59 protein-coding genes and 1 tRNA gene (2 of these 60 running past the window's edge) are annotated in these 54,685 nt (G+C 56.9%); 35 read left to right on the forward strand and 25 right to left on the reverse strand.

Going from position 1 to position 54,685, the window contains the following annotated elements:
* Together ACFIO0_RS08370 and ACFIO0_RS08375 are read left to right on the forward strand one after the other, a co-directional pair.
* Positions 1–814, forward strand: the 3' portion of a protein-coding gene (locus tag ACFIO0_RS08370; protein ID WP_390914890.1) for an aldose epimerase family protein. 134 nt of this gene lie to the left of the window's left edge; the window shows 814 of its 948 coding nt (coding positions 135–948); its start codon lies beyond the left edge, outside the window; its stop codon occupies positions 812–814.
* Positions 815–1,073: 259 nt separating this feature from the next.
* Positions 1,074–1,400, forward strand: a complete 327-nt coding sequence (locus ACFIO0_RS08375; protein WP_390914891.1) for a TfoX/Sxy family DNA transformation protein — start codon at positions 1,074–1,076, stop codon at positions 1,398–1,400.
* 67 nt (positions 1,401–1,467) lie between these two features.
* Here the strand turns inward: ACFIO0_RS08375 and ndk are convergent, their stop codons facing one another.
* Positions 1,468–1,890, reverse strand: a complete 423-nt coding sequence (gene ndk / locus ACFIO0_RS08380) for a nucleoside-diphosphate kinase (RefSeq protein ID WP_390914892.1) — start codon at positions 1,888–1,890, stop codon at positions 1,468–1,470.
* 143 nt (positions 1,891–2,033) lie between these two features.
* Here ndk and ACFIO0_RS08385 point away from each other — a divergent pair, with 143 nt between their 5' ends.
* The 3 genes from ACFIO0_RS08385 to ACFIO0_RS08395 are packed head-to-tail and all read left to right on the forward strand — an operon-like array spanning position 2,034 to position 5,211.
* Positions 2,034–3,878 (forward strand): ATP-binding cassette domain-containing protein, encoded by a 1,845-nt coding sequence (locus tag ACFIO0_RS08385; protein ID WP_390914893.1) that lies wholly within the window; start codon positions 2,034–2,036, stop codon positions 3,876–3,878.
* 58 nt (positions 3,879–3,936) lie between these two features.
* Complete coding sequence (locus ACFIO0_RS08390) at positions 3,937–4,575, forward strand: MarC family protein (protein ID WP_390914894.1); 639 nt, start codon at positions 3,937–3,939, stop codon at positions 4,573–4,575.
* A 54-nt stretch (positions 4,576–4,629) separates the two neighbouring features.
* The gene (locus ACFIO0_RS08395) at positions 4,630–5,211 is read left to right on the forward strand and encodes a TIGR02281 family clan AA aspartic protease (protein WP_390914895.1); all 582 of its coding nucleotides are present in this window, start codon (positions 4,630–4,632) and stop codon (positions 5,209–5,211) included.
* Here ACFIO0_RS08395 and ACFIO0_RS08400 read toward each other — a convergent pair.
* On the reverse strand, positions 5,208–5,675 hold the full coding sequence (locus ACFIO0_RS08400) for a DNA polymerase III subunit chi (RefSeq protein WP_390914896.1): 468 nt from the start codon (positions 5,673–5,675) through the stop codon (positions 5,208–5,210). The genes ACFIO0_RS08395 and ACFIO0_RS08400 overlap by 4 nt on opposite strands.
* 2 nt (positions 5,676–5,677) lie before the next feature.
* Positions 5,678–7,147, reverse strand: coding sequence for a leucyl aminopeptidase (locus ACFIO0_RS08405; RefSeq protein WP_390914897.1), 1,470 nt, complete (start codon positions 7,145–7,147; stop codon positions 5,678–5,680).
* Positions 7,148–7,304: 157 nt separating this feature from the next.
* On the opposite strand from ACFIO0_RS08405, the gene lptF reads away from it, so the two are divergent.
* The 6 genes from lptF to rsmA are packed head-to-tail and all read left to right on the forward strand — an operon-like array spanning position 7,305 to position 14,758.
* The gene (gene lptF, locus ACFIO0_RS08410) at positions 7,305–8,435 is read left to right on the forward strand and encodes an LPS export ABC transporter permease LptF (protein WP_390914898.1); all 1,131 of its coding nucleotides are present in this window, start codon (positions 7,305–7,307) and stop codon (positions 8,433–8,435) included.
* On the forward strand, positions 8,432–9,529 hold the full coding sequence (gene lptG / locus ACFIO0_RS08415) for an LPS export ABC transporter permease LptG (RefSeq protein ID WP_390914899.1): 1,098 nt from the start codon (positions 8,432–8,434) through the stop codon (positions 9,527–9,529). The genes lptF and lptG overlap by 4 nt, the downstream gene beginning before the upstream one ends.
* On the forward strand, positions 9,522–11,687 hold the full coding sequence (locus tag ACFIO0_RS08420) for an LPS assembly protein LptD (protein ID WP_390914900.1): 2,166 nt from the start codon (positions 9,522–9,524) through the stop codon (positions 11,685–11,687). Before lptG ends, ACFIO0_RS08420 begins: the two co-directional genes overlap by 8 nt.
* A 46-nt stretch (positions 11,688–11,733) precedes the next feature.
* Complete coding sequence (locus ACFIO0_RS08425) at positions 11,734–12,942, forward strand: peptidylprolyl isomerase (protein WP_390914901.1); 1,209 nt, start codon at positions 11,734–11,736, stop codon at positions 12,940–12,942.
* Positions 12,939–13,919 (forward strand): 4-hydroxythreonine-4-phosphate dehydrogenase PdxA, encoded by a 981-nt coding sequence (gene pdxA / locus ACFIO0_RS08430; protein WP_390914902.1) that lies wholly within the window; start codon positions 12,939–12,941, stop codon positions 13,917–13,919. The genes ACFIO0_RS08425 and pdxA overlap by 4 nt, the downstream gene beginning before the upstream one ends.
* Entirely contained in the window at positions 13,916–14,758 is an 843-nt protein-coding gene (rsmA, locus tag ACFIO0_RS08435) for a 16S rRNA (adenine(1518)-N(6)/adenine(1519)-N(6))-dimethyltransferase RsmA (protein ID WP_390914903.1), read from the forward strand. Before pdxA ends, rsmA begins: the two co-directional genes overlap by 4 nt.
* 118 nt (positions 14,759–14,876) lie before the next feature.
* Here rsmA and ACFIO0_RS08440 read toward each other — a convergent pair whose 3' ends face one another.
* The 3 genes from ACFIO0_RS08440 to prfA all read right to left on the reverse strand — a co-directional run bounded on the left by ACFIO0_RS08440 (position 14,877) and on the right by prfA (position 17,593).
* Complete coding sequence (locus ACFIO0_RS08440; RefSeq protein WP_390914904.1) at positions 14,877–15,449, reverse strand: DUF4167 domain-containing protein; 573 nt, start codon at positions 15,447–15,449, stop codon at positions 14,877–14,879.
* A 240-nt stretch (positions 15,450–15,689) separates the two neighbouring features.
* Entirely contained in the window at positions 15,690–16,541 is an 852-nt protein-coding gene (gene prmC, locus ACFIO0_RS08445) for a peptide chain release factor N(5)-glutamine methyltransferase (RefSeq protein ID WP_390914905.1), read from the reverse strand.
* The gene (prfA, locus tag ACFIO0_RS08450; protein ID WP_390914906.1) at positions 16,538–17,593 is read right to left on the reverse strand and encodes a peptide chain release factor 1; all 1,056 of its coding nucleotides are present in this window, start codon (positions 17,591–17,593) and stop codon (positions 16,538–16,540) included. The genes prmC and prfA overlap by 4 nt, the downstream gene beginning before the upstream one ends.
* 63 nt (positions 17,594–17,656) lie before the next feature.
* Here prfA and ACFIO0_RS08455 point away from each other — a divergent pair, with 63 nt between their 5' ends.
* The gene (locus ACFIO0_RS08455; protein ID WP_390914907.1) at positions 17,657–17,959 is read left to right on the forward strand and encodes a hypothetical protein; all 303 of its coding nucleotides are present in this window, start codon (positions 17,657–17,659) and stop codon (positions 17,957–17,959) included.
* On the opposite strand, the gene ACFIO0_RS08460 is transcribed toward ACFIO0_RS08455, so the two are convergent.
* Genes ACFIO0_RS08460 through ACFIO0_RS08475 form a run of 4 tightly spaced genes read right to left on the reverse strand, consistent with a single transcriptional unit; the run spans position 17,888 to position 21,408 of the window.
* Positions 17,888–18,283 (reverse strand): DUF1499 domain-containing protein, encoded by a 396-nt coding sequence (locus ACFIO0_RS08460; protein ID WP_390914908.1) that lies wholly within the window; start codon positions 18,281–18,283, stop codon positions 17,888–17,890. The genes ACFIO0_RS08455 and ACFIO0_RS08460 overlap by 72 nt on opposite strands.
* A 40-nt stretch (positions 18,284–18,323) precedes the next feature.
* The gene (gene speB / locus ACFIO0_RS08465; RefSeq protein ID WP_390914909.1) at positions 18,324–19,271 is read right to left on the reverse strand and encodes an agmatinase; all 948 of its coding nucleotides are present in this window, start codon (positions 19,269–19,271) and stop codon (positions 18,324–18,326) included.
* Complete coding sequence (gene speB, locus ACFIO0_RS08470) at positions 19,261–20,229, reverse strand: agmatinase (protein ID WP_390914910.1); 969 nt, start codon at positions 20,227–20,229, stop codon at positions 19,261–19,263. The genes speB (ACFIO0_RS08465) and speB (ACFIO0_RS08470) overlap by 11 nt, the downstream gene beginning before the upstream one ends.
* A gap of 12 nt (positions 20,230–20,241) precedes the next feature.
* Positions 20,242–21,408: an amidohydrolase gene (locus ACFIO0_RS08475; RefSeq protein ID WP_390914911.1), complete on the reverse strand. Its 1,167-nt coding sequence runs from the start codon at positions 21,406–21,408 to the stop codon at positions 20,242–20,244.
* A gap of 65 nt (positions 21,409–21,473) precedes the next feature.
* Here ACFIO0_RS08475 and mazG point away from each other — a divergent pair, with 65 nt between their 5' ends.
* Complete coding sequence (gene mazG / locus ACFIO0_RS08480) at positions 21,474–22,307, forward strand: nucleoside triphosphate pyrophosphohydrolase (protein WP_390914912.1); 834 nt, start codon at positions 21,474–21,476, stop codon at positions 22,305–22,307.
* On the opposite strand, the gene ACFIO0_RS08485 is transcribed toward mazG, so the two are convergent.
* Positions 22,291–23,178 (reverse strand): hypothetical protein, encoded by an 888-nt coding sequence (locus ACFIO0_RS08485; protein WP_390914913.1) that lies wholly within the window; start codon positions 23,176–23,178, stop codon positions 22,291–22,293. The genes mazG and ACFIO0_RS08485 overlap by 17 nt on opposite strands.
* 188 nt (positions 23,179–23,366) lie before the next feature.
* Here ACFIO0_RS08485 and ACFIO0_RS08490 point away from each other — a divergent pair, with 188 nt between their 5' ends.
* From ACFIO0_RS08490 to ACFIO0_RS08500, 3 genes are all read left to right on the forward strand, one after another.
* Positions 23,367–24,314, forward strand: a complete 948-nt coding sequence (locus ACFIO0_RS08490; protein WP_390914914.1) for a nucleoside hydrolase — start codon at positions 23,367–23,369, stop codon at positions 24,312–24,314.
* A gap of 102 nt (positions 24,315–24,416) precedes the next feature.
* Positions 24,417–24,866, forward strand: a complete 450-nt coding sequence (locus ACFIO0_RS08495) for a GNAT family N-acetyltransferase (protein ID WP_390914915.1) — start codon at positions 24,417–24,419, stop codon at positions 24,864–24,866.
* A 12-nt stretch (positions 24,867–24,878) separates the two neighbouring features.
* The gene (locus ACFIO0_RS08500) at positions 24,879–26,291 is read left to right on the forward strand and encodes a protein adenylyltransferase SelO family protein (protein WP_390914916.1); all 1,413 of its coding nucleotides are present in this window, start codon (positions 24,879–24,881) and stop codon (positions 26,289–26,291) included.
* Positions 26,292–26,297: 6 nt separating this feature from the next.
* Here ACFIO0_RS08500 and ACFIO0_RS08505 read toward each other — a convergent pair whose 3' ends face one another.
* Entirely contained in the window at positions 26,298–27,173 is an 876-nt protein-coding gene (locus tag ACFIO0_RS08505; RefSeq protein ID WP_390914917.1) for an EamA family transporter, read from the reverse strand.
* Between the two features lie 153 nt (positions 27,174–27,326).
* Here ACFIO0_RS08505 and ACFIO0_RS08510 point away from each other — a divergent pair, with 153 nt between their 5' ends.
* Positions 27,327–28,208 (forward strand): DUF533 domain-containing protein, encoded by an 882-nt coding sequence (locus tag ACFIO0_RS08510; protein ID WP_390914918.1) that lies wholly within the window; start codon positions 27,327–27,329, stop codon positions 28,206–28,208.
* A gap of 55 nt (positions 28,209–28,263) precedes the next feature.
* Here the strand turns inward: ACFIO0_RS08510 and ACFIO0_RS08515 are convergent, their stop codons facing one another.
* Complete coding sequence (locus ACFIO0_RS08515) at positions 28,264–29,571, reverse strand: DEAD/DEAH box helicase (RefSeq protein WP_390914919.1); 1,308 nt, start codon at positions 29,569–29,571, stop codon at positions 28,264–28,266.
* A 345-nt stretch (positions 29,572–29,916) separates the two neighbouring features.
* Here ACFIO0_RS08515 and ACFIO0_RS08520 point away from each other — a divergent pair, with 345 nt between their 5' ends.
* The 5 genes from ACFIO0_RS08520 (at position 29,917) to ACFIO0_RS08540 (ending at position 34,121) form a co-directional block, all read left to right on the forward strand.
* A complete protein-coding gene (locus ACFIO0_RS08520) occupies positions 29,917–30,327 on the forward strand; it encodes a transcriptional repressor (protein ID WP_390915305.1) in 411 nt (136 codons plus the stop codon).
* Between the two features lie 189 nt (positions 30,328–30,516).
* A complete protein-coding gene (locus ACFIO0_RS08525; RefSeq protein ID WP_390914920.1) occupies positions 30,517–31,326 on the forward strand; it encodes a hypothetical protein in 810 nt (269 codons plus the stop codon).
* Between the two features lie 70 nt (positions 31,327–31,396).
* Entirely contained in the window at positions 31,397–32,266 is an 870-nt protein-coding gene (locus tag ACFIO0_RS08530; protein WP_390914921.1) for an EamA family transporter, read from the forward strand.
* A 72-nt stretch (positions 32,267–32,338) separates the two neighbouring features.
* Positions 32,339–33,613, forward strand: a complete 1,275-nt coding sequence (gene eno, locus ACFIO0_RS08535; protein WP_390914922.1) for a phosphopyruvate hydratase — start codon at positions 32,339–32,341, stop codon at positions 33,611–33,613.
* Between the two features lies 1 nt (position 33,614).
* Positions 33,615–34,121, forward strand: a complete 507-nt coding sequence (locus tag ACFIO0_RS08540; RefSeq protein WP_390914923.1) for a GNAT family N-acetyltransferase — start codon at positions 33,615–33,617, stop codon at positions 34,119–34,121.
* On the opposite strand, the gene ACFIO0_RS08545 is transcribed toward ACFIO0_RS08540, so the two are convergent.
* On the reverse strand, positions 34,112–35,185 hold the full coding sequence (locus ACFIO0_RS08545) for an FAD-dependent oxidoreductase (RefSeq protein ID WP_390914924.1): 1,074 nt from the start codon (positions 35,183–35,185) through the stop codon (positions 34,112–34,114). The two genes, ACFIO0_RS08540 and ACFIO0_RS08545, sit on opposite strands and share 10 nt — an antisense overlap.
* Before the next feature lie 45 nt (positions 35,186–35,230).
* Between ACFIO0_RS08545 and ACFIO0_RS08550 the strand changes: the two genes are divergently transcribed.
* Complete coding sequence (locus ACFIO0_RS08550) at positions 35,231–35,647, forward strand: cupin domain-containing protein (RefSeq protein ID WP_390914925.1); 417 nt, start codon at positions 35,231–35,233, stop codon at positions 35,645–35,647.
* Here the strand turns inward: ACFIO0_RS08550 and ACFIO0_RS08555 are convergent.
* Positions 35,644–36,753 (reverse strand): anhydro-N-acetylmuramic acid kinase, encoded by a 1,110-nt coding sequence (locus ACFIO0_RS08555; RefSeq protein ID WP_390914926.1) that lies wholly within the window; start codon positions 36,751–36,753, stop codon positions 35,644–35,646. The genes ACFIO0_RS08550 and ACFIO0_RS08555 overlap by 4 nt on opposite strands.
* Before the next feature lie 91 nt (positions 36,754–36,844).
* Between ACFIO0_RS08555 and tyrS the strand changes: the two genes are divergently transcribed.
* Positions 36,845–38,095, forward strand: coding sequence for a tyrosine--tRNA ligase (tyrS, locus tag ACFIO0_RS08560; protein ID WP_390914927.1), 1,251 nt, complete (start codon positions 36,845–36,847; stop codon positions 38,093–38,095).
* Here tyrS and ACFIO0_RS08565 read toward each other — a convergent pair.
* Positions 38,092–38,223 carry a hypothetical protein gene (locus ACFIO0_RS08565; protein WP_390914928.1) on the reverse strand — a complete coding sequence of 44 codons (132 nt, stop codon included), beginning with the start codon at positions 38,221–38,223 and terminating at the stop codon, positions 38,092–38,094. The genes tyrS and ACFIO0_RS08565 overlap by 4 nt on opposite strands.
* A gap of 29 nt (positions 38,224–38,252) precedes the next feature.
* Between ACFIO0_RS08565 and ACFIO0_RS08570 the strand changes: the two genes are divergently transcribed.
* From ACFIO0_RS08570 to ACFIO0_RS08580, 3 genes are read left to right on the forward strand one after another with little or no spacing between them, the layout of a single operon-like run.
* A complete protein-coding gene (locus tag ACFIO0_RS08570; protein WP_390914929.1) occupies positions 38,253–39,116 on the forward strand; it encodes a GNAT family N-acetyltransferase in 864 nt (287 codons plus the stop codon).
* 54 nt (positions 39,117–39,170) lie between these two features.
* Positions 39,171–39,926 carry an SDR family NAD(P)-dependent oxidoreductase gene (locus tag ACFIO0_RS08575; RefSeq protein ID WP_390914930.1) on the forward strand — a complete coding sequence of 252 codons (756 nt, stop codon included), beginning with the start codon at positions 39,171–39,173 and terminating at the stop codon, positions 39,924–39,926.
* Positions 39,923–40,480 (forward strand): maltose acetyltransferase domain-containing protein, encoded by a 558-nt coding sequence (locus ACFIO0_RS08580; RefSeq protein WP_390914931.1) that lies wholly within the window; start codon positions 39,923–39,925, stop codon positions 40,478–40,480. Before ACFIO0_RS08575 ends, ACFIO0_RS08580 begins: the two co-directional genes overlap by 4 nt.
* A 5-nt stretch (positions 40,481–40,485) precedes the next feature.
* On the opposite strand, the gene ACFIO0_RS08585 is transcribed toward ACFIO0_RS08580, so the two are convergent.
* From ACFIO0_RS08585 to ACFIO0_RS08595, 3 genes are all read right to left on the reverse strand, one after another.
* Complete coding sequence (locus ACFIO0_RS08585; protein WP_390914932.1) at positions 40,486–42,294, reverse strand: ATP-binding cassette domain-containing protein; 1,809 nt, start codon at positions 42,292–42,294, stop codon at positions 40,486–40,488.
* A 62-nt stretch (positions 42,295–42,356) separates the two neighbouring features.
* Positions 42,357–43,025, reverse strand: coding sequence for a GNAT family N-acyltransferase (locus tag ACFIO0_RS08590; RefSeq protein ID WP_390914933.1), 669 nt, complete (start codon positions 43,023–43,025; stop codon positions 42,357–42,359).
* Positions 43,026–43,129: 104 nt separating this feature from the next.
* Positions 43,130–43,570: an outer membrane protein assembly factor BamE gene (locus ACFIO0_RS08595; protein ID WP_390914934.1), complete on the reverse strand. Its 441-nt coding sequence runs from the start codon at positions 43,568–43,570 to the stop codon at positions 43,130–43,132.
* Positions 43,571–43,659: 89 nt separating this feature from the next.
* Between ACFIO0_RS08595 and ACFIO0_RS08600 the strand changes: the two genes are divergently transcribed.
* From ACFIO0_RS08600 to ACFIO0_RS08635, 8 genes are all read left to right on the forward strand, one after another.
* Complete coding sequence (locus ACFIO0_RS08600) at positions 43,660–44,211, forward strand: YceD family protein (RefSeq protein ID WP_390914935.1); 552 nt, start codon at positions 43,660–43,662, stop codon at positions 44,209–44,211.
* Positions 44,212–44,398: 187 nt separating this feature from the next.
* On the forward strand, positions 44,399–44,605 hold the full coding sequence (gene rpmF, locus ACFIO0_RS08605) for a 50S ribosomal protein L32 (protein ID WP_390914936.1): 207 nt from the start codon (positions 44,399–44,401) through the stop codon (positions 44,603–44,605).
* Between the two features lie 114 nt (positions 44,606–44,719).
* Positions 44,720–45,799: a phosphate acyltransferase PlsX gene (gene plsX / locus ACFIO0_RS08610; protein ID WP_390914937.1), complete on the forward strand. Its 1,080-nt coding sequence runs from the start codon at positions 44,720–44,722 to the stop codon at positions 45,797–45,799.
* Positions 45,796–46,767 carry a beta-ketoacyl-ACP synthase 3 gene (locus ACFIO0_RS08615; RefSeq protein ID WP_390914938.1) on the forward strand — a complete coding sequence of 324 codons (972 nt, stop codon included), beginning with the start codon at positions 45,796–45,798 and terminating at the stop codon, positions 46,765–46,767. Before plsX ends, ACFIO0_RS08615 begins: the two co-directional genes overlap by 4 nt.
* Before the next feature lie 107 nt (positions 46,768–46,874).
* Positions 46,875–47,177 carry an integration host factor subunit alpha gene (gene ihfA / locus ACFIO0_RS08620; RefSeq protein WP_390914939.1) on the forward strand — a complete coding sequence of 101 codons (303 nt, stop codon included), beginning with the start codon at positions 46,875–46,877 and terminating at the stop codon, positions 47,175–47,177.
* A gap of 4 nt (positions 47,178–47,181) precedes the next feature.
* A complete protein-coding gene (locus ACFIO0_RS08625; protein ID WP_390914940.1) occupies positions 47,182–48,504 on the forward strand; it encodes a MerR family transcriptional regulator in 1,323 nt (440 codons plus the stop codon).
* 59 nt (positions 48,505–48,563) lie between these two features.
* Positions 48,564–48,640, forward strand: a tRNA-Pro gene (locus ACFIO0_RS08630).
* Between the two features lie 70 nt (positions 48,641–48,710).
* Entirely contained in the window at positions 48,711–49,787 is a 1,077-nt protein-coding gene (locus ACFIO0_RS08635; protein WP_390914941.1) for a 2'-deoxycytidine 5'-triphosphate deaminase, read from the forward strand.
* Here the strand turns inward: ACFIO0_RS08635 and ACFIO0_RS08640 are convergent.
* From ACFIO0_RS08640 to argS, 6 genes are all read right to left on the reverse strand, one after another.
* On the reverse strand, positions 49,784–50,023 hold the full coding sequence (locus ACFIO0_RS08640) for a hypothetical protein (protein WP_390914942.1): 240 nt from the start codon (positions 50,021–50,023) through the stop codon (positions 49,784–49,786). The genes ACFIO0_RS08635 and ACFIO0_RS08640 overlap by 4 nt on opposite strands.
* 63 nt (positions 50,024–50,086) lie before the next feature.
* Positions 50,087–50,743, reverse strand: coding sequence for an SMC-Scp complex subunit ScpB (gene scpB / locus ACFIO0_RS08645; RefSeq protein ID WP_390914943.1), 657 nt, complete (start codon positions 50,741–50,743; stop codon positions 50,087–50,089).
* A gap of 1 nt (position 50,744) precedes the next feature.
* On the reverse strand, positions 50,745–51,530 hold the full coding sequence (locus ACFIO0_RS08650; RefSeq protein ID WP_390914944.1) for a segregation/condensation protein A: 786 nt from the start codon (positions 51,528–51,530) through the stop codon (positions 50,745–50,747).
* Positions 51,520–52,530, reverse strand: coding sequence for a beta-N-acetylhexosaminidase (nagZ, locus tag ACFIO0_RS08655; RefSeq protein ID WP_390914945.1), 1,011 nt, complete (start codon positions 52,528–52,530; stop codon positions 51,520–51,522). Before nagZ ends, ACFIO0_RS08650 begins: the two co-directional genes overlap by 11 nt.
* Entirely contained in the window at positions 52,527–53,531 is a 1,005-nt protein-coding gene (locus tag ACFIO0_RS08660; protein WP_390914946.1) for an SPOR domain-containing protein, read from the reverse strand. Before ACFIO0_RS08660 ends, nagZ begins: the two co-directional genes overlap by 4 nt.
* A 76-nt stretch (positions 53,532–53,607) precedes the next feature.
* Positions 53,608–54,685, reverse strand: the 3' portion of a protein-coding gene (gene argS, locus ACFIO0_RS08665) for an arginine--tRNA ligase (RefSeq protein ID WP_390914947.1). Its footprint extends 665 nt past the window's final position; 1,078 of the gene's 1,743 nt are visible here — the last part of the coding sequence; its start codon lies off the right edge, out of view — the gene reads right to left on this strand; it ends in the stop codon at positions 53,608–53,610.

Below are 54,685 nucleotides of genomic sequence, written 5' to 3' on the forward strand. Positions count from 1 at the left end.
GATTCCAATTTACGCAGGCGCAATGGTTGGTCCTGTGGCCAATCGTATTACCAATGGATGCGTTCAAATTTCGTCCCAGACCCATCAAATGCCGCGCAATGAAAATGGCGAAACAACGCTGCATTCGGGCGATGATGGCCTGCATGCGCACCGATGGAGTGTCGTTTACCAACAATCAAATCAAGTTTTATTCGAATGCATGCTCGCAGACCAAGCCTGCGGCCTACCTGGAAATCGCACTATTACAGTCGAATATCTGCTAGATCGTAGCGGGTTGCAGGTCAATATTTCAGCCAGCAGCGACGCCAAGACCCCGATGAACATCGCGCACCACCCCTATTGGACGTTGGAAACGGATCTGGCGCGGGCAAAACTTACATTAGCAGCGCAACATTTCTTGCCAGTTGATGCTCTTGGACTGCCTACGGGGGCGATAGAAACCGTCGCGGACACGCCGTTTGATTTTCGGAATGCAGAGCCAATCGGCGCAGCATCCCAGCTTGATCACAACTATTGTTTGGCCAATGGCCGCCGCAGCATCCCACATCTTGCCGCAAGCCTAACCGCCGTCGACGGATTAACGTTAGACATCACAACAACAGAACCCGGTCTACAGGTTTATGCCGGATCTGGCCTGCCTGATTTGGCAAAAAACCGCACATTTGGCAGTAAATCTCAAGCCAACGCAGCGATAGCGCTGGAACCACAAGGTTGGCCTGACGCCCCAAATAACGACAATTTTCCTAGTATTTTCATAGATGTAGGGGATGTCTACCGGCAAGAAACCCGGTATAATATTAGGTATGCTGACTGATGCCTCAAATTTGCCACAATTGCGGCATGATCTCGGCATTCTTGTGTGTCTATCTGCACGTACATCTTTTGAAATCCTTTGGAAAAGAGGCACAAAATGGTACGAGCACAAACTCCGACACAGGCCCCCAGTGCAGCAGCACGCACTCCGGTGTCAGCACAAACACCAAGCAAACCGACACCAATCATCACGGATTACGCCAGCTTGTAATTCGCCACATCGACATGACAGGCCTGTTCAGCTCGGCTAAACGTGCCCGATGACGGCTCCTGTTTCTTCCATTCGTAATCTTGGCCCCGCCTACGAGGCCAGTTGCGCAGAAATCGGCATCCATTCTGCCGAAGCACTGATCGATTTAGGCGCGGACGAAGCCTATCGTCGCCTGCTACAGGCTGGCACCAAACCGCACTTTATCGGATACTATGTGCTGGTCATGGCGCTGCAAGGTCGCCCATGGAATGACTGCAAAGGTGACGAGAAAAAGCAGCTGCGCGTTCGGTTCGACGCCATCAAGGCCGACGCGTTTGACCAGGATCGGTCTGCGTTCGAGGAAATGATGAACCAGATTGGCATTCTGGTCAAATAACCTCGACGCAAAGAAAAAGGGCCAGCGCAACACGCCAGCCCCCGATCAAATCTTTGGAAAATGTGGCTTAGCCAACCAATTCAAGACCAGAGAAGAAATACGCGATTTCGACTGCGGCTGTTTCTGGTGCGTCCGATCCGTGGACCGAATTTTCGCCAACGCTTTGTGCAAATTCAGCGCGGATTGTGCCCGGTGCTGCGTCTGCAGGGTTGGTTGCGCCCATAACTTCGCGATTTTTCGCGATTGCGCCTTCGCCTTCAAGAACCTGAACAACAACTGGCTCAGAAATCATGAAGTCGCACAATTCGCCAAAAAACGGGCGCTCAGAGTGGACGCCGTAAAATTCTTGGGCTTGTGCCAAAGTCATTTGGATACGCTTGGATGCAACAACGCGCAGGCCTGCGTCTTCGAACTTGGCAATGATTTTGCCTGTCAGGTTACGCTTGGTTGCATCTGGTTTGATGATCGAAAAAGTACGCTCTAGCGCCATGGGTTTGCTCCTAATGTTGGTGGGCCCTGCTGGATTGCACAGCCCAACCGTAAATCTTGGGCGCGGGTAACATGGCGGGCTGACTTTGAAAAGAACATTTAGCCCCAATTGACAGTGCCGCGCGCCTGCGCCACACCGCGCCCATGTTACGCATCACTGATATCAGCTATTCCGTCTCTGGCCGCCCTTTGTTGGCCGGCGCAACCGCAGTCATTCCCGATGGGCACAAAGTTGGTCTAATCGGCGCGAATGGGGCTGGCAAAACCACCCTGTTCAAGCTGATCCGCGGCGAATTGGTGCTGGACGCAGGCGAAATCACCCTGCCCTCCAAGGCAAAAATCGGTGGCGTCGCCCAAGAAGTGCCCGCCTCTGCGACCTCGCTTTTGGAAACGGTTCTGGCCGCTGACACCGAACGCGCCGAGTTGCTGGCCGACACCACCCAAGACCCAACGCGCATCGCTGAAATCCAAACCCGCCTAACCGACATCGACGCTTGGTCCGCCGAGGCCCGTGCCTCAGCGATCCTTAAGGGGCTAGGTTTTGACAACGCAGAACAGCACATGCCGTGTTCCGATTTTTCGGGTGGTTGGCGCATGCGCGTGGCCTTGGCCGCCGTTTTGTTTGCGCAACCCGACCTGTTGCTGCTCGATGAACCGACCAACTATCTTGACCTTGAAGGCTCGATTTGGCTCGAGGCGTACCTCGCCAAATACCCGCACACCGTCATCATCATCAGCCACGACCGTGGCCTGCTGAACCGCGCGGTCGAAGGGATTTTGCATCTCGAAGAAAAGAACCTGACATTCTATTCCGGTCCCTACGACCAATTCGCGCGCCAACGTGCCGAACGCCGCGCCGTGCAGGCCGCGATGGCCAAAAAACAACAGGCCCGCAAAGACCACATGCAGTCGTTTGTGGATCGTTTTAAGGCGAAGGCTTCAAAAGCCAAACAAGCGCAATCGCGCCTGAAGATGATCGAAAAGATGGACATGATCGCCGCCCCCGAAGAGGCTGCAAAGCGCGTGTTCACCTTTCCCGAACCCGAAGAATTATCACCACCGATCATCAATATCGAAGGTGGATCAACAGGTTACGGCGAAACAACAGTGCTGTCAAAACTGGACCTGCGCATTGATCAGGACGACCGCATCGCGCTGCTGGGCAAAAACGGACAGGGCAAATCGACCTTGTCCAAACTGCTGTCAGACCGCCTGCCTTTGATGACCGGCAGAATGGGGCGGTCGACCAAGCTGCGGATCGGTTATTTTGCCCAGCACCAAGTCGATGAATTGATCGTCAACGAGACACCGTTGCAGCATTTGCAAACCATGCGCCCCGGCGTTTTGGGCTCCAAACTGCGGGCGAAACTGGCAGGCTTTGGCCTCGGCCCTGATCAAGCAGAAACCGAAGTCGGTCGCCTGTCCGGTGGGCAAAAAGCACGTCTTTCGCTGCTGCTGGCCACGCTTGATGCGCCGCACATGCTGATCTTGGACGAACCGACCAACCACCTCGACATCGAAAGCCGCGAGGCGCTCGTCGAAGCGTTGACCAACTATACCGGTGCCGTCATTCTGGTCAGCCACGACATGCATCTTTTGTCGCTGGTCGCAGATCGCCTCTGGCTCGTGTCTGATGGCACTGTCAAACCCTACGACGACGATCTGGAAACCTACCGCAAGATGTTGCTGAACCCGGAACGACCGGCCAAAGTCAAACCCGTCGCCCCCAAAGTCATAAAGCCGAGCCGCGATGCGATTCTTGCCATGCGCTCCGAGGCCCGCAAAGCGGAAGCACGCGTGACCAAACTGAACGAAATGCGCGACAAGCTGGCCAAGAAACTTGCGGATCCGGCGCTCTACGAAGACAGCAAGATCGGCGAAATGGCCGTTTGGCAAAAGAAATACGCCGAAGTCATGGACGCACTCGATCGCGCAGAAGCCCTTTGGATGCAAGCACTCGAAAAACTTGAAAAAGCCGAAGCCGCGTAGATTGTTTTGATCTCAAATACTCTGGGGGTCCGGGGGCAAGCCCTCGGTGACACGTAAAATGCTCGACACCACTTTTTTGATCACGGCCTTCGTCACCATGTTCGTGGTCATTGACCCTATCGGACTGGCTCCGTTGTTTGTGGCGATGACCCAAGGCCGCTCACCCAGTTCACGTCAAAGGATCGCTCTGCGCGCCTGCGGGTTGGGTATGATCCTGTTGGTTTTGTTCGCAATATTGGGTGAAGCCGTTCTTGGATTTATCGGCATTTCGATGCCTGCCTTCCGGGTCGCCGGCGGCATTTTACTGTTTATCACAGCGCTTGATATGCTGTTTGAACGTCGCACAAAACGCCGCGAAGATCAGGCCGAAGGATCCGATGAGGACGACAGCGATGATCCATCGGTGTTCCCATTGGCGATTCCGTTGATCGCGGGCCCCGGTGCCATTGCATCCATCATTCTGCTGACCGGCCAACGTCCGGGTGCCGAAGGATTGGTTATGGTTTTGGGCGTCACAGCCATCGTGCTTTTGCTCTGCCTCGCGATGTTTCTTGCCAGCTCGCTTTTGGAACGTGCTTTGGGCAAAACCGGCATTACCGTTGTGACACGTCTGTTGGGCATGTTGCTCGCAGCACTTTCCGTCCAATTTGTGCTCGACGGCCTGTCCGCTTTCGGGTTTGGCCCCGGGGCGGGATGACATCGCCAAAAACGCGCCTATATTGGACCAAGCAACGACACAGGCGGCGCGTTTATGAACGGCGATATGATTGCAACGATGGGTTATCTCATCCTGTTGGGCCTGCTTTTGGCGGCCGGGCTCTGGACCCAAGCCCGCAATAACATCAGTCGCACGCTACAGCATATCGCAATCTGGTTTTTGATCTTTGTCGCAGCCATCGCATCCGTAGGCTTGTGGCAAGACATGCAACGCAATCTCGGGTTTCAATCCACAAGCACAGATGGATCGGTGCAAATCACCGTGCCACGCAGCCGTGATGGGCACTATTATCTGACGCTGATCATCAACGGCGCGCCGATGGAATTTGTTGTCGATACCGGTGCGACCGACATCGTTTTGAACCGCGCTGCGGCTCAACGCGCAGGCCTTGATCCTGATCAATTGGCCTATGTCGGGCGCGCATCCACGGCCAACGGCGTTGTGGAAACCGCCTATGTTCGGCTGGACACGATCACCCTTGGCGAAGTGACGGACACGAATGTTGCTGCGGTTGTGACCGCTGGCGAAATGCGCGAACCGCTTTTGGGCATGGGCTATTTGCAACGCTGGGGACGGATCGAAATTTCTGGTGACGAGCTGACGTTGACGCGCTAAGCGCTTCCGGTTTCAGCCTTTTTTTCCCAACGTCCGCTTTCTTCGGACCAGTATTGCGCGGCGGCACCTGCATCTTTTAGCGCCTTCCATTGGCCCCGCGCCACGTTCAACGCCTCGTCGTCGTTTCCGTCAAACAAAACACAAACGCGGTCCAGTTTTGCAATTTCCTCGGCGCTGACGGTGGCACCATCGATGCTCATGACGCACTGCGCGCCGTTGGGATCATCACCAGAGGTCGTCAACAAAATCGGTTGATCTGCATCCTGCGGCCCGCCCGCTAATCCATGCGGTAAAAACGCGTCGTCGGCCCCCATCCACAGCTTTTCATCGAGCCACGCCATGCGCCCGTGATCGGTGCCGCGCACGGCCACACGCCAGCCTGCCCCGCGCGCTTTGCCCAGCAACATCGCCAAGGTCACGTCGACAGGGTTTCTGGTCAGATGGTAAAAATACGCAGCGCCCATGATCAGCTTTCAAAGTTGTCTTGGATCAGGCGGTTCAACGCCATTACGCCCCAGCCTGTTGCCCCCGTTGGCGCCAATGCTGTTTCTGATTTTACCGATGCGACGCCTGCGATATCCAAGTGGATCCACGGCATGCCGTCTTTTACGAACCGCTGCAAGAATTGCGCCGCAGTGACCGATCCAGCGGGGCGGCCACCGATGTTTTTCATGTCCGCAATGCGTGATTTTAACAGGTCGTCATAGGCTTGACCCAAAGGCATGCGCCAAGCCCCTTCGCCTTCGTCTGCCGCTGCCTTGAGAAATGCGTTGCACAGCGTGTCGTCATTCGAAAACACGCCTGCGTTTTCATGACCCAAGCCGATGATGATCGCGCCTGTCAACGTTGCCAAATCGATCATGCCCGACGGTTTGAACCGCTCTTGCGCGTACCACATCACATCGCACAGCACCAAACGGCCTTCGGCGTCGGTGTTGATGATTTCGACCGTGTCGCCCTTCATGGATGTGACCACGTCACCGGGGCGCGTTGCATTGCCAGACGGCATGTTTTCGACCAAGCCAACCAAGCCTACGACATTTGCTTTTGCTTTCCGCAGCGCCAAGGACCGCATGACGCCCGCCACAACACCAGCGCCGCCCATGTCCATGGTCATGTCTTCCATGCCAGCGGCAGGTTTGATGCTGATGCCGCCGGTGTCGAACACAACGCCTTTGCCAATCAGTGCCAGTGGTGCATCGCCTTTGGTGCCGCCATCCCAGCGCATCACCACCACTTTCGATGGGCTGTCAGAGCCTTGCCCGACCGACAAAAGCGTTCGCATTCCGAGATCTGCAAGCTCTTCTTCATCCAGAACTTCAACATCAAGCCCCAGCGCGTTCATCTCTGCCAGGCGGTCGGCAAATTCGGTTGTCGTCAACACGTTGGCAGGTTCGTTGATCAGATCCCGCGTCATAAACGCGCCCTCGGCAATCGCCAGTTTCGGGGCGGCAGCCTTGGATACCGCATCCGCATCGCCGCACATCATCGTGACATCGCCGCTCAGCGCGTCAGCTTTGGTTTTGTGATCCACGAACGTGTAATCGCGCATGGCCAAACCAAAAGCGATGTCGGACGCATGCGTCGGATCGCCCGTTACAATCAGCATATTGGCGTCGCTACGGACTTTGGCCAAGCTGGCACCTGCGGCGCGCGCTTGTGCAATGCTCGCCCCCGCTGGCAAGCAGACGATGTCCAACGCTTCGGCCGCCATGCCCACCGGCATATTCACCACTGTCGCCTTGCCCGCAGGTAGCTTTGCAAATTGCGCACTGCCGGCAACACGCGCAACAGCGCCTTGCGTCAACGTGTTGGCCTGATCGGCAGCCGCACTAAGCGCTGCCTCCGCATCAACAAAAATCGCCACACGCCCAGTATGAGCCGCCATTTGGTCCAGATTAACGGCCTCAAAGGTGATTTTTGTAGGTGTGCGCATGGATTTTCCTTAATGATTCAGTGGTTTTTGCGCCGTGGCGCACCTGTGATCTCAGAGGTAGCGCGCTCTTGCCGAAAAAACCAGATAACAGTTTTAGACAGGCGGTTCTTCGTTTACTATACTGCCAATAAGAAACGACAGAGCTTGGGGGAGTGCAGTGGCGAAATTCGACAGATATATGCTGTCGCAACTTCTGGTGCTCTTTGGGTTCTTTGCCCTGGTGCTGGTCGCTGTCTTTTGGATCAACCGCGCTGTTGTGCTGTTTGACCGTCTGATCGGCGACGGGCAATCGGCCATGGTGTTTCTGGAATTCACCGCGTTAAGCCTGCCAAAATTGATCACAACGGTGCTGCCTTTGGCGGCATTTGCCGCGTCTGTTTATGTGACCAACCGGTTGAATAACGAATCTGAATTGACGGTCATGTCGGCCACAGGATCTGGCCCGTGGCGTTTGGCGCGCCCTGTTTTGTTGTACGGTGTGATTACTGCGCTGATGATGTCGATCCTGAGCCATGTTTTGCTCCCCACAGCCCAAGCGCAACTGAACGAGCGCGAAGCTGACATTTCTCGTAACATCACGTCCCGATTGCTGAAAGAAGGCACGTTTTTGCACCCGACCAACGGGGTTACGTTTTACACGCGTACGATCGGTGATGACGGCGTTTTGCGGGATGTGTTCCTGTCTGATCGCCGTGATCCGCTCGAGGAAATCACCTACACCGCCTCTGAGGCGTATCTTGTGCGCAATGACACAGGTGGGCAAACCGGTACGACCTTGATCATGGTTGATGGATTGGCACAGCGCCTTGATACCGAAAACAAGCAGCTGTCCACCGCGAAATTTCAGGATTTTTCCTTTAATATCACGTCGCTGGTCAAGTCGGACGTCACCAAACCGACGTCTATCCTGCACATGAAGTCGCATGAATTCTTTGCCGATTGGGATCTGATCAGCGAAGACACCGGTGCCACCAAAGGTCAAATCGCCGAAGAATTGCATGTGCGTTTTGCCCAAGCGTTGTTTTGCGTTATCGCTGCGATGATCGGCTTTTCGACCCTGTTGCTTGGCGGCTTTTCACGTTTGGGTGTGTGGCGCGAAATCATAGTGGCGTTTGTGCTGCTGATCTTTATTGACGGCCTCAGAAATACAGTTGCCGCACCGGTGTTGCAGGATGCAGATATGTGGCCGATGATCTATCTTCCGTCAGCTCTGGGGGCTTGCATTGTGGTGGGTATGCTAACACATGCCTCGGCCCCACGCTGGTGGCGACGAAGGGTAAGCGTATGATCCTGCACATCTATTTCGCGCGCAGGTTTGCGATGGCGTTTCTATATCTGACCGGTATTTTCTACGCGATTATCATGCTGTTCGATCTGCTGGATCAAACGCGCAAGTTTTCAGCTTTTGGTGTGACCCTGCGCCAGCGGATAGAATTGACGTTTTTGAACGTGCCTGAGGCGATCAACCTGATCCTGCCATTGATCATTTTCTTTGCAACCATCGTGCTGTTTTTAGGGCTCGCACGGTCGTCAGAATTGGTTGTCACACGCGCTGCCGGTCGCTCCGCCATTCGTGCGTTGATGGCCCCATTGGTTGTGGCGTTAATCGTTGGCGTCTTGGCGGTCAGCATGTTGAACCCGATTGTTGCGGCGACTTCGAAACGCTACGCAAGCCTTGCGGAAACCTATCGCTCTGGTGGTGCATCCGCCCTGTCGATCAGTTTCGAAGGGCTGTGGCTGCGGCAAGGCAATCTGGATGGGCAAACGGTGATCCGGGCGGCCCGCTCCAATGCCGACGCCTCGGTGCTGTATGATGTGACGTTCATCGATTTTGCGGGGGAAAGCGGGCCAATCCGGCGGACAGAAGCGGCCAGTGCGGCCCTTGGCGACGGGGAATGGTCCTTGCGGCAAGCCAAAGTGTGGCCGCTGGTTTCGGGTCTAAACCCCGAGGGAAATGCCGCAACCCACGAAATTCTAAAGGTGCCCTCGACACTTACGCTGGATAGCATCCGCGAAAGCCTTGGGACCCCGTCCAGCATTTCGATCTGGGATATGCAGTATTTTATCAACCAGCTTGAGCAATCGGGCTTCAGCGCGCGCCGCCATAAAGTCTGGTTTCAAACCGAATTGGCGCGGCCATTGTTCTTGATGGCGATGGTTCTGGTTGCGAGCGCCTTCACCATGCACCATACCAGATTTGGGGGAACGGGCACGGCTGTGTTGTCCGCGATTTTGATGGGGTTTGGTGTGTATTTCATCCGTAGTTTTGCGCAAATCCTTGGCGAAAACGGGCAAATCCCGATTGCTCTGGCCGCATGGGCCCCGCCGATTGCAGCGATCTGTTTGGCCCTTGGCCCGCTTTTACACTCCGAGGATGGTTAACGTGGTGCGCAATTTAATCCTGTCAGCAGTGTATTTGGCCATGACAAATGTGGCGGCGTTCGCGCAGGAAACAACGCCTGTTCCCGCCGTGCTTGTCGCTGATGATGTCAGTCTTAGCTCTCAGCGGGTGTTAACAGCGACGGGCAACGTCGAGGCGTTTCAAGGCACAACCCGTCTTACCGCCCGCCAGATTATCTTTGATCAAAGCTCTGGTCAGTTGACCGTTGTTGGCCCGATCACCATTCAAGACGGCGCAGATGTGGTCATACTTGCGGATCAAGCTGAACTCAGCCGCGATTTGCAGAATGGTCTGCTGACCGGCGCGCGCATGGTCTTAAACCAGCAATTGCAGCTGGCATCGGTCGAAATGAACCGCGTGAACGGGCGCTTCACGCAGCTCTATAAAACCGCCGTAACGTCGTGTGACGTGTGCGATGATGGCCGCCCGCCGCTCTGGCAAATACGGGCAAAACAGGTGGTCCACGATCAAGCCGAACAGCAGTTGTATTTTGATAAAGCGCAATTGCGCATTCGCAACACGCCGGTGTTTTACTTTCCAAGATTGCGGCTGCCTGACCCGACCCTAAAACGGGCGACAGGCTTTTTGATCCCGTCGCTGGCCACAACGTCGCAACTGGCGACCGGGCTGAAAATACCCTATTTTATCAAAATTGGCGATCACCGTGATCTGACGTTGACCCCCTATTTGTCGTCTCGCACCACGACGATGGAATTTCGCTATCGTCAGGCATTCAGCAAGGGAAATATCAGTTTTGAAGGGGCAATTACACGCGACGAACTACGAGAAGGCGAAACGCGCGGGTATCTTTTTGGCACCGGTTCGTTTGATCTAAACCGCGGATATGTGCTGGATTTCGACATCGAGGCGACCTCTGATGACGCCTACCTAAGCGAATATGGCTATTCGGACAAAGATCGGCTCGACAGTCAAATCGCCATTTCCCGCACCCGTCGCGACAAATATGTGCAGCTGTCTTACGTGAACTATAAAACCTTGCGCGACGGCGAAGACAACGAAACCCTGCCGACAAACGTGTTTGATGCCACCTACGAGCGGCGCCTTTTCCCGGTTGCCATTGGCGGTGAATTCCGTCTTTCGGGCTATGCCCATTCACACTTTCGCGATTCAAATGAACCCACGGACGCCAACGGGGACGGCATTGTCGATGGGCGCGATGTGTTGCGTCTGAACATCGAAGCCGACTGGATCAAGCAGTGGACGTTTAGCAGCGGTTTGTTGCTCGAGACACAAATCGGGTTTGCGGCCGATGCATTCCAGATCAACGAAGATGACACGTACCCGGACACCGACTCAGCGTTTTCTCCGCGTACGGCCATCACGCTGCGCTATCCGATGGTGCGGCAAACAGCGCGGTCACGCCAAGTTTTGGAGCCGGTTTTGCAAGTGGCCTATGTCGGCGGCAACGATCTGGACATCCCCATCGAGGAAAACACGCTGGTTGAATTTGACGAGGGCAATTTACTAAGCCTGTCGCATTTTTCCAGCCCTGACCGGCGCGATCGCGGCAGATCAGTCGCCGTGGGGGGACAATGGACCCGCTTTGGCAACAATGGCTGGGACACCAAGCTGAGCTTTGGGCAAATTTTCCGCAATGACAGCGATGATGATTTCACCGACACGTCCGGATTGTCTGGCACCGCGTCGGATTTCTTGCTGGCCGGTCAGATCCGTTCTGACAATGGGCTTTCGATCATCGGGCGCACGCTGTTTGACGAAAACCTTATCATCGCCAAAGCAGAAGTACGCGGCGACTGGATCGGCAAAAAAGCGCAAATCGGCACCAGCTACATCTGGCTAACTGCTGACGCGGATGAAGATCGCGCAACACCCGTGTCAGAAGTGACATTTGACGGATCATACGCCATCAATAGCAATTGGACGGCCAATGCCGATTGGCGCTATGATATCGAAGACAGCCGTGCCGTCAGCGCAGGCGTCGGTTTTGAATACAACAATGAATGTGTTTCGGTCGACCTGACCATTGACCGCAGCTATACATCGTCAACAAGTATTGAGCCTTCGACCAGTTTGGGCTTTACAGTGTCCTTGCGTGGCTTTTCAGCCAACAACGGATCCACCAACTACGAACGATCATGCAAGAACCGTACAAACTGATGCATGAGCAGGATAGCAAATGAGACGTGAATTGAGCAGGACCGGAATGATAAAACGAATTGCACTCGCCGCCGTCACCGTAACCGCCTTGGGGTTGCCTGTCGCTGCACAAAACATGTTTGCGCCAGTTGCAAAGGTGAACGACTCTGTCATCACCGAATTTGAAGTGGGCCAACGAACCCGTTTCATGCAAATCCTCAATGCGCCGGGGGCCACCCGCAACGCGTCAATCGACGCACTAATCGATGATCGTTTGCGTCAGCAAGCCGCCAGAAACGCGGGTCTGGAACTGACCGCCGAAGGGATCGATGCCGAACTCACTGAATTCGCAGGGCGCGCAAATCTAAGCCAGGAACAATTTATCACCGCATTGGGTCAAGCCGGTGTATCGTTTGAAACCTTCCGTGATTTTGTTGGCATCAACACCTTGTGGCGTGACTTGATCCGTGCCCGCTACGGTTCACGGGTGCAAATCTCCGAAGCGGAAATTGATCGCGCGCAGGCCGCCTCTGGCAGTTCCAGCAGCATTCGCGTTCTGCTGTCAGAAATCATCATCCCTGCCCCGCCGCCACAGCTGGCCAGTGCACAGGCCAAAGCGGAACAAGCCGCACAAGCGAACTCTGTCGCCGAATTTGCCGACTTTGCGCGCCGTTTCTCAGCGACGGCAACCCGTTCGCGGGGCGGTCGATTGGACTGGGTTCCATTGAACAACCTGCCACCGCAGCTGCGCGGCATCATTCTTGGGCTTGGCGCTGGTGAAGTGTCCGAACCCCTGCCGATTCCCGGCGCAATCGCCCTGTTCCAACTGCGCGACATTCAGGAAACCGACGCCCCCACACAAGAATTTTCGGCCATCGAATACGCCGCCTACTACATGGCGGGCGGGCGCAGTCCCGAAACGCTTGTGGCTGCAGAACGCCTGAAAAACAACATCGACGTTTGTGACGATCTGTATGGGGTCGCCAATGGCCAGCCCAAAGAAGCGCTTGATCGCGGCGCGCTGCCACCAGCCGAAATTCCACAGGATATTGCGATTGAGTTGGCCAAATTGGACGAAGGCGAAGTGTCGACAAACCTGACCCGCAACAACGGTCAAAGCCTCGTGTTTCTGATGCTATGCGGACGCACCGCAACCCTGAACGAAGATGTCGGTCGCGATGCTATTTCGTCTCAGTTGCGCCAACAGCGTCTGTCTGGTTTTGCCGACAGCCTGCTGGAACAATTGCGCGCGGATTCCCGTATTTCACGCCAATGAAATCACCGTCGCACGCGCCTGTCGTCATCAGCTGCGGCGAACCAGCCGGCGTCGGGCCAGAAGTCGCTGCAAAAGCGTTTGATGCATTGAAAAACGACGTGGCAATGGCCTATCTGGGCGATCCACGACATTTGCCTGCGGGCACGCCGGTGTCGTTGATCAATGACCTAAGCGAGGCGAACAAGGCCGCGCGTCATGGCTTGCCCGTTTTGGTGCATGCTTTTGACGGCGACGCCATTGCTGGCCGGCCCGACCCTGCAAACGCGCAAGGCGTTATTGATGTGATCGCGGCCTGCGTCGACTTGGTGCAAAGCGGTGCCGCCTCGGCGATGTGTACCGCCCCGATCCACAAAAAGGCGCTGAAGGACGGTGCAAATTTCGCCCACCCCGGCCACACCGAATACCTTGAGGCGTTGGCGGGCAGCGGACAGGCGGTCATGATGCTGGCCAGCGACGCATTGCGCGTGGTCCCGACGACGATCCACATCGCGTTGGACCAAGTGGCACAGGCGCTGACCCCCGACCTTTTGCGTCGCACAATCGAAATTACAAACGCCGATCTGATCGCGCGGTTCCACATTCCCGAACCGCGCATTGCCATAGCTGGCTTGAACCCGCACGCTGGTGAAGGCGGCGCGATGGGTCAACAAGAACTCAATTGGATCAATGATTTGATAGTCAAAATGCGCGGCGAAGGTTTTGATCTGACGGGCCCCTTGCCAGCCGACACGATGTTTCATGCCCGCGCGCGTGCAAGCTATGACGTCGCTGTTTGCATGTACCACGACCAAGCGCTGATCCCGATCAAGACCCTTGATTTTGACCGCGGTGTGAACGTGACGCTGGGCTTGCCGTTCATTCGAACCTCGCCCGATCACGGCACTGCATTTGACATCGCGGGACAGGGCATTGCCAACCCGACCAGCATGATCGAAGCGTTGAAATTGGCGCATAAAATGGCGGGAACCTCCTCATGAGCGGCATCGATAATCTGCCGTCGCTGGCCAGTGTGATTGCAACCCACGGGCTAAGCGCACGCAAATCTTTGGGGCAAAATTTCTTGCTGGATTTAAACTTGACGGCAAAAATCGCGCGTCAGGCAGGTGATCTGACGGGCTGTGATGTGCTTGAAATCGGGCCCGGTCCGGGTGGTCTGACGCGCGGTTTGCTGGCGTCAGGCGCGCGCCGTGTGTTGGCCATCGAAAAGGACGCGCGCTGCTTGCCGGCGCTTGCGGAAATCGCTGATGCCTACCCCGGCCAATTGCAGGTGATCGAAGGCGACGCGCTGGCGATTGACCCGTTGGCGCATCTGACACCGCCGATCCGTGTCGCCGCCAATCTGCCCTACAACGTCGGCACCGAACTGCTTGTGCGCTGGCTGACGCCCAAAGAATGGCCGCCGTTCTGGCAAAGCCTGACGTTGATGTTTCAGCGTGAAGTGGCGCAGCGGATCGTCGCGGAACCCGGGTCAAAGGCCTACGGGCGATTGGCCTTGTTGGCGCAGTGGCGGGCCGATGCGCGCATTGTGATCAACCTGCCCCCCGAAGCGTTCACGCCGCCCCCAAAAGTGTCGAGCGCCGTGGTGCATCTGACCGCCCTGCCCGAGCCACGGTTTCCCGCAGACGCCGCAACACTTTCGCGCATTGTCGCGGCTGGATTCAACCAGCGGCGCAAAATGCTGCGCTCGTCGTTAAAGGGTATTGCCCCTGATATCGAAGATCGCCTGATCGCCTCAGGCATCAAACCAACCGAGCGTGCAGAGCAAGTCAGTCTTGAGCAATTTTGCGCATTGGCTCGCGCAGTGCTGCAGCCCTAAAGTTTGGTTGGTGACGGTTTCGAGGAATGGCGCGCAGTCACCAAAGACGTGCGGCCCCTTTGAATTCAAAGGGCCGGCACAGCAAATTCTCGTATTTTAGGGATAGCGAAGGCGCAGATTATTCTGCGGCTTCTGGAGCCTCTGGCGCGTCACCGGCATCTGCCGCAGGCTGTTGTGGCTTTGGGGCCCGTGGCTTGCGTGTGCGTGGTTTCGGTTTCGGCTTGGGTTGGCTTTCTGGTGTTTCAACCAGTCCGGTGTCTTGCGCTGCGGGTGTTTCGACCACATCTGGCTGCGGCGCATCTGCTGGATCAGATGCTGGGGCCGCTGCGGCATGGCGTTCTTGGCGCTCGACACGGTCGCGCTGATCGCGATCCCGCTCTTGTTGACGTTCGCGGTTTTGGCGTTCTTGTTCTTCGCGGCGCTGGTCCATTTCGCGCTGCGCCTCGGACAACATCCGCAAATAGTGTTCCGCGTGTTGTTGAAAGTTCTCGACTGCGACGCGGTCATTGGACAGATGCGCATCACGCGCAAGCTGGTTGTATTTGTCGATAATTTGCTGCGGCGTGCCGCGCACTTTGCCTTCTGGGCCAGAACTATCGAACACGCGATTGACGACGTTGCCGCCGCTGTTGTTATTGTTACTGCGGTTGCGACTGTTCTTAGAGCGCGAGCGTGATCTAGACGATTTCATAAATACAATTCAGCCTTCGTGCCATCCATGGTGAATACGTTTCGCGATGTCCGAACGCGCCCTTTGCGACAATAAATCGGATCTGCGAATGTTGGGCTTAGAGCCGCGCGGGACCGATCAAACGATCATCCACCGCTGCAACACGATTGAATAAACACGCCAGTCGCAGTTGGGCAAGTGTAAATACCGAACAATCCGCATTTAATCGCTTCAATAGGTGCATATTTGCTTAATCAAAGCCTAGCGCACGGGTTTTTCCGCACAAACCACCCGGTCACGACCATCCAAATCCTGAAGCAGTCGCGTGTTTTGCCAGGCTGCCGCTTGGAACAAAGCCACAACAGCGGCCCCTTGGGTCGACCCGATTTCAGCCAGCAAACGCCCCTCGGGTTCCAGATACGCCTGAGCGTGATCCGCCAGAATGCGGTAGCCTGTTAGTCCGTCGGCCTCGTCTGTCAGCGCCATGCGTGGCTCGTGATCGCGCAATTCCGGGGCGACGTCGTCCATTTCCTCACGCGCCAGATACGGCGGGTTGCTGACAATCAAATCGTAACGCCCCTGCACAGATCCGAACCAGTCGGATTGATGAATGTCAGCGCGCGCTTGAACCTTGGACAAAACCGCATTGGCAGAGGCTTGCAGGCACGCCGCCTCGCTTAGATCGGTGCCCGTGCCAACCGCGTTTTCACGTTCCGCCAACAGCGTCACTAGAATGCAACCCGATCCGGTGCCGATGTCCAATACCGATCCAAAGGGTTCCGCCAAGGCCGCCTCGATCAGAGTTTCGGTTTCGGGGCGCGGGTCTAGAACATCACGGCTAACTTTGAAACGGCGGCCATAAAATTCACGTTCGCCAATCAGATGCGACACCGGCACGCGTACGACACGCAGGGCGATCAACTGCTCGAAACGCTCGGCAATGTCGGGCGCGATGTCTTCGGGGGCGATCAAGGTGACGCGGGCGGCGTCGACCTTTGCGGCGTGGGCCAATAGAACGCGGGCGTCGCGTGCAGGGTTCGGAACGCCGGCTGCGCGCAGGCGTGCGGTTGCAGCCACCATCGCCTGGGCCGCGGTCTGCGGGTGCGGGCTCATGTCCCCATTTCAGCCATCAAGCGCGCCTGGCCATCCGCCGTCAGCGCATCGACGATTTCATCCAGATCACCGCCCATGACCGCGTCCAGCTTGTACAGCGTCAGGTTTATGCGGTGGTCCGTCATGCGACCCTGCGGGAAATTATAGGTGCGAATGCGTTCGGAGCGATCCCCCGACCCCACCTGCGACGCGCGATCAGCGCTGCGTTCATTATCAATGCGCGAGCGTTCCATGTCGTACAGACGCGCGCGCAACACTTGCATCGCGATTTCGCGGTTGCGGTGCTGGGATTTCTCGGAGCTGGTGACCATCGTCCCCGTGGGCAAATGCGTGATGCGCACAGCCGAATCCGTGGTGTTGACGTGCTGACCACCCGACCCTGACGCGCGCATCGTATCAATGCGCAGATCGCCGGGATCGATTTTGATGTCGACGTCTTCGGCCTCTGGCAGCACTGCGACTGTCGCGGCAGAGGTGTGAATCCGCCCCTGACTTTCGGTACTTGGCACGCGCTGCACACGGTGCACGCCGCTTTCATATTTCAGGCGGGCAAAGACGTTCACGCCTTTGATGTGCGCGACGATTTCTTTCAGCCCACCCAGCTCGGTGATCTGTTCCTCGATGATGTCGACCTTCCAGCCCCGCGCCTCGGCGTAGCGCTGGTACATGCGGAACAAATCGGCGGCAAACAACGCGGCCTCGTCCCCACCCGTTCCGGGGCGAATTTCCAGCATCGCGGGCTTCGCATCGGCGGCATCCTTGGGCAACAATGCCAATTGCAACGCATCCTCGGCCTCTGGCAACATCGCTTTAAGACGCGGCAATTCCTCGCGCGCAAGTTCCTCCATGTCGGGATCAGCGAGCATGTCTTCGGCCTCGGTCATGTCGGACAAAATCTGGCGATACGCGTTAATCTGATCGACGACCGGTTTCAGGTCGGAATATTCCTTGGCTAAGGTCGCAATATCAGCACCGGCAGCCCCATCCGCCATAGAGGCCTCAAGAAACTGAAAGCGTTGGGTTATCTGTTCTAAACGATGGCTTGGGATCATGGGGTTTGGTGTGCGGTATTGAAGAGGTTTGGTCAAGTGCGGCGGCTGTGCTAGATTGTCGGAATGAAACGATTTATTTTAACGCTTAGCCTTGTTGCGACCCCCGCCTTCGCAGACGTCACAAGCCCCAGTGGCAAAACGATTGACTGCTATTGCACCGACCGCTCTGGCAGCCGGATCGAGCTGGGTGAAACCATTTGTTTACAAGTGGATGGACGCATGTTCATGGCGCAATGCCAGATGTCCCTAAACGTCCCGATGTGGCGCGAAGTGCAAACCGGATGCCTCAGCAGTTCAGTCCAGCCCGCGCGCCAACTGCCGCAATCGCGCGCCATTGACCCCGAAATCGCGACGCCCAAAACGTAGGCGCGCAAACATGCGGATGGTGTTTCCGTCTTGTTCAACTGTTGTGTAATCGGGAAATCCGATGATCTGCGACCGTGTCACATAGGTCACGCGCCCCTCTGCAACAGACCCTGCCAGAACCGTGGTCCGCGGCAGATCACGAGCAATCGTATCGAGACGTTCTAACCCGTCAGGCCCCGCATCGATCACCCGAATTGCGCCGCCAGCCAAATCCTTGTCAGCCTCGGCTACAACCGGTTGATGCCAACGGTTCGCATCACTGGGCGCAAGCCGGATATAGGCCAACATCGCCACCACAATTATTGCCAGAATCCATAGCATCATTTTTCGTAATCCATTGTTTACTTTAGCCAAGTCGCGCGCCTTAGCGATATGCAACACCGGGTAAAACGCACATCATCTCGTACAGGATATTCGCCCCCGTCAGTGCGGTATTGCCGCTGGTGTCATAGGGCGGCGACACTTCGACCAGATCACAACCGACAATGTTCAAACCCTTGAGGCTGCGGATCAGCTGCAGCGCTTGTGGAGTGGTCAGACCGCCGATTTCGGGCGTACCGGTTCCGGGCGCATAAGCCGGATCCAAGCTGTCGATATCGTAGGTTATGTAGGTCGGCAAATTACCGATATCACGGCGAATTTCTGCGCCCAAGTTATCAAGCGGTTTGTGCCACAATTCGTGGCTTGGAAATTGCTGGAACCCCCATCCGGCAGCTTCGGTGAAATCTTCTGCCGAATACCCCGTACCACGCAGCCCGATTTGATAGGTTTTATAAGGGTTTATCAGCCCTTCTTCATACGCACGTCGAAACACTGTGCCATGGGTTTCACGTTCGCCAAACATCTCGTCATTGACGTCCGCGTGGGCATCCACATGCACGAGCGCCACAGGGCCGTGACGTTTCGCCATGGCGCGCAGGATGGGCAGGGTAATCGAATGATCGCCGCCAATCGCCATAGGCATCACATCATAGTTTAGGATCGCCTCGTAACTCTCTGCTATTATGCGTAAACTATCCTGTAGGGAAAACGTGTTGATCGCCAGATCACCAATGTCAGCGACCTGCAAACTGTCGAACGGTGCCGCCCCTGTTTGCAAGTTATAGGGGCGCAGCATCGCAGATTCAGCGCGCACTTGTTTGGGACCAAATCGCGTTCCTGACCGCCACGAGGTGCCAATGTCCATCGGCACACCCAAAACGGCTACATCCAGCCCTTTCAGATCGTTGGCACTGGGCAGGCGCATGAACGTGTTTGGCCCTGAAAAACGCGCCAGATCATTGCCACTGATGGGTTGGTTTTTATCGCTCATTGCGCAGTCTCCAGCCTAGCAAGCAGCACAGTTCGACCGCAACATGCGCACCTGCGATTGCGGTGGCGCCTGTGGTGTCAAACGGTGGTGACACTTCGACAATGTCGCCGCCCACGATGTTGATACCTGCCAGTTGGCGCAGCAAAACGGCGGCTTGAGCTGAGCTAAGACCACCCCAAACCGGCGTCCCTGTGCCCGGTGCAAACGCGGGATCAAGACCATCAATGTCGAAGGTCAAATAAGTCGGATGATCGCCGACAATCTCGCGGGCGCGTCGTGCAACTTCGGCGGGCCCGATCTCGTGCACCTCGCGCGCATCGATGATGTTCACGCCCAATGTGTCCTCGTTCGTCGTGCGGATGCCGATCTGAACCGAGCGCGCTGGATCAACGATTCCCATTTTGACGGCCTTGTAAAACATCGTGCCATGATCGACGCGGTCCATGTTGTCATCAGGCCATGTGTCGGTGTGCGCGTCAACTTGGATCAGCGAAATTGGACCATATTTCTCGGCGTACGCCTTGAGGATCGGAAACGTAATGTAGTGATCGCCCCCCATCGCAACAGACGCGGCACCACCGGCAAGAATACCCGCGATATGCGCCTGCAAAGCCGCTGGAAACGCAGGAATATTCGCGTAGTCAAACGCCAGATCCCCGTAATCGACGATGGCCATTTCGCTGAGCACGTCAAACGGCCAACCGTATGGTGCGTCCGGCGATTGTAGGGTCGAAGCCTCGCGAATTGCCCGTGGCCCCAGCCGCGTGCCGGGCCGATTTGTGACGGCCTGATCAAACGGAATACCCGTTACGGCGATGTCGACGCCCGCCAAATCTTTGGTGTAGCGGCGGCGCAAAAACGAGGTCGCACCGCCAAACGTGTTTTCGTTGCTCAGGCCCCGTAAATCATCGCGTGTGAATGCGTGATCGACCTGTTCTTTTGCGTCTTCCAGACCCATTTTGGTAGTCCCCTATTTGCCAACAGGCTGTGCAGTTTCGACCAAACGCGCAAAAAACGACGCGCCAACCGGGGCGACGTCATCGTTAAAATTATACTCGGGATGGTGCAGGCCTGCGCTTTCACCCTGCCCCATGAACAAATACGCACCGGGGCGTTTTTCGAGCATGTAAGAGAAATCTTCGCTGCCCATGACCGGATCGACGTTGTCTTGCACCGCATCATCACCTGCGACATCACGCGCTGCGGCCGCTGCCAAAACCACGCCAGCTGCGGAGTTAACCGTTGGCGGATACCCACGTTCGAATTCAAAATCAGCCTCGCAGCCGAAACTGGCGGCTTGGCCTGCAACAATTTCAGACAAGCGCCGCTCCGCCAGATCGCGCACCTCGGCATCAAACGTGCGCACAGTGCCGTTGATGTAGGCGGTTTCAGGAATCACATTGTCGGTCGAACCGGTGTGGATTTGGGTCACCGAAATCACCAGTTGTTTTGCCGTATCCAGATTGCGACTGATGATGGTTTGGATCGCTTGGGTGATCGAACAGGCGGCCACAACAGGGTCAACGGAATCTTGTGGATTGGCCCCGTGCCCCCCGCGCCCTTTGATCGTAATGTGAAACACGTCAGCGGCGGCCATCAACGGACCGGGCGTTGTGAAAAAACCGCCTGCAGGCAAATCCGGCGCGTTGTGAATGCCATAGACTTGGGCGATGTCAAAGGTATCCATGATGCCCTCGTTGACCATCGCCTCGGCCCCGCCTGTGGCCTCTTCGTCCGGTTGGAAAATCAGCGCCACACGGCCTGAAAAATTACGCGTTTCCGCCAGATATTTCGCCGCCCCCAGCAGCATCGTGGTGTGTCCGTCATGACCACAGGCGTGCATGCGCCCCTGGTGGGTCGACGCATATTCTAGCCCGGTTGCCTCATCGATTGGCAGCCCATCCATGTCGGCGCGCAGGCCAATCGTTGGCCCCTCGCCTTTACCGTTGATGATCGCAACGATCCCAGTTGTGGCAAAGCCTGTCTGGATCTCGTCGACACCGAATTCGCGCAACTTGGCCGCAACAAACGCCGCCGTTTTGTGACATTCACGCCCCAATTCAGGGATCGTGTGCAGGTGCTGACGCCACTCAGCCATTTCTGGTGCGTAGGCGGCGATACGATTGACGATAGCCATGGGGTGGACTCCTTTGAGCGATCCGATGTTTGGTGCATCTAGGCATGGAACGGAGATCGGCTGCAATGGGCGATGCACGAATACACGACAGTGACGCAGGGATAGAACGTCTGCTTGAGATTATGCGCCGTTTGCGTGATCCCGAAACGGGCTGCCCGTGGGACATTGAACAGGATTTTGCCAGCATCGCGCCCTACACGATTGAGGAAGCCTACGAGGTTGCGGATGCGATCGAACGTCAGGATTGGCCTGAATTAGAGGGCGAATTGGGCGATCTGTTGCTGCAATCCGTCTACCACACGGCGATGGGCGAAGAGTTGGGGCATTTCACGTTTCAATCGGTCGTGCGCAACATTTCCGACAAAATGGTGGCGCGGCATCCGCATGTTTTTGGTAACGAATCCCGCGAAAAATCTGCCGAGCAACAGACCGCTGATTGGGAAGCGATCAAAGCGGCCGAGCGTGCCGGCAAAGCCCAAGGTGGCGCGTTGGACGGCGTTGCGGTGGGGTTGCCGGCGTTGTTACGGGCGTACAAATTGCAAAAACGGGCGGCGCGCGTTGGGTTCGATTGGCCCAGCACCGATCAGGTGATTGACAAAATCCAAGAAGAAGCCGCAGAGCTGGTCGAGGCGCGTGACACCCTGACCCACGCCGAAACCGTCGAGGAATTTGGCGATCTGATGTTCGTGATGGCCAATCTGGGGAGGCATTTGGGCATCGAGCCTGAGGCCGCTTTGCGGGCCGCAAACGCCAAATTCACCCGCCGCTTTGAGGCGGTCGAGGCCGCACTGGCCGACAAAGGCAAAACACCAGAGCAAAGCGATTTGGCGGAAATGGATGCGATCTGGGATCAGGTCAAAATCGTAGAAAAAGCGGCAAAGGCTAGCGCAAAAAAGTGATGCCTTTTAGCTTGGCCAAAGCGTCGCAGTCCTGTTCATAGGTGTCGCGCAGCTGCTGTTTTTGATCTGCGGTGAATTCTGCAAACCCTGTGCTTTTTGTATTGTCCGCATTGTCGGCAATGATGTTTTTCCACGTGTCGCGGTCCAATGCATGCCCCGCTCGGTAGTGCGCTTGCAGAACATCCATCGCGGTGTCGGTCGCAGACACGTTCATTTTCTGGACCGGTTCGGTCAAGTTTTTGCGGTCTAGTTCAGGCACTAAATTCTTGATTAAATTGCGATTATCACCGCGCGCAGACATCGTCATGACAACCATTTCTTCGGCTTTCAGAATGTCGCGCATGGCTGTGATCAACGCGGGCCAGCCGCGGTTCATCCGCATCAAGGCCGCGCGCTGTTGGGAAAACGGATCGACGCGCAGGTCTTCGGCGCGCTTGCGAAACGCCGACACGTAAAGCGCATCATACGGGCGCACGACGAACAAAACGCGCTTTAACGTGCCCTCCAACCCGTCCCGCAACGCCTTCATGCGGGCCTCGGCGGCGGGGTAAAATTCGGACCCGTAGAAATGGATCATACGCCCGGGAATGTTCTCTTCGGACAAGATCAACGCGCGGGTCGGGTCAGGGCTATTGGTGCGGACTTCGCGGCGCACTTTTCGAATGAAACGACGCTGCATGGTCTCGCCGTGGCGCGGACTGGGCAATCGCAAGCCCAGCGTGCCACTGGGAATATCGTCACGCCCCGGATAGGTGGCATCAAACCCCTGGCTGGAAATTTCGGCCCGATTGTCATGTAAAAACATCTGCACCGAGGACGTGCCCGTGCGGTGCGCGCCTGCATGAATGTAAAATGCTTTTTCAGCCGCCATGTTCATACTTTCTCAGAATCACTTCTATTCGTAAGGTCATGTTATTCTATCCGATATCATCTTTAACCCTGCGCGAATAATGCGCGGAAAACTGTCGCTGGTCGGCCATAGCCCGTCTGGACATCCCGGGCCTGTCTTGCGAGGGTCACGCAGACATCAATCAACGCTTTCATCACAACAGGTTTTATATGGCATCGCTAGCGCGCAAGATCATTATCGACACAGACCCGGGTCAGGACGACGCGGTTGCGATCTTGTTGGCGCTTGCCAGTCCCGAAGATCTGGACGTGCTGGGCATCACGGCTGTAGCAGGTAACGTGCCGCTGGACCTAACCCAGAAAAATGCGCGCATTATCTGTGAACTAGCAGGCAAAGCTGATGTAAAAGTGTTCGCAGGTTGTGACCGCCCGTTGGGCCGTGATCTGGTGACGGCTGAACATGTGCATGGCAAAACCGGCCTTGATGGCCCTGATCTGGCTGATCCAAAGATGCCGCTACAAGATCAGCACGCCGTTGATTTTATCATCGACACCCTGCTCGCGGAGCCCAGTGGCACAGTGACTTTGTGCCCGCTTGGCCCCCTGACAAACATCGCGACGGCCTTACAAAAAGCCCCGGACATCGCCCAGCGCATTCAACAAATCGTGTTGATGGGTGGTGCGTACTTTGAGGTTGGCAACATCACACCCACCGCTGAATTCAACATTTACGTCGATCCAGAAGCTGCTGATATCACGTTCAAAAGCGGCATCGATATTGTTGTAATGCCACTGGATGTTACTCACAAAGCCTTGGTTACTCGCGCACGCAACGACGCCTTTCGTGATCTCGGCACGCCCGCAGGCAGCGCTGTGGCGCAGATGACTGATTTCTTTGAGCGTTTTGACAAGGAAAAATACGGCTCTGCCGGTGCCCCGCTGCACGACCCTTGTGTGACCGCCTATCTGATCAAACCTGAACTCTTTACGGGTCGTCACGTGAACGTCGAAATCGAAACCCAGTCAGAGCTGACCTTGGGGATGACAGTTGCCGATTGGTGGGGTGTCACCGACCGTGCGCCCAACGCGACGTTCATCGGTGATCTGGACGCCGACGGATTCTTTGCATTGCTGGCAGAACGCATTGGCCGGTTGTGAGCGCACGTAGTTTCTGTGACCCCAATCCTTGACCCCAAGTGGCCAACTTTCAGTTGTCTGCACATCCGCTAGAACCAAAGCAACAACAATGGAACATCACACATGAGCGCCGCCCTGACCCTTGGCACCCCTGACCATTTGGACCGCTTGTTGACCCTCGTGACCGCGTTTCACGCCGAAGAAGGCATTGTGATGACCGATGACGCCCGCCGCGCCGGTATCGCCCCCCTGTTAGATGGTATCCCCCACGGTGTTGCCTATCTGATTGGCCCACCTCGCGCCGCCATTGGCTATATCATCGTGACGTTCGGCTGGTCTGTGGAATTTGGTGGCATGGACGGGTTTATTGACGAACTCTACATCCGCCCCGGTGTGCGCAAACGTGGCATTGCGTCGGAAACCTTGCAAAGCTTGCCGCGGGCTTTGGGGGATGCTGGGCTAAAGGCGCTGCACCTTGAGGTCGACACCGAGAATGAAACCGCCCAGCGGCTGTACGCCCGTGCCGGATTTGCGCGGCGTGATAAATACCAGCTGATGACGCGCAAACTGTAACGGAAACTCCAGATGCCCCTGCATATCCCCTTTGACAACAGCTATGCCGCTTTGCCGACCGATTTCTACACGGCGCAAAACCCGACTGCGGTGCAATCGCCGTCGTTGATTGCCTTCAATGACGATTTGGCAAAGCTGCTGGGCATCACTGCGGGCGATGTGGATGAACAGGCACGAGTCTTTGCCGGCAATGTGGTTCCCGACGGGGCCACCCCCCTTGCGCAGCTCTATTCCGGCCATCAATTCGGCAGTTACAATCCGCAGCTGGGTGACGGGCGCGCCGTTTTGTTGGGCGAGGTCATTGGCACCGATGGTATTAGGCGTGACATCCAGCTTAAGGGTTCTGGCCCAACGCCCTATTCGCGCAGTGGCGATGGACGTGCGTGGCTTGGTCCGGTGTTACGTGAATATGTCGTATCAGAGGCCATGCACGCGCTGGGTATTCCGACAACCCGTGCATTGGCTGCCACTCTGACTGGCCAACCTGTCTACCGCGAGGCGGCCTTTCCCGGTGCTGTGCTGACCCGTGTGGCGCAAAGCCATCTGCGTGTTGGATCGTTCCAAGTGTTTGCGCATCGTGGGCAGACCGAGCAGCTCAAGACCCTGACGGGTTATGCGATCAACCGCCACTACCCTGACGCAAAAGGCCCGATGGATTTGCTGCGTGCTGTCTGTGCCGCACAGGCAGAACTGATCCCCGCGTGGATGGCCGTCGGGTTTATCCACGGCGTGATGAACACCGACAACTGTTCCATTGCGGGCGAAACCATCGATTACGGCCCCTGCGCGTTTATGGATGCCTATGCGCAAACCCGTGTGTTCAGTTCGATCGACCAAGGCGCGCGGTATGCCTATGCAAACCAACCCAACATCGCGGTCTGGAACATGGCGCAGTTCGCCACAGCGCTTATCCAAGCGATGGACGACAAAGAGGCCGCAGTTGAGGAAGCCACCGCAATCATCCACGCAATGCCCGCCCAGCTAGAGGCCGCGTGGTTGCGCCGGTTCGGGGCCAAGATCGGCTTGTCTGCCCCTACCCCTGCGGATCAAGCGATGATCGAAGATCTGTTGGCGTTGATGGAACAGAATGGCGCTGATTTTACCAATACGTTTGCCGCCCTTGGCACGCCTGTGGCACGTGATCAGTTCAGTGATCCCAACGCCTTTGACGGGTGGGCAACAGGCTGGCAGTCGCGCCTACAGGGCGCACCGGACGCAGCACAGGTCATGGCCGCTGCAAACCCACTGATCATTCCACGCAATCACCGGATTGAAACGATGATCCAATCAGCACTTGCCAATGACTACGCCCCGTTTGAGCGACTGATGGCGGCGCTGTCTGACCCCTTTGCAAACTCTGATCCAGCACTTTGCAAAGCGCCGGTGCCCTCTGAAATCGTGCCTGCGACGTTCTGTGGAACCTAAGCGCGCTTAGCGCCGGTTGATCAGGAATATTCCGAACGCGACCAGACCCAGCGCCACCCAGATTTGCAGGCCAATGGTTTCGCCCAAGACCAGCCAGCCCAAGATCACCGCAAACACTGGCGACAGAAAGCTGAACGAGGCGACGGAGGATGCGGGATAAAGCTTCATCAACCAGAACCAGATCAGGAACCCGAAACTGGCCACTGCAAAGATTTGAAACACCATGCCGGCGATGTGGACCAGCTGCACGTCTCTGATCAGGTCACCAAACAGCGGTGCTGCGACCAACAGGATCGGCGCGGACACAATCAGCTGCCAGATCAACTGCTGCGCGGGCGGAACATTGGCCAAGGGCGTCACCCGCACACACAGCGCAATGCCAGCCCAACAGATCGCCGCGACCAAGGCCAGCGCATCACCCAGCAGGCTGGCCTGCCCCGAACTGCGATCCAGCAGCGCCAGCACCACGCCGCCCATCGCCAGCCCCAAGCCAACGACGCGCACCCCTGACAGCCGTTCGCCCGGCAACAGAAAATGCGCCGACAGCGCCAACCACACCGGCATCGAATAAAAGATGATCGAGGTGCGCGATACGCTTGTGAAATCCAGCGCCGTAAACAGGCACATGAATTCAATCGCAAACAACAGGCCCGAAATGATCGCCCCCGTCATTGCCGCGCGTGGCAGACGCCAACCAATGCCGCGAAACTTCATCCATGCCAGCAACACCACCATCGCGCCAAGTGATCGCAACCCTGCCCCGAACACCGGTTCGAAGCCGCCGTTGGTGACTTTGACCACAACCTGATTGAACGCCAGATGCAGCGCGAAAAGTGTAAGGACGACAGCACCTAAGCTGTCCATTTGTGACTTGCGTTCCATGCGCGATCAAGGGGGTGAGTGGGGGCGGATGTCAATTGTGCCGCGACGACGGATTGGCCGTTTAAGGGGAAAACCCCTGCACAGATCACCGATACAACTGCACATAACTCTGACACACTGCTTGCAACGAATCTTTAGTCAAAGGACATGAACATGAGCTTGATGAAAACATTGGCCAAAGTTGCCATCGGTGTGGCGATTGCCAAGGGTGCTGGCGCGATGATGAACAAGGGTAGCGGTCAATCGCAGGCGTCTTCTGGCGGTTTGGGTGGGCTGCTGGGCGGTTTGACCGGTGGTGGCGCTGCGAGTGGTGGTCTTGGCGGTATGCTGGGCGGTTTGAGCGGCGGCAGTGCGGCGGGATCAACCGGTGGCGGTCTGCAGGACATGTTGGGCGGCCTGATGGGCGGCGCGCAAGCTGGCACCCAAGGCAGTACGCAGGGCGGTATGTCCGGTGGTTTGGGTGGTCTGCTCGAAAGCCTTGGTGGCGGCGGATCTACAGGTGCCAGCACCGGTGGCCTTGGCGGATTGCTGGGTGGTCTGGCGGGTGCTGCGGGTGCCGGTGGCCTGATGGGTGCCGCGATGAAACAACGCCCAGCTGACAACAACGAAAGCTTTGGTTCGGTCCTGAATTCCGCTTTTGATGCCAATCCGGAACCCGCGATTGAACCCACAGCAGACCAAGAGGCCGCAGCCGGCTTGATGCTGCGCGCGATGATCCAGGCAGCCAAATCCGATGGCACGTTGGACGACGCAGAACGGGAAAAGCTGATTGGCCAGCTTGGCGACGACGTTGACAGCAACGAAGCTGCGTTTGTGCAATCCGAACTGCAATCGCCTGTGGATGTCGATGGTTTGGTCGCGCAAGTGCCAAAGGGCATGGAGCAGCAAATTTATGCGGTGTCGGTCATGGCGATCAATCTCGACAGCCAAGACGAGGCGAAATACCTGCACCAATTGGCGCAAGGTCTGGGTCTGAATGCAGCGGCTGTTAACAATGTGCATGCGCAAATGGGTGTGCCGTCGCTGTACACCTGAACCACGCCCGACCCTAAAAACGAAAAGGCCCGCATCATTTGCGGGCCTTTGTTATTTATGCGCTTTTGGCTGGGCGACGACGACGTTGACCGCCGGGCTTGCCACCACCACCGGGGGCACCACCGCCCGCAGGACGACCGCCACCGGGGCGACCCCCACCTGGACGTCCGCCACCACCACCACCCGGGCGACCGCCACGACCGCGTTGTTTTGGCTTTTCTTCTTCGGAAGGTTCCCACATCCGGCCAGACGCGATCGGGATTTTCATGCCCATCGTCTTTTGGATGTCCTTCAATTCTTTCATCTCGTCAGGGGCGCAGAACGCAATCGCGGCCCCCTCTTTGCCCGCGCGGGCTGTACGACCAATCCGGTGCACGTAGTTATCCGGCACGTTTGGCAATTCGTAGTTGTAGACGTGTTTCACGTCAGGAATGTCCAAACCACGGGCCGCCACGTCTGTCGCCACCAGCACTTTGATTGTGCCGGCCTTGAACGCTGCAATTGCGCGATCCCGTTGCCCTTGAGATTTGTTGCCGTGGATCGATCCGGCTTTGTAGCCCGCTTTTTCCAAGGTCTTGGACAGTTTTTCCATACCGTGTTTGGTGCGCCCAAAAACCAGCGCGCGTTCGTCACGGTGTTTGTCCAGCAGCTCTAACAACAACGCGCCTTTTTGCGCCTTGGCGATAAAGTGGATTTCCTGTGTCACCTTGTCCGCGACCTTGCCCGGAGGCGAAACTTCGATGCGGATCGGGGATTTCAAGTAAGTGTTGGCAATCTCGTTCATTTGCTTTGGCATCGTCGCCGAGAACAACATCGTCTGGCGTTGCTCTGGCAACATCGACGAAATCCGGCGCAACGCGTGGATAAACCCGAGGTCGAGCATTTGGTCCGCTTCGTCCAACACCAGGAACGAGGTTTCGGACAGGTCCAGCGCACGGCGGTCCATCAGATCGATCAAACGACCGGGCGTGGCCACCAACAAATCGGTGCCGCGTTCCAGACGGTTGATCTGGGCCTTGATCGACATGCCGCCAACCACAAGGTTGGTTTTCAGCTGGGTGTTTTCCGTCAAGGCGCGCAGTTGCACCTGAATTTGGTTGGCCAGTTCACGCGTCGGGGCCAGAACCAGACCACGCACGGTTTTTGGCGCAGGCTTGGTGCCCATGGTCAGCATTTGTGCCACCAACGGCAGGCCAAACGCCAGTGTTTTACCAGTACCGGTCTGGGCAAGGCCCATCACGTCGCGCCCGTTCATTCCGTGTGGGATCGCTTGTTTCTGGATCGGGGTTGGATCTTTTAGACCCATGTCTTTTAGGCGCTTTACCAGCACTGCTGGCAGCTCCATCATGTCGAAATCGCTCATGTCATTCCTTTGTCCGCCCCATTGGGCAAACACGTCTTGGGTCACGCAAAATCGGATCGCGCCCGCAGGCCAAATGCCAAACGTGCGTCCAATGCGTTTTGCCCCACGCGTGATTTTGGGAACGAAACAAATGCTGTTGGATCAAAACCTCTCCCTCGAGGTTCTGGGCGGATGCCTTTTGGCCCGCTCTTATTATGACTGCTCACGCGGCAGACAGCATTGCTTGGGGTGCACATGCGCCTTGTTGCCCCCCAAGTCAAGCGGTGCGACGCATTTGCCATCTGGCCTGCACGAGGAAATCCGGCTATGACGAACCCCCAAATCAGCTGCACAAAGACCAAAGCCATGCCTCAGACTATTCTTGATCGTTGCGAAGCTGCCGGCTTGCGTATGACTGCACCCCGCCGTGTGATTGCGCAAGTGCTGCAAGACAGCGATGACCACCCCGATGTCGAAGAGCTGTACGCGCGCGCCAATGCGATCGACACGAATATTTCCATCGCGACGGTCTACCGGACGGTGAAACTGTTTGAAGAGGCAGGTATTCTGGACAAGCTGGAATTCGGCGACGGCCGTGCCCGCTATGAGGATGCAGAGCGCGAACACCACGACCACCTGATCGATATGAATTCGGGCGAAGTGATCGAATTTGTCGATGCCGAAATCGAAGCGCTGCAAGAACGGATCGCCAAGAAACTAGGCTACGAATTGCGCGGGCACCGGTTGGAACTGTTCGGCGTCCCGATCAAGAAATAAGCGCTGCGCCAGCGACCTCTGGCCCTGCTTGAGTAGCACCCAAATCCCGCATTTCCATCTGGGCCGTCCTGCAAAAGTGCGGCGCAGTTGCCTCACTATTTTGTGATGATCCGCGCAAGACAGGGATTTCTTGGGCCAAAGCATTTTTCATCCTAAGCATTTCTAAACATAATCATAAGGCCCATTTATATGTCTTTACTCGGACGGCTTCTGTATAAGTCCCGCAAATTTTACGATGACGATTTTGACTGGAACACCTACACCGCCGACAGCTATGAACGTCGGATCGTTGGCGATATCGAGGCTAATTTCCAAGCGGTTGCCGAGCAAGATCAACTCAAATTCAACGCGGCCACCGGCACGCTTGAGGTCCAGGGGCGCGATCTGCATCCCAACCACCAGCTGGTGCTAGAGGCCATCGGGCGACTGCAAGCAAAGTCCGTGCATGAAATCGGCTGTGGCGGCGGCGATCATGTGGCCAACGGCAAAACCGTGTTTCCTGACGTGACCTATACCGGCGGTGATCGCGGGCAAACGCAACTGGACCTTGCCCAACAACGCCACCCGCACCTGGCAGGATCGTTAATGTTGCAAGACATCACCATGCCGTTGTCGCGCCACTGGCCGCGCGCAGAATTGATCTATTCCCAAGCGGTTTTGATGCACATTCATACGGCCGTCAGTCATTTTGTCGGGCTGGCCAACATGGTCAACAGCTCTGATCGCTTTGTGTTGCTGATGGAAAACTATCAATGTCACAACTTTATTGCCGACATTCAGGCCTTGCAAAAAGGTGGTCATTTTGACTGGCCCGAGATGTTCATTCACCGCTTTGATGGCTCAACCGGTGCGCGCGCGATCTTGTTGGCCCGTGACAAACAGGATTTGCCGGAACTGACGTCTGATGCCCAAATCCGCGAGGGTTTGAAACCCTCTGATCGCCGCCTAAAACGCTCCAACGAGGACAGCGCGCGCGGCTTGTTCGGTCCTGCCGGCTAAATCCCCAAGCTGTCTCGACAATCCTTGCCTGCTCTGACAAGCCTGCGCGAGACAGCTTAGAGGACAGCACATGGATAATTTACGTGGCGCGGCCATCATGGTGCTCGCGATGCTGGGCTTTGCCATCGAGGACATGTTCATCAAGATGCTCGCAGGCGCTGTGCCTGTCGGCCAAATCTTGATGTTGCTGGGCACTGGTGGGTCTTTGATATTCGCGGTGATTGTGCGCCTGCAAGGACGGGCCTTGTTTGAACGAGCCATGTGGTCCGGCCCGGTTCTGACGCGCGCTGCGGGTGAAATTATCGGGACCGTCGGCTTTGTGAATGCGATTGTGTTCACCACACTGTCTTCTGCTTCGGCCATTTTGCAAGCGACGCCGTTGGTTGTGACGCTTGGCGCTGCGGTGTTCCTTAGCGAACCTGTCGGGTGGCGCCGTTGGAGCGCGATTTTGATCGGTTTCTTTGGTGTTTTGATGATTGTGCGCCCTGGATTGGCCGGGTTCACGCCGCTGTCCCTGTTTGCGGTTTTGGGTGTGCTCGGGCTGGCCGTACGCGATCTTGCCACACGCAAAACCACCAAGTCACTCAGCACCATGCAACTTAGCTTTTTGGGGTTTCTGGCAATTGTACCTGCCGGCGCAGGCCTGATCGCCTTTGGCCCGGACGTGCTGACCCCGATGTCCTTGCGCAGCTTAGCCATCATGAGCATCGCGCTGGTTATCGGCGTCGTCGCGTATTATGGCATTGTCGCGGCCATGCGGGTGGGCGACATCAGCTTTGTCACGCCGTTTCGCTATACCCGCCTGATCTTTGCGCTGATCCTAGGGGCCAGCATTTTTGGCGACCGTCCCGACAAATGGACCCTGATTGGCGCGGCCATCATCGTGGCATCCGGCATTTACACCGTTTGGCGCGAAAGACGGATCAAAGCACAGCCCTAAGCGCTAACTGCCCCTTTCCCTGCGCGGCCCAGACTTGTATGAGGCAGGCAACGTCACCAAAGGAGCCATCCCATGAGCACGATCATCGACATCCACGCCCGCGAAATCCTCGACAGCCGGGGCAACCCAACGGTCGAAGTCGACGTGATTTTGGAAGACGGCACAATGGGGCGCGCGGCCGTACCATCCGGGGCATCCACAGGCGCGTACGAAGCGGTTGAAAAGCGCGATGGCGACAAATCGCGCTACTTGGGCAAAGGCGTGCTAGAGGCCTGCGCCGCCGTAAACGGTGAAATCGCCGAAGCGCTGCTGGGCTACGACGCAACTGAGCAAGTCGAAATCGACCACGCAATGATCGAACTGGACGGCACCGACAACAAGTCCCGCCTCGGCGCCAACGCAATTTTGGGCGTGTCACTGGCCACTGCCAAAGCCGCCGCTGATTTCACGACGCAGCCGCTGTATCGCTACGTCGGCGGCACTTCTGCGCGCATGCTGCCGGTACCGATGATGAACATCATCAACGGCGGCGAACATGCTGATAACCCTATTGATATTCAAGAATTCATGATCATGCCCGTGGCCGCCGAAAACATCCGTGACGCCGTGCGCATGGGGGCCGAAGTGTTCCACACGCTCAAAGGTGAATTGTCTGCCGCGGGCCTCTCCACAGGCATCGGCGACGAAGGTGGCTTTGCGCCCAACATCAGCTCTACCCGCGATGCCCTTGATTTTGTTCTGAAATCCATCGAAAAAGCAGGCTACAAACCGGGCGAAGACATGTATCTAGCGCTCGATTGTGCCGCGACAGAATACTACAAAGGCGGCAAATACGAGATGGTTGGTGAAGGTAAGTCACTGACATCAGACGAAAATGTCGCCTACCTTGCTGGCCTTGTTGCGGACTATCCGATCATCAGCATCGAAGACGGCATGAGCGAGGATGACTGGGACGGTTGGAAGGCATTGACCGACGCACTGGGTGACAAAATCCAGCTGGTTGGTGACGATCTATTTGTGACCAACCCTGCACGTCTGGCCGAAGGTATCAAGCGCGGCAGCGCCAACTCCATGCTGGTTAAAGTCAATCAAATCGGTACGTTGACCGAAACTCTTAAAGCTGTCGACATGGCGCACCGGGCAGGATTCACCAACGTGATGAGCCACCGTTCAGGCGAAACCGAAGACGCGACAATCGCGGATTTGGCCGTCGCTACAAACTGTGGGCAGATCAAAACCGGATCTCTTGCGCGCTCTGACCGGCTCGCGAAGTACAACCAGTTGATCCGCATCGAAGAAGCTTTGGGCGAAACTGCGCAATTCGCGGGCCGTTCGATCCTGAAATAAGATGCTGACGATCCGCCCGATAAATCTAAAGACCGAAGGTCCAGCACTTGCCAAATTGTGCTGGGCCTACCGCGACCTTTTGATCACCCGCACCACCCACGTCCCTGACATGGTCGAACGCTATTATTCGCAGTCCGACTACACGGCGCTGATTGCTAAATTGCCAGAAATCCACGCCCGGCCAACGGGTGATATTCTGGTGGCTGATCTAAATGGCAAACCGGTTGGTTGCGCGATGTATTACCAGCATCCGACGGGTTCTTGTGAAATCAAGCGCATCTTTGTGGACCAAACCGCGCGTGGGCATGGTGGCGGCGAACAGCTGATCCGCACCGCGATGAAGCGCGCCAAGGCTGATGGTCATCGCCACATGGTGTTGGATACGGTGCATACTTTGACCGAGGCGATTTCGCTGTATCAGCGTGTTGGATTCACGCCGTCACAGCCGTTCTACGACCCCGATCCCGCCTACACAGACACCTTGCGGTTCTTTGACATTCAGCTTTGAAAACGATCCGGCCTGTAGGGCGCGATCAGGTCCGCCTGACTGTTCGTAAGCGATTGATCCAGCACCTCTTTGCTTAGGATTTCGGCCGCCAACGGGGCCAGCGTGATCCCGGAATGCATGACGCTGGTGAACAGACCTTCAGGGCCACACGCGCCGATCACCGGCAAGCCGTCTTGCGGCACCGGGCGCTGCGCAAGGCTGACCGAGGCCCATTCTAGCGCCGTATCGGGGATCAAATTGCGCAGCCGTTCCATCGCAATATCAGCAGATTGATCCAGCCGTTCAGCAACTTGATCGCTGTCATCGCGTTGATGGTTCGCCGCCGTCGGGGCCAAGATCGTACCATCAGGGAGTTGGCGAAATTCCTGACCAGGGGCCACCAGAATATGGTTCAAAATTGCCGCGACGGGTTTGGTTTTCAGGATGACGCCGGGGCGATCCAGCATCGGCAAATGCACACCAACATCCGCCAAAATCGCTTGGCTGCCGGTACCAGAGGCAACGATCACGCGATCTGCCGGCAGTGTTCCGCCGGGCACCCGCACGCCGCGCACGGCACCGTTTTCGACCACGACGCCACTGACACGACAGCCAAACATCAGCCGCGCATTTGAGTGCGCAAGCAGCGTTTGGGTCAAGGCAACAGGTTCGATCGCCGCCTCGGTTTTAAACATCAACGCGCGCTTCGGCGGGCTGACATTTGGTTCCAGTTCAGCGAATGCGGCGCGGTCGATTTCCTTTAGATCATAACCCAACGCGCTGAGAGCGTTCGCTTGGGCGTCAAAGGCATCGCCGGTTTCCTCCCAACACAAACAGCCGGTCCAGCGGATATCGGATACGCCGGATGTTGCGGCAAGGCGTCGGTACGCGTGTAAACTTTCGCGGCGCAGATGATAGTGGGCCTCGTCTGCGTAACAGCTGGCGTTTGCCCAGCCAAAAGACCGACCCGTCGCCCCGCTGGCCGGGCCCGTGGCATCAATCACCGTGACTTTCGCACCTTGGGACCCAAGCTGACACGCCAGCGTTGCGCCGATAATGCCGGCTCCAATAATCACAACCTGCATAAATGCCCCCTTGGCCCGCCTTCGCCCTCACCATAAACTGCGCCGATGACAGCACAAGACATCATCGCCCGCCTGAACCTTGCTCCGCATCCCGAGGGTGGGCATTATCGTCAAACTTGGATCGCGGACAATGACGGTCGACCGACTGGAACCTGCATTTATTTCCTGTTGGCCAAGGGCGAAAGCAGTCGTTGGCACAAGGTCGATGCCACGGAAATCTGGCTGTATCACGCCGGTGCACCGCTGGTTTTGTCGATGGCCGCAACGGACGCAGGGCCTGCAACGGACCACATCCTGACCCCTGATCTGAACGAAGGTGAGCCGCAATTGATCGTGCCAGAAAACCACTGGCAAGCAGCGGCCAGCACGGGCGATTACACGTTGGTCAGTTGCACGGTTTCGCCCGGATTTAGCTTTGATGGATTTGTCATGGCCGACGTCGGATTTGAAATCCCGCGCTAGGCAGTTGGGCGGCTGAGCGTGCCGCCTGACACGGCCGCGCGCACGCCGGTTGTGCCAGCACATGAGGTCGCCAACCCACGCGCCACACGCACGGCCAAATACGCAAAGGCTTGCGCCTCGAGCATGTCACCGTCCAGACCCACGGCTTCGACCGGCGCAACGGGGCAATCCAGCGACACCTCTAACATGCGCATCAACACCGGATTGCGGCGCCCACCGCCTGTGACCAAAACTTGCGATGGCGGGCTTGGGCAGTGGGTCAATGCCTCAACCACCCCAGCGGCGCACATGGCTGTAAGGGTGGCGGCGGCATCTGCGTCGCTAAGTTCGCCGACCAACCCGATCATTTCTGAAAAATCATTTCTGTCCAGCGACTTGGGCGGGATACGCGCAAAGTATGGCTCGGCCAAAAACAGTTCCAGCGCGCCTTGTTCCACACACCCTGACGCGGCAATTGCGCCGTCTTTGTCAAAGGAAACACCACAGCGCGCCTGCACCATGTCGTTGATCGGTGCGTTGGCGGGGCCCGTGTCAAAGGCCAGCAATGCGCCTTGTGTTTCAGGTGCTGCGATGCGCGGATCAATCCAACTGATGTTGCCCACGCCGCCCAAATTCAGGAACGCCAATGGCTTGGTCGCGTTGATATAGCGCGCGCAGGCGTGATGGAAAAACGGGGCCAAAGGCGCGCCCTCGCCGCCCATTTCAACATCCGAACTGCGGAAATCCCAAACGACCGGAGTGTTCAGCGCATCGGCCAAAGCGGCCCCGTCCCCGACCTGCAACGTGCCTTGGGCGCGCGGTGCATGGGCCAGTGTTTGGCCATGAAATCCGACCAGATCGATGCCCTCGAACCCCGCCAACGCCTCTGCGTGTGCCGCATCGACAACTTTGCCAGCGGCGTCGACGTCTGCCCCGTTCCATTGGCCAAAACCGGCTGCGATTGTTGCTTGTTCAGCGGGTGTGTAGGGCCGGTAGTCGACCGGTCCAAAACCGACAATATCGCGCCCGTCTGTGTCCAGCACAGCCACGTCAACGCCGTCCAACGACGTGCCGCTCATTGCGCCCAATGCCCGCAACGGGTGCGTGGTTTTCCTGAAACTGCTCATGTATTCCGCCCGCCCGTGGCCCTTTGAGGCCTTTTCCTTTGCTGTCACCGCTCTTATACGTGCTTGAGTAATTCAAACCAAGAGCAAGCATATGACCTACCACCCAAAATCGGATTTCGTCGCAGTGATGATGGAGCGCGGGTTTCTCGCCGACTGCACCGATTATCAAGGGCTGGACGAGGCGCTGCTGAAAGGTGCGCAGCCGGGTTACATCGGGTTTGATGCAACGGCAAAATCGCTGCACGTCGGGTCACTGATCCAGATCATGATGCTGCGCTGGTTGCAAAAAACCGGCAACAAACCGATCACTCTGATGGGTGGTGGCACAACCAAAGTTGGCGATCCGTCATTTCGCGCGGATGAACGCCCTCTGCTGGACGCCGCCGCGATTGACGACAATATTTCTGGTATCAAAAAGGTATTCTCGGCCTACCTGACCTACGGCGATGGTCCCACGGATGCGTTAATGATCAACAATGCCGAATGGCTGGATGGTCTGAACTATCTCGATTTCCTGCGCGACATCGGGCGGCATTTCTCAATCAATCGGATGCTGTCGTTTGAATCGGTGAAATCGCGCCTTGATCGTGAACAATCGCTGTCGTTCCTTGAGTTTAACTACATGATTTTGCAGGCTTATGACTTTATGGAGCTGCACCGCCGCTATGGCTGTGTGCTGCAAATGGGCGGCTCTGATCAGTGGGGCAATATCGTGAACGGGATCGACCTGACCCGCCGTGTGATTGACGGCGAAGTTTACGGTTTGACCTCGCCCCTGTTAACCACGTCTGACGGTAAAAAAATGGGCAAATCCCTGTCTGGTGCGATCTGGTTAAACCCTGACATGCTCTCGCCCTACGAATTCTGGCAGTTCTGGCGCAATACGACGGATGCAGATGTGGGTCGTTTTCTAAAGCTGTACACAGAGCTGCCGGTTGATGAATGTGACCGTCTTGGTGCGCTAGAGGGGGCGGACATCAACGAATCCAAAGTGCGTTTGGCCAATGAAGTGACCACATTGCTGCACGGCGCAGATGCGGCCGCAGCCGCCGAGGCAACCGCGCGCGAGGTCTTTGAAAAAGGTGGCATCGGGGATGATTTGCCGACTTTGAACTTGTCTGCCGCAGACGTGGGCGACGGCATTTCGATCGTACAACTGATCGTCAAATCCGGCCTTGCAGGATCCGGTAAAGAAGCCAAACGCCTGATTTCCGAGAACGGCGCACGTCTAAATGACGCGCCTTTGACGGACGCGGGTATGATGGTCGACGCTAGCGCCTTGGCCACGCCAATGAAATTGTCAGCGGGCAAAAAACGTCACGCGCTGGTCCAATTGGGTTAAAACCAGAGCCATTCAATCACGCTGAGCATGATGAACACAGGAATGGACAGAGCCGTCGCCACTAAAAAGGCGGCGGTTTTTGTCATGCGTTGGACAGGGGCTGTGATGCCATAAACAGCTTTTTTCATGATCGATGTTAACCACGTTTTAGGTTTCTATGCGGTTAATGGCCTTGATGTTTGATGCAGCCCCCACCACCTCGCCTATCCCGCTTCAGCAAAGCGCTGAATTTGAGGCAACGCTTCGCCACATCGGGCGAACGCCGTTGCGATTGCAAGATGGCCGGCTGGTTTTGCGGCGCAAATTCGGACCGCTGCAGGTCAACATGCTGACGCGTGCGCATTGCGAGTCGATCCCGCGCGATTTGAACGGTATTGTTCTAATTGCCCCCGACAGTCCCATTTGCAACCTGCCCGCTTTGCCGCTGACCAGTCCCGCAACTGTGGCCGAACTCGATCTATCGCCTGACCTAAAAACGCTTCATGCGAACCTTAAAGGGAAGTGGCGCAATCGACTGCGTCATGCACAATCGCATCACCTGCGCATCACCCGCCAAAACATGCCAACCAACTGCGATCATTGGATTTTGAAGGCCGAACAAGCACAACAACGGCGGCTCAAATACTGTCATTGGCCTGCAGCGTTGACCAGTGCGTTTGCCCAGATCAACACTGGGGACGCCAAGCTTTTTACCGCACACTATGGCTCTGACATCGTTGCCGGATTGCTGGTTCTACGGCACGGATCAGTCGCGACCTACCACATCGGGCACACCAGCACGGCAGGCCGCATTGTGTCAGCGCAAACGCTGCTTTTGTGGTCTGCGATCACATGGGCACAGTCCAAAGGCATCGCGCGGATGGACTTGGGGGTGATCGACACCGAGACGTCCGCTGGCTTGGCGCGCTTCAAACTTGGGACCGGCGCACAGACCCGCAAATTGGGTGGGACGTGGCTGTGGCATCGTGCACTGTCGCCGATCACCGGCCTAGGGCGCATTGATCGCGGCATGATGATGTAGACAGGATCGCGGTGCCATGGTTAACTGAACATCTGTTCAGATAGGAAGCACGCCATGGATCTTTCAACCACCGCCGCCGTCATCACCGGAGGCGCATCCGGCCTCGGCGAAGCGACCGCACGCCATTTCGCGAGCAAAGGCACCATTGTGACCTTGCTGGACCGCGACACCGCACGTGGCGAGATGGTTGCAGATGAAATCGGTGGCCATTTTGTGCAAACTGACGTCACGGACGAGGCTTCGGTCAGTGCAGCAATCGACACAGCTTATGACCGAATGGGGCGTATCACCGCGGCGGTAAATTGCGCGGGCATCGCCTATGGGATCAAAACAATCGGGCGCGACGGGCCACACCCACTGGACGCGTTCCAGCGCACCATCGACATCAATTTGGTCGGCAGTTTCAACGTCGCCCGCCTGGCTGCTATGGCCATCTCGCGCAACGATCCGGAACCGGACGGCGCGCGCGGCGTGATCATCAACACCGCATCCATCGCCGCCTTTGACGGGCAAAAAGGCCAAGCAGCTTATGCGGCATCCAAAGGCGGAATTGTCGGCATGACATTACCCATGGCCCGCGATTTGGCGTCATCCGGCATTCGCGTCATGACCATCGCGCCAGGTATTTTCAAAACACCAATGTTGGCAGGATTGCCCGAAGACGTGCAGGCGACACTGGCCGCCGACGTGCCCAACCCTGCCCGCCTTGGCGATCCGTCAGAATATGCGCGCACCGCAGGTTTCATCGTCGAAATGGGATATTTGAATGGGGAAGTCATCCGGTTAGACGGCGCTTTGCGCATGCGATGATCCGGTCCGAACGTGAAAAAATGGCGGCGGGTGACTGGTACACCTGTCTTGATCCTGAACTGGATGCGCTGCGGGCTTTGGCGCTGAACGCTGTGCATCAGCACAACACGGCCCCGCCGGACGTGCGTGGAAACATTGCGCCCAAATTACGGGCGTTGTTCGGGTCTGTTGGCGAAAATTGCCGGATCGAAGCGCTGTTTCACTGCCCCTACGGCATTAACATTCACCTCTGTGATTCTGTCTACATGAACGCGGGCTGCACGATTTTAGACACCGCACCGGTACACATTGGCGCGCGCTGTTTGCTAGGTCCACACGTCCAAATCTACACAGCGCAACACCACAAAGATGCCGTGAAACGCGCCGCTGGGCAAGAGATCGCCCTGCCCGTCACAATCAACGACGACGTCTGGATTGGCGGCGCGGCTGTGATCATGCCCGGCGTCACGATTGGCGCGCGCGCAATTGTCGGATCAGGGGCGGTGGTGACCAAGGATGTGGCGGCTGATACGGTGGTTGTCGGAAACCCCGCACGCGTTGTGTCAAACGGCTGAGGGCCTTATTCGGCGGCTTTTTCTTCCAACAACATCCACTCTTCTTCGGCGGCATCCAGCTTGGATTGACGCTCAATCAACGCATCCGTCGCCTTTTGGAACTTGACCGGATTGGCGGTGAACAGCTCTGGGTCGCTCATCAGTTCTTGTAGCTTGTTGATTTCAGCCTCAAGGCGTTCCATCTCGGCTGGAATCGCCTCAAGTCGGTGTTTTTCGGTAAAGCTAAGGCCTGATTTCGGCGCGGATTTCTCTTTGACCACAGGTGCGGATTTCTTCGATTTAACAACGCTCTCTGCGAAATCATCCATGCCGCGTTGGGCGACATAATCGCTCCACCCGCCTGCATAAACCGTGGCTTTGCCGTCGCCCTCCATCGCGATGGTCGTGACTGCTACACGGTCCAGAAAATCACGATCGTGGCTGACCAGCAGCACAGTGCCGTCGTATTGGCCCAGCAAATCTTGCAGCAAATCGAGCGTTTCGACGTCCAGATCGTTGGTCGGTTCGTCCAAAATCAGCAGGTTTGACGGCTTGGCCATCAGTTTTGCCAGCAGCAGACGGGCCTTTTCACCACCAGACAGCGAACGAACCGGCGCGCGCGCCTGCCCCTCATCAAAGAGGAATTCTTTGAGATAACCAACAACATGCTTTGGCATTCCGCGTACCATGATCTGGTCGGCTTTGCCGGAAACGCGCATGTCAGGATCGCCTGTCAGGCTGTCCCACAGGGTCATGTCGCCGTCCAGTTGCGCGCGCGCTTGGTCGAACAAAGCGATGTCCAGATTGGTGCCAATCTTGATCGTGCCGCTGTCAGGTTGTTCCTTGCCAATCAGCATGTTCAGCAGTGTTGTTTTGCCGACGCCGTTAGGGCCAACCAGCGCAATGCGATCGCCGCGTTGCACGGTCAAATCAAAGGGCGTCAAGATGACCTTGTCACCATAAGCCTTTGTAATGCCAGTGGCTTCCATAACCTTGCGGCCGGATTTCTGACCAGATTCGATGGCCATGGCCGCCGCCCCTTGGCGTGAAATCTGGGCAGAGCGTTCGGCCCGCAAATCTTGCAAGGCGCGCACCCGCCCTTGGTTGCGTTTGCGGCGTGCACTGATGCCCTCAACAGCCCAACGGGCCTCGGCTTTGATCTTGCGGTTCAGCTTGTGGCGTTGGGTGTCTTCTTCTTCCCACGTGCTGTCACGCCATGCCTCGAATTCGGCAAAACCCTTTTCTTGGCGGCGCACTTTTCCTCTGTCAATCCAGAGGGTTGCGCGGGTCAGTTCACGTAAAAATGCACGGTCGTGACTGATGATAATATACCCTTTGCGGGTCGCCTTCAGCTCGGATTCCAGCCACGCAATGGCTTCGATATCAAGGTGGTTTGTCGGTTCGTCCAGCAGCATCAGATCGGGGGCGTCGGCCATCAAACGGGCCAGTGCCGCGCGCCGACGTTCACCACCAGATGCAGTTTCAACTGGACGGGCCGGATCGAATTTCAGGCCAGCGCCTGCGCGCTCGACTTTGTACATCTCGGATTCGTCTAATCCGTGCGCCGCGAAATCGCCCAAAGTTGCGAAACCGGACAAATCAGGGTCCTGTTCCATGTAGCCCACGGACACGCCGGGGCCTGCGATCACTTCGCCTTTGTCCGCCTCGACCAAGCCGCCCATGACTTTCATCAAGGTCGATTTGCCTGATCCGTTGCGCCCGACCAGCGCGACGCGCTCGCCTGGTTGCGCAACCAAAGACAGCCCGTCAAAAACAGGATCGCCGCCAAAGGTCAGCGAGATTTCGTTCAATTGTAATAAGGGTACACGTGCCATGTGGGCCTGCTAGACTGCGCGGGCGGTGGCGTCAACGACCCGTATTGATCTGGCGCAGCAAACTACTCGGCCAAAGCCCGTAACAATCGTTTTCGAGCGGCCGGAATCGCCCCGATTTCAAGTCCGGTGAACACATGTAGCGTGTTCATTTGGTGATCCACCACCGCGTGATCACTGACCCACCCGCCCATCATCAGATAGGTCCGCAGTAGTGGTGGCATCGCTGACATCGCCTTTTTGGCATCCGGTTTGCGGCGCAATTTGGCGGCAAAGCGGAACACGTCAGGGGATTTGATTTGGGGCAACCAGCACTCGGGGGCCAAATGGCGGGCTTTGAGCATCGCAAACGCGTCAAGATACTGCGCCGTTTTTGTCCCCTCAAAGGACGAGCAACCAAACAACATACGCACGTCGTTGGCATCAACATAGGCGGTCATGGCAGCCCAGGCGATCCGCAGGATATCGGGGTCGTTCAGGTCGGGATCAACGCAAAAGCGGCCTAATTCCAGCATTACACCGTCGTAGGATTCTAAGGCGATAAGATCGTAGTATTGCGCAGAATAACTGTGTGAAATCCGATCTGCGCGCAACGTGGACATGCGAAAACAACAGACCAGCTGATTCTGCGCCCTGTCGAACACCAACATTTGTGTACAGGTGTCATCAAAGGCGTCGCGAATGGCACCAGAGGGGCCAAAGCAGCGCGCGCGCAAGGCAAATGCTGCCGTCATGTCAGTATCGTTTTGCGCAACCCGCGTTTGGTACCGGCCTTTGGTCAACACACGCAACACGCCTTTTCAAAGGGTACAATCAAGACAGCGCGCAAGCCGAAACTTTAGCCCGGCGCAATGCGGCCAATGTTACCCAGCAACTGGCGCAGGAAGGTTTTGTTAGACACCGCAGAATCCGTCACCCGCCGCGCAATTGGTACGACATTGCCGTCTTCTAGCCCGAAGCGTTCAATGTTTGTGACCACGCCTGCAGTATCAAAGCTGATAGCCAAGACCTGACGTTCGACCACTTTCGGGGCCGTTGGACCGAATGAGCGGATGCGCGAGCGGACGTAATAATAGCCACCATCGTTCAGAACGCCGCCCGAAGACGGTGATCCAACCGAATCCTCAACCGAGGACCTTGTGTCGACCCCGACCACAAGCAGGTCCAGATCTTCTTGTGGCGGAATGTAGCCATGGTTCGTATATGTCGCGGCACAGGCCGTCAGTGACACTGTCACGGCTGCGACTGCAATATATCTGCAGAACGATTTGATGCGCATAGTGACTGCCCTCTTGCTCTTAAACCCAACGGCTTTTATCGACGGGTAACAAAGGTACGGCCCTGTTTCAAGAAACGAAAGTATGATTGATGACTTCTAATGCGCCCTCGACCGCTGCATTTCGTGTGGCAGAGCTATCCCAGAACAGTGCGACGCCCTTTGAGGTGCGCCCTGATGCCCCCAAAAATGCGGCCATCGCAGCCGAGTTGGACCTGCTCGATTTGCGCAAGGTCCGCTTTGTCGGCAAAATCAAAGCGATGGGCGGTGCCGACTGGGTGCTGAGCGCGACGCTGGGTGCAACTGTTGTGCAACCGTGTTCAGTCACGTTGGATCCTGTGACAACCCGCGTTGAAACAACGGTAGAGCGCGTATTCCTCAAGGAAATCGAAACATTCGAAGATGAAGAAGAGGTCGAGATGCCCGAGGACGAGCGCACAGAACGCTTGGGCCAGTGGATCGACGTCGAGGCCGTGATGATCGAGACCCTCAGCCTAGCCCTACCGGAATATCCACGCAGCAAAGATGCGGATCTGGGCGAGGCAATCTACAGTGACAAAGGGGTCGCCCCCATGACCGACGAGGCCGCACGCCCGTTTGCAGGTTTGGCCGCCCTCAAGGATCAATTGGAACCAAAAGACTGACAAACCCGCTTTGGCGCATTATATATCGGCTTGCACTACACATAATTCGCAGTATTTTGCCGCCCTCACGGTATTTAGGGTTGGACATGTCTGGGCGCACAGCCTAAATGCACGTCACGCCTAAACCCAATGTTATGCAACACGGGCTCTGCAACCTTGCTTTGCCCTTTAATCAAAGGCCCATACAATGGCTGTTCAACAGAACAAAGTCTCCAAATCTCGCCGCAACAACCGTCGCGCGCACGATTCTCTGGTGGCTGCAAACCCAAACGAGTGCGACAACTGCGGTGAGCTGAAACGCCCACACCACATTTGTGCGTCCTGCGGTCACTATGCAAACAACGAAGTTGTTGCACAGGCCGAGGAAATCGATCTGGAAGACGACGCGGCCTAAAGGCCCTCGTTTCTGGATGGAGCCCCGCATAGACCCCCGCTTTTATAACGGTAGGCAGGCAGCTGTATCATGACGGCCCAATCTGAACAGATCGCGGCCGCTCCAACTGACTTAATGTCAGCTGATACAACTGACGCCCCTACTGTGATTGCGGTGGATACTATGGGTGGCGATATGGGGCCAACGGCTGTGATCGCCGGCTGTGCCCTGTTCGCCAAGCGCCACAAGAACATCAATTTTATTCTTCACGGCCCTCAGGAACAGCTGACGGGTCTTGTTGCGCGTCGCAAGCACTTGCACGGTCGCTACGAAATTCGTGACGCCGACGAAGTTGTTTCGATGGAGGACAAGCCCAGCCAGGTTGTACGCTCGGGCAAGAAAACCTCGATGTATGCAACGGTCGAATCTGTGCGCAATGGCGATGCAGGCGTGGCTGTCAGCTGCGGCAATACCGGCGCGCTGATGGCGCTGTCGATGATCCGCCTGCGCAAGCTGCCCGGCGTGAACCGTCCGGCGATTGCAGTGCTGTGGCCCTCGCGCAACCCGCAAGGGTTCAACGTGATGCTGGATGTGGGCGCTGACATTCGCGCCGACGCCGATGATTTGCTGCGCTATGCACTGATGGGGGCGTCGTATGCCCGCAACGGCATGGACCTGCCCCGCCCGCGCATCGGCCTGCTGAATGTGGGCACCGAAGAACACAAAGGCCGCGCTGAATTGCACGACGCCTATGATCTGATCCGCGCCCACGAAGAATCCGCCGATTTCGAATTTGTCGGATTCGTCGAAGGCGGGGATATTCCGGGCAACGTGGCGGACGTGATCGTCACCGACGGTTTCACCGGCAACGTTGCGATCAAAACCGGCGAAGGCACCGCAGGTTTGATCGGTGATCTGCTTAAAGAAGCGTTTAAATACACGCCCTTGTCTCGCCTTGCCTCGCTCTTGGCCTTTACCTCAATGCAACGCCTGAAACGGCGCATTGACCCACGCCGCGTCAATGGCGGGGTGTTTTTGGGGCTGAATGGCACAGTTGTGAAATCTCATGGCTCTGCGGATGCAACAGGGGTTGCCGCGGCCATCACCTTGGCGGCACAATTGGCGCAAAGCGGCTTTACCGGCAAGCTGGCAGCCCGTGTGGCAGCCGCCACGCCAAAAGACGCCGAAACACAGACCAAGGATTCCGACGCATGACAATTCGCGCTGTTGTTAAAGGGGTTGGGCATTATTTGCCCCAGCGCATCGTTCCGAATGCGGAATTCGAGGCGACCTTGGACACAACAGACGAATGGATCGTGTCGCGCTCTGGCATCCAGAATCGCCATTTCGCAAACGAAACCGAAACCACATCGGTGATGGCGACCGAGGCGGCCAAGGCCGCGTTGACCATGGCCGGATTACAAGCATCAGACGTTGATGCCATCGTGTTGGCGACCTCGACTGCCGATCTGACGTTTCCGTCCGCGGCGACCATGGTTCAGGCCAATCTAGGCATGAAAAACGGATTCGCTTTTGATGTGCAGGCTGTGTGCGCGGGATTTGTATTCGCGTTGACCAATGCCAATGCCTTGATCGTTTCAGGCCAAGCAAAACGGGTTTTGGTGATCGGTGCTGAAACATTCAGCCGCATCATGGATTGGACCGATCGCGGCACTTGCGTGCTGTTCGGCGATGGCGCAGGCGCGGTTTTACTGGCAGCCGAAGACGGCGCTGGCACTGCCGCTGATCGTGGGATCTTGGCCACCGATTTGAATTCGGACGGCACCCACCGCGATCTTTTGTACGTCGATGGCGGCACCAGCACGGGCACCACGGGCTATTTGCGGATGCAAGGCAACCAAGTGTTCCGCCATGCTGTTGGCAAACTGGCGGCCACAGCCCAAACCGCCATGGATCGCGCTGGTGTCACGGCCGATGACGTCGACTGGATCGTGCCACATCAGGCTAATATTCGCATCATCCAAGGCACCGCCAAAAAGATGGACATCCCGATGGACCGGGTTGTTGTCACCGTTCAGGATCACGGCAATACCTCTGCCGCATCCATCCCGCTTGCCATGTCTGTGGGGGTCGAACGTGGCCAGATCAAACAGGGCGATTTGGTCGTGACCGAAGCCATCGGCGGTGGACTGGCATGGGGTGCTGTCGTTTTACGCTGGTAACTCGCATAATTACGCCGAATTCGCCACTGAAACAGTCCCTTGCAAGTCATTGATATTGACTCGGAAAATCGCCTGCCCCTATGGTTGTTCGAAATTAGGGGGACGACATGGCCGAAAAAACTTTGACGCGGATGGATTTGAGCGAAGCTGTTTTTCGTGAAGTAGGACTGTCGCGCAACGAGAGCGCACAATTGGTAGAAGGCGTTTTGGAACATATGTCCGACGCTTTGGTAAAAGGCGAGCAGGTCAAGATTTCCTCGTTTGGCACCTTTTCTGTACGCGATAAATCAGCGCGCGTTGGCCGCAACCCAAAGACAGGCGAAGAGGTTCCAATCAACCCGCGCCGCGTCCTGACGTTCCGCCCGTCTCACTTGATGAAAGATCGCGTCGCCTCGGGCAACAAGCGCTGATCTGATGAGTAAATCCGCCGACGCCTTTCGCACTATCTCAGAAGTGGCTGATTGGCTTGGCGTGCACGCGCATGTTTTGCGGTTTTGGGAAAGCAAATTCACCCAGATCAAGCCGGTCAAACGGGCTGGTGGGCGGCGCTATTATCGCCCTGTCGACATGTTGTTGCTGGGTGGCATCCAAAAATTGCTGCACGAAGACGGGCTGACCATCAAAGGTGTGCAGAAAATTCTGCGCGAAAAAGGCATGGCGCATGTGTCTGCCTTGTCCAAAGGTCTGGATGATATGGATGCGGACGGGCCAAAAACGACCGGTTCGGACGAGACCTCGCGTGCATCAGTGACCCCGATTGCGTCCCCAAACATGGACAAACCTGCGCCAGAAGCACCCAGTGCAATGGACGTACCGCAAGCTGACCCGGATGAGGCCAACGTGGTTAATTTCATGTCTGGCGACACCTCTGACATGTCGGATGACGATAAAACCCAAGCCGCACAGCGCCCGTCTTTCACCGAAGACGCGGTGGTCATGCCAGATCCCAAACCCGCCGCGCCTGACGTCGTCGAGCCCACGCCGCCACAACCGGCTGCACCTCCTTTAGACGACATTCAAACGCCGGAACCTGTACAGGCTGAGCCAGAACCGCAAACCGAAACGCTGCCAGAGCCATCTGATCCGGTGCCTGAAGCACCCAAAAACGAAACGGCTCAAGCTGACCTGACGCCCGCACCTCAGCCCGTGGATGCAGAGCCCGAAGGCCAAACCGTCAGCGAAGAGGCACCAGAGCCTGTTGTACAGAACACTGTAGAGGTTGAACCCGAAGTCGAAGTTGCTGCTCTCGATTTGGACGCCGCGGAGGAGCCCGAGGCAGAACCAGAACCAGAACCAGAGACCATTCCAGTGTTCATGTCCGCAAGTGCAAAAACTGCTGCCGAGGATGAACCACAGGTCGCCGAGCAAGCCGACGAACACGTCGAATCAACCGATGATGATGCGCCCGCGGCCCCTGTCCTGCCCTCGTTCTTGCATCGGCGTGCTCCCGAAGTGGACCTCGTACCGGATGCACCAGAACCCGAGGCGGCAGAGCCCGTTGAGGCCGCGAGCAGTGATGCTCCGCAAGCAACATCAGCTGAGCCCGACACGCCAAAACCGCAGATCATAGACGTGCCTGAAACACCGGATGAGGCCAGCTTTGACGCCGCTCCAAAACTGCTCAGCACGCTCAGCAAAACCAAAACGCTGAGTGCTGCACAGGCCAAAGACATAACCCCACTGCTTGCGCAATTGGTCGGCCTGCGCGATCGCATGGTTCAGGCGCGCAAAGAGTAGACGGTCGTGCCGTTTCCCCCTTGTCACGGGCCACAAATCGGGTATGAAACATGCCAAGTCGGGCTATGGCGCAGTCTGGTAGCGCGTCCGTCTGGGGGACGGAAGGTCGCAGGTTCGAGTCCTGCTAGCCCGACCAATCACCGACTTGCACAAACCGCTCGCGCCAATCTGGTCGCGGGCGTTTGTCGTTTTACAAGGGTGCTATAATGACCGGTGTGGTTCCAAGCCAACAGATCAGCCAGATGATTGACGGTGGCCAGATCGTCGCCCAACCCGCTGTGATTCCAGAACAAATCCAACCCGCCAGTCTTGATCTGCGCCTTGGCAACGTCGCCTACCGCGTGCGCGCATCGTTCCTGACGGGGCACGGCGCACGCGTCGAAGATCGCCTTAAAGAATTCGAAATGCACCGCGTTGATCTAACCGATGGGGCCGTGTTGGAAAAAGGCTGCGTCTACGTGGTTCCGCTGATGGAATCCCTTGCCCTGCCTGCGGACATGAATGCGGTCGCAAATGCCAAAAGCTCGACCGGACGGCTGGACCTGCTGACCCGCACAATCACCGATGGCGGCACTGAATTTGACCGTATTCCCAGCGGCTACACCGGCCCACTGTACGCCGAAATTTGCCCACGCTCGTTTTCGGTACTCGTGCGTCCGGGCATGCGTTTGAATCAAATCCGGTTCCGCACCGGCCACGCTGTTTTGGATGACGCAGCCCTTGCCGCGTTACACGCAGACATTCCGCTGGTGAACGGCGATCCAGTCATTGACGACGGCCTTGGCTTTAGCGTCGATCTAAAATTGGCTGGCACCACGCTGGTCGGCTACCGCGCCAAACCGCACACAGGCGTCATCGACCTAGACAACATCGGCCACTACGACCCCACCGCCTACTGGGAAGAAGTGCACAGCACCGATGGCCACATCATCCTTGACCCCGGCGCGTTCTACATTTTGGTCAGCCGCGAAGCTGTGTGTATCCCGCCCGACTACGCCGCCGAAATGGCCCCGTATTTGGCGATGGTTGGTGAATTTCGCGTGCATTACGCAGGCTTTTTCGACCCTGGATTCGGATTTGATGCTGCTGGCGGCACTGGGTCGCGCGGGGTACTAGAGGTACGCTGCCACGAGGCCCCGTTTGTGTTGGAGCACGGTCAAGTTGTGGGCCGTTTGGTCTATGAAAAAATGGCCCAAGCCCCGACGCAATTGTACGGTGCTGACCTGAAATCAAACTACCAAGGACAGGGTCTAAAACTGTCCAAGCATTTCAAAACGCCTTAACGCTGGTCGCGTTTGGCACGACGTTCGGCGCGGATGCGATCACGCTCTGGCGTGGCACTTTGCCCCCGGTTTTGATCCGTTGGATTGCCATAATCGTCGATTTCGCCCTGTGGTTGCCCACCGCGACCGCCTCGCTTGCGCGCCATACCTGCGGCCCCCTTAAAGCCCGCATCGATACCCTTGCTCATCGCTTTGCGCATGACGAGCCGCAGAAACATATTGATGATTTGGTTCATGGTTTTGGTGCCTCTCTTGCTGCGCTTACCCGATATATAGGGATAAATGCGGCGATTTTCAGATCAATCTTCAAACAACTCGGATTGACCCTCGTTGGTTTCCTCGTCTTCGTCGACCTCGCCCGGTCCCGGCATTGATCCTGGCGGCGGGCGATTTTCCAGCAAACCAGCAGAGCGCAATTCCTTGAGCCCCGGCAAGTCGCGGGCATTTTCCAGCCCGAAGTGATCAAGGAAATTTTGCGTGACCACAAACGTAACAGGCCGACCGGGTGTCATTTTACGCCGCCCGAAACGGATCCATTCCATTTCCAACAACTGATCAACAGTGCCACGACTGACCGAAACGCCGCGAATTTCTTCGATCTCGGCGCGGGTGACTGGCTGGTGATAGGCGATGATCGCCAAAGTTTCGATGGCAGCACGGCTCAGCTTGCGGGTTTCGACGGTTTCTTTTTGCATCAGAAACCCAAGGTCGGCGGCCGTGCGCATTGCCCAAGAATCGCCGATTTTGGTCACGTTCACGCCGCGCCCGTCATAGCGTTTTCGCAGATACACCAGCGCCTCAGCGGCGTCACAGCCATGCGGCATACGCGCCTCAAGCTCGCGCACGGTAACCGGTTCTGCGCTCGCAAACAGGATCGCTTCGACCATACGTTCTTGTTCAGCAATCGGAGGAGCCTCAAACAGGCTTTCTTCTTTTTGTTCAAGGTCTTGTGACACGTTATCCACCTCTCTTGCGCAACTGGATCGGACCAAAGGATTCACCTTGGCGGATGTCCAGATGCCCTTCTTTGACCAACTCTAACGAGGCCGCAAATGTTGCCGCTGTCGCTGATCTGCGACGCACAGGGTCGTTGTCCCAGCCCTCTGGCAGATAAGTCACAATTTCGGTCCACTCACCTGCGTAGCCAATCAATCCACGCATCCGTTCCAGCGCTTGTTCCATCGTAAACACGCTTTCGCGGTCCAAGATAAACGGGCGGAAATCGTCGCGCGTGCGGATGCGGGCATAGCCTTGCATCAAGTCCAACAGGGTTGCCGTGTAGGTCACCGATTTGACCCGCTCAACCGTTTCGACCTGCCCGCGCGCAAAGAAATCACGCCCCAGTTGGTCACGTGCCATCAGACGTGCAGCACAATCGCGCATCGCTTGCAGGCGTTCCAATTGAAACGCGAGGTGGGCGGCCAGCTCTTCGCCAGACGGTCCTTCTTCGGTCGGGTCAGGCGGCAGCAGCAAACGGGATTTCAAGAACGCCAGCCACGCAGCCATGACCAGATAGTCAGCGGCCAATTCTAGCCGCAACTCTTTGGCCTTTTCCACAAACGCCAAATACTGATGCGCCAATTGCAGAACCGAGATTTTGCGCAAATCGACCTTTTGCGTGCGCGACAATGTCAGCAGCAAATCCAACGGCCCCTCAAAGCCGTCGACGTCCACAATCAGCGCCTCGGCTGCCATCCGTTCGGCAACAGAAACCCGGTCTTCTTCAAAGATGTCATTGGCCATGCAGGTTCCCGCCCAGAAGCGCCTTAAGTTCGGCGTCATAGGCAGAAATGTCAATCTCGTCCGGAGTTTTGCGTGCTTTGAGTGCAGCATTCGCACGCCTGTGGGCCGCATCGTTCATTTCACCAGCAGCAGCTGCGACGGTTTTGCGTTCGTCAAGCGTGCCATTGCAGTGCAAAATCACATCACACCCTGCATCCAGGGCATCACGGCTGAGTGTACCCAAATCACCGCTGAGGGCTTTCATCGAAATGTCGTCGGTCATGATCAATCCATCAAAACCGATGTCCGTGCGGATCACATCCATCACAGGCTTGGACAGGGTCGCGGCCTGATCATCGATGGCCGAGTACACCAGATGCGCGGTCATCCCCATCGGCAGGTCGTTCAACGCTTTGAACGGCGCAAAATCATGAGTGCCAAGACCGTCGCGGGCCGCATCAACCTTTGGCAGATCAAAATGGCTGTCTGCAGTTGCGCGCCCATGCCCGGGCATGTGTTTGACCACCGGCAGCACTCCTCCGTCCAGCATGCCGTCGGCCGCTGCGCGACCCAGCGTGGCGACCGTGATCGGGTCATCGCCGTAACAACGATTGCGCAGAAAATCATGGGTCGTGGCATCGGCCACATCGACCATCGGCGCGCAGTTGCTGTCGATGCCAATGTCGCGCAATTCGTGGGCGATTATGCGATGGCGCAAATACATCGCACGCGTCGCGTCATCGCCTGCTGCCTTGACGAAATCCAAGGGTGGCAGCCATTCACGCCAGATCGGCGCGCGCAAGCGTTGCACACGCCCGCCCTCTTGGTCGATCGTGATGGGACAATCGCGCCCAACGGCCTCGCGGTAATCATTGCACAGCGCGCGCACTTGGTCAGGCGTGTCGATGTTGCGGGCAAACAGGATAAACCCGAACGGGTTCACATCGCGGAAAAACGCTTTTTCTTCGGTACTTAGCCGATGTCCGTCACCATCAAGGATGGTCGCGCCAAAGCGGGTCATCTGGTGACAACCGGAATGCAATCTGCCTTTTTGGCCAGCAAAGCAGAACAGAAACGACGCGCATCGCTGAGGTCCTCAAAGCCCAAAGCGCGCAGGCGATAGAATGTGCGCCCACCACTTTTTGCCTTTTGGATGATGCGGGATTTGCCGTGCAGGAAATCGCCAAACCGACCCTCAAGCTTGCCCCATTGATCCCGCGCGACTTCGGCGCTGTCAAAGGCCCCAAGCTGCACAAGGCGGGTGCCCGCAGGCAGGCTGGCGGCATCGACTTCGTTGGTTGCAACGGCGGCGGGGGCCGACACAGGTACCACAACGGCTGGCGCGTTGGCGGGGCGCAAAGATGGGCGTAGCGAACGTTTGACGCCCGGCGCTTTCAGAACTGCATTTGTGGCAACCACGGCTGTTGGCATTGCTTCGCTTGACGCCGCCGAAGCGAGCGCTGCGACAACTTCGGGGGCTGTGCTGGCGTCATCAGCGACGATACGCTCTGATCCGGCGGTCAGTTGCGCCACCAGATCTTCGACGGAACCGGACTGCAAAGCGCCAGCCACATCTATTGTTTCATCAATGGCCGCAGACGGATTCAGCGCGGCAGGCTGTTGCACAGGAGCCACCATTCCCACGGGAATTGGCATGTCCTCTTGCGTCAATGCGACCGGTTGCGGGGCCAGAACCAGACGATCTGCGGGGGCTTGCGCAATGCCATCAGCCGCAACCGCATTCACTGCCAAGCCTTGGTTCAGCGCCAATTGGCCGCCTGGAATTTCAGGGCGCACACGCATTTCGCCTGCGACCGCCTGAACCACCGGAATGCCGGAAACATCGCGCATCATCAGCTTGTAACCCCAGACACCAACGCCTGCGATCAGCGCGACAGAAATGCCTGCCGCAATCAAATTCGTAAAGTTTGTCAGTGGGTTAGCGCCACCATGTTGTGCGCTTGCCCCAGCCGTCGCATAGACGGGGGACCCCATACCTTGGGTGAAAGGAACGTCTGCCATGTTTGCCTCGTTGCCCGCTTGGATACATTGTCCGTGGGGTCATCTGTCTGTTTGCCTGTGCAGCCGAGGCGGTTTTTTAACGCATCTCTTCGGCTGGCTCTACGCCTAAGATACCAAGGCCAGCAGCTATTACAACCGCTGCGGCGCGCGCTAGGGCGATTTTTGCTTGTGACGTTTTTGGATCGTCCTGCAAAAAGCGCAATTGCGGCAGCGTATTGCCTTGGTTCCATAGCCCGTGGAATTCGCCCGCCAGTTCGTACAGGTAGAACGCAATCCGGTGTGGTTCGTTCGTGCGCGCGGCATTTTCAACCAAGCGCGGCCATTCCGCGATCTTACCCGCCAGCGCCAATTCCGCCTCGTGATCCAGCAGGCTTAGGTCAGCATTGGCCAAGGTCGCATCATCAACCGCAACATCTGCCTCAACCGCTTTGCGCAAAACCGAATTCACCCGCGCGTGGGCGTATTGCACGTAAAACACCGGATTGTCTTTTGACTGCTCCAGCACCTTGTCGAAATCAAAATCAAGCGGCGCGTCGTTTTTGCGCGTCAGCATCACAAAACGGGTCACGTCAGAACCCACCTGTTCGACCACATCGCGCAGGGTCACAAAGGTCCCTGCCCGCTTGGACATTTTGAACGGCTCGCCGTTTTTGAACAGCTTGACCAGTTGCGTCAGCTTGATGTCCAGCGACACTTTGCCATCAGACAACGCGCTAACGGCTGCCTTCATCCGTTTAACATAGCCACCGTGGTCGGCGCCAAACACATCAATCAGTTCATCAAAGCCGCGCTGCACTTTGTCGTAGTGGTATGCAATGTCGGGCGCAAAATAGGTCCACGCGCCATCGGATTTTTTCACTGGACGATCGACGTCATCGCCGTGTTCGGTGGATTTGAACAAGGTTTGCTCGCGCGGTTCCCAGTCTTCCGGCTTTTTGCCTTTTGGCGGCTCGAGCACGCCTTCATAGATCAGCCCTTTGTCGTCCAGCGATTTGATCGCGCTTTCGATCAGGCCGGTGCCGTACAGCGACTTTTCAGAGAAAAAGTTATCCATCTTGATGCCGAGCATGCCCAGATCATCGCGGATCATGTCCATCATCGCTTCGGTTGAAAATTCGCGCACGTCTTGCAGCCAAAACTGTTCGCCCTTGTCG

Source organism: Pseudosulfitobacter sp. SM2401 (assembly GCF_042932805.1).
Classification (GTDB): Bacteria; Pseudomonadota; Alphaproteobacteria; order Rhodobacterales; family Rhodobacteraceae; genus Ascidiaceihabitans.

What these genes read in the sequence shown, in the direction of transcription:
- ACFIO0_RS08390 (WP_390914894.1), top strand. Translation starts at nt 3,937, where the DNA reads ATGCTCGACACCACTTTTTTGATCACGGCCTTCGTCACCATGTTCGTG.
- ACFIO0_RS08490 (WP_390914914.1), top strand. Translation starts at nt 23,367, where the DNA reads ATGGCATCGCTAGCGCGCAAGATCATTATCGACACAGACCCGGGTCAG.
- ACFIO0_RS08550 (WP_390914925.1), top strand. Translation starts at nt 35,231, where the DNA reads ATGACAGCACAAGACATCATCGCCCGCCTGAACCTTGCTCCGCATCCC.
- ACFIO0_RS08510 (WP_390914918.1), top strand. Translation starts at nt 27,327, where the DNA reads ATGAGCTTGATGAAAACATTGGCCAAAGTTGCCATCGGTGTGGCGATT.
- ACFIO0_RS08575 (WP_390914930.1), top strand. Translation starts at nt 39,171, where the DNA reads ATGGATCTTTCAACCACCGCCGCCGTCATCACCGGAGGCGCATCCGGC.
- ACFIO0_RS08595 (WP_390914934.1), bottom strand. Translation starts at nt 43,570, where the DNA reads ATGCGCATCAAATCGTTCTGCAGATATATTGCAGTCGCAGCCGTGACA.
- ACFIO0_RS08600 (WP_390914935.1), top strand. Translation starts at nt 43,660, where the DNA reads ATGACTTCTAATGCGCCCTCGACCGCTGCATTTCGTGTGGCAGAGCTA.
- ACFIO0_RS08525 (WP_390914920.1), top strand. Translation starts at nt 30,517, where the DNA reads ATGTCTTTACTCGGACGGCTTCTGTATAAGTCCCGCAAATTTTACGAT.
- ACFIO0_RS08495 (WP_390914915.1), top strand. Translation starts at nt 24,417, where the DNA reads ATGAGCGCCGCCCTGACCCTTGGCACCCCTGACCATTTGGACCGCTTG.
- ACFIO0_RS08640 (WP_390914942.1), bottom strand. Translation starts at nt 50,023, where the DNA reads ATGAACCAAATCATCAATATGTTTCTGCGGCTCGTCATGCGCAAAGCG.
- ACFIO0_RS08440 (WP_390914904.1), bottom strand. Translation starts at nt 15,449, where the DNA reads ATGAAATCGTCTAGATCACGCTCGCGCTCTAAGAACAGTCGCAACCGC.
- speB (WP_390914910.1), bottom strand. Translation starts at nt 20,229, where the DNA reads ATGGGTCTGGAAGACGCAAAAGAACAGGTCGATCACGCATTCACACGC.
- ACFIO0_RS08585 (WP_390914932.1), bottom strand. Translation starts at nt 42,294, where the DNA reads ATGGCACGTGTACCCTTATTACAATTGAACGAAATCTCGCTGACCTTT.
- ACFIO0_RS08555 (WP_390914926.1), bottom strand. Translation starts at nt 36,753, where the DNA reads ATGAGCAGTTTCAGGAAAACCACGCACCCGTTGCGGGCATTGGGCGCA.
- ACFIO0_RS08405 (WP_390914897.1), bottom strand. Translation starts at nt 7,147, where the DNA reads ATGCGCACACCTACAAAAATCACCTTTGAGGCCGTTAATCTGGACCAA.
- ACFIO0_RS08385 (WP_390914893.1), top strand. Translation starts at nt 2,034, where the DNA reads ATGTTACGCATCACTGATATCAGCTATTCCGTCTCTGGCCGCCCTTTG.
- ACFIO0_RS08565 (WP_390914928.1), bottom strand. Translation starts at nt 38,223, where the DNA reads ATGAAAAAAGCTGTTTATGGCATCACAGCCCCTGTCCAACGCATGACA.
- ACFIO0_RS08475 (WP_390914911.1), bottom strand. Translation starts at nt 21,408, where the DNA reads ATGGCTATCGTCAATCGTATCGCCGCCTACGCACCAGAAATGGCTGAG.
- ACFIO0_RS08520 (WP_390915305.1), top strand. Translation starts at nt 29,917, where the DNA reads ATGCCTCAGACTATTCTTGATCGTTGCGAAGCTGCCGGCTTGCGTATG.
- ACFIO0_RS08400 (WP_390914896.1), bottom strand. Translation starts at nt 5,675, where the DNA reads ATGGGCGCTGCGTATTTTTACCATCTGACCAGAAACCCTGTCGACGTG.
- ACFIO0_RS08420 (WP_390914900.1), top strand. Translation starts at nt 9,522, where the DNA reads ATGGTTAACGTGGTGCGCAATTTAATCCTGTCAGCAGTGTATTTGGCC.
- nagZ (WP_390914945.1), bottom strand. Translation starts at nt 52,530, where the DNA reads ATGACCCGCTTTGGCGCGACCATCCTTGATGGTGACGGACATCGGCTA.
- tyrS (WP_390914927.1), top strand. Translation starts at nt 36,845, where the DNA reads ATGACCTACCACCCAAAATCGGATTTCGTCGCAGTGATGATGGAGCGC.
- ACFIO0_RS08425 (WP_390914901.1), top strand. Translation starts at nt 11,734, where the DNA reads ATGATAAAACGAATTGCACTCGCCGCCGTCACCGTAACCGCCTTGGGG.
- ACFIO0_RS08395 (WP_390914895.1), top strand. Translation starts at nt 4,630, where the DNA reads ATGAACGGCGATATGATTGCAACGATGGGTTATCTCATCCTGTTGGGC.
- ACFIO0_RS08545 (WP_390914924.1), bottom strand. Translation starts at nt 35,185, where the DNA reads ATGCAGGTTGTGATTATTGGAGCCGGCATTATCGGCGCAACGCTGGCG.
- ACFIO0_RS08515 (WP_390914919.1), bottom strand. Translation starts at nt 29,571, where the DNA reads ATGAGCGATTTCGACATGATGGAGCTGCCAGCAGTGCTGGTAAAGCGC.
- ACFIO0_RS08590 (WP_390914933.1), bottom strand. Translation starts at nt 43,025, where the DNA reads ATGACGGCAGCATTTGCCTTGCGCGCGCGCTGCTTTGGCCCCTCTGGT.
- ACFIO0_RS08505 (WP_390914917.1), bottom strand. Translation starts at nt 27,173, where the DNA reads ATGGAACGCAAGTCACAAATGGACAGCTTAGGTGCTGTCGTCCTTACA.
- mazG (WP_390914912.1), top strand. Translation starts at nt 21,474, where the DNA reads ATGGGCGATGCACGAATACACGACAGTGACGCAGGGATAGAACGTCTG.
- speB (WP_390914909.1), bottom strand. Translation starts at nt 19,271, where the DNA reads ATGAGCGATAAAAACCAACCCATCAGTGGCAATGATCTGGCGCGTTTT.
- ACFIO0_RS08635 (WP_390914941.1), top strand. Translation starts at nt 48,711, where the DNA reads ATGACCGGTGTGGTTCCAAGCCAACAGATCAGCCAGATGATTGACGGT.
- rsmA (WP_390914903.1), top strand. Translation starts at nt 13,916, where the DNA reads ATGAGCGGCATCGATAATCTGCCGTCGCTGGCCAGTGTGATTGCAACC.
- ACFIO0_RS08615 (WP_390914938.1), top strand. Translation starts at nt 45,796, where the DNA reads ATGACAATTCGCGCTGTTGTTAAAGGGGTTGGGCATTATTTGCCCCAG.
- ACFIO0_RS08485 (WP_390914913.1), bottom strand. Translation starts at nt 23,178, where the DNA reads ATGGCGGCTGAAAAAGCATTTTACATTCATGCAGGCGCGCACCGCACG.
- prfA (WP_390914906.1), bottom strand. Translation starts at nt 17,593, where the DNA reads ATGATCCCAAGCCATCGTTTAGAACAGATAACCCAACGCTTTCAGTTT.
- ACFIO0_RS08650 (WP_390914944.1), bottom strand. Translation starts at nt 51,530, where the DNA reads ATGGCCAATGACATCTTTGAAGAAGACCGGGTTTCTGTTGCCGAACGG.
- ACFIO0_RS08625 (WP_390914940.1), top strand. Translation starts at nt 47,182, where the DNA reads ATGAGTAAATCCGCCGACGCCTTTCGCACTATCTCAGAAGTGGCTGAT.
- ndk (WP_390914892.1), bottom strand. Translation starts at nt 1,890, where the DNA reads ATGGCGCTAGAGCGTACTTTTTCGATCATCAAACCAGATGCAACCAAG.
- ACFIO0_RS08455 (WP_390914907.1), top strand. Translation starts at nt 17,657, where the DNA reads ATGAAACGATTTATTTTAACGCTTAGCCTTGTTGCGACCCCCGCCTTC.
- lptG (WP_390914899.1), top strand. Translation starts at nt 8,432, where the DNA reads ATGATCCTGCACATCTATTTCGCGCGCAGGTTTGCGATGGCGTTTCTA.
- rpmF (WP_390914936.1), top strand. Translation starts at nt 44,399, where the DNA reads ATGGCTGTTCAACAGAACAAAGTCTCCAAATCTCGCCGCAACAACCGT.
- plsX (WP_390914937.1), top strand. Translation starts at nt 44,720, where the DNA reads ATGTCAGCTGATACAACTGACGCCCCTACTGTGATTGCGGTGGATACT.
- ihfA (WP_390914939.1), top strand. Translation starts at nt 46,875, where the DNA reads ATGGCCGAAAAAACTTTGACGCGGATGGATTTGAGCGAAGCTGTTTTT.
- ACFIO0_RS08460 (WP_390914908.1), bottom strand. Translation starts at nt 18,283, where the DNA reads ATGATGCTATGGATTCTGGCAATAATTGTGGTGGCGATGTTGGCCTAT.
- ACFIO0_RS08375 (WP_390914891.1), top strand. Translation starts at nt 1,074, where the DNA reads ATGACGGCTCCTGTTTCTTCCATTCGTAATCTTGGCCCCGCCTACGAG.
- ACFIO0_RS08580 (WP_390914931.1), top strand. Translation starts at nt 39,923, where the DNA reads ATGATCCGGTCCGAACGTGAAAAAATGGCGGCGGGTGACTGGTACACC.
- ACFIO0_RS08570 (WP_390914929.1), top strand. Translation starts at nt 38,253, where the DNA reads ATGCGGTTAATGGCCTTGATGTTTGATGCAGCCCCCACCACCTCGCCT.
- pdxA (WP_390914902.1), top strand. Translation starts at nt 12,939, where the DNA reads ATGAAATCACCGTCGCACGCGCCTGTCGTCATCAGCTGCGGCGAACCA.
- ACFIO0_RS08660 (WP_390914946.1), bottom strand. Translation starts at nt 53,531, where the DNA reads ATGGCAGACGTTCCTTTCACCCAAGGTATGGGGTCCCCCGTCTATGCG.
- ACFIO0_RS08540 (WP_390914923.1), top strand. Translation starts at nt 33,615, where the DNA reads ATGCTGACGATCCGCCCGATAAATCTAAAGACCGAAGGTCCAGCACTT.
- ACFIO0_RS08500 (WP_390914916.1), top strand. Translation starts at nt 24,879, where the DNA reads ATGCCCCTGCATATCCCCTTTGACAACAGCTATGCCGCTTTGCCGACC.
- eno (WP_390914922.1), top strand. Translation starts at nt 32,339, where the DNA reads ATGAGCACGATCATCGACATCCACGCCCGCGAAATCCTCGACAGCCGG.
- prmC (WP_390914905.1), bottom strand. Translation starts at nt 16,541, where the DNA reads ATGAGCCCGCACCCGCAGACCGCGGCCCAGGCGATGGTGGCTGCAACC.
- ACFIO0_RS08530 (WP_390914921.1), top strand. Translation starts at nt 31,397, where the DNA reads ATGGATAATTTACGTGGCGCGGCCATCATGGTGCTCGCGATGCTGGGC.